Genomic DNA, 57671 nt, shown 5'->3' with positions numbered 1-57671 from the left:
ACGCCTTATAAGAATGATGTGTCTGTGCTTATCAGCCATGTGCCAGAGTTTATAGAACAGATTGACCATATTGTAAGCAGTAACTATCCTGACTTTGAAGTCTGCTGGTTCGGTCATATCGGCGATGGTAACTTACATCTCAATATTCTAAAGCCTGAGAATATGAGCAAAGATGATTTCTTTGCCGAGTGTCAAGTTGTCAATAAACACGTGTTCGAGACGGTACAAAAATATGGCGGTTCAGTCTCTGCTGAGCATGGCGTGGGTATGACCAAAAAGCCTTATCTACAGTACAGCCGTAGCGAAACTGAAATTGATTATTTAAGAGACGTCAAAAAAGCATTCGATCCAAACAATATCATGAACCGTGGTAAGATTTTTGATATGTAACTGGTTATCAACTCACTGAACAACGCATTGAACGAATAACTGAAATCGAATAAAAAAGACGCTAAGCCCAAAGGCTAGCGTCTTTTACTGCATGGTGACAAAGTCTACCGCTTATAGAAACAGCAATATCAGCGCCACAACCAGTAATATACTCAAAAACCCCTGAATGATGAGAAAGGCCTGATGCGGTGCCGCGATATGACGAAACATATTGCCCAGCGCATTATAAGTGATGCCTGCCGCTTTTATGTGTGGCGGGCTATCAAAGGTTTTGATAATTTGCAAAAACTGCTCAGTCCGATCTGGCGACCAGCCATGCGGAGCAAATGGCAAAAACGGTGACAGTTGCGCAGCCTGCTTTTTGGTTGCAGGCGACCATAGCCAGCGCTCCAAAAACAGTAGACGCATTCGCCAATCAGCAAAGCTACGGTGATCGATCACCTGTAGTAGCAACACTTCTACATTCTTATGGCGGCTATCGGCAAAGATACGTTTTTGTAAGTCAAAAACATACGCCTTTTCACCCTCGATACACTGTAAAAAATGGCCACTACCGTAGCATAGTGTACCTGTGATGCCGTGCTGTTGATTATACTGTCGAGCATGGCCTTCGACTTCATCAAATATAGACGCACTCAAGCGCGAACCAAGCGTCAGCGTACTGACATAAACCAACTGAACCAGCGTCGTGTCTTCTATTTTGTCCCACTGACTAATTTTGTTGGTGCGATCTAAAGGCATAATACAGTAATCCTAAAAAGCCGATCAAACACGACGACTTGAAACAAGCAAATGCCTGAGTTAAATAAAAAGAATAAGTCACAAAAACGTAGCAAATTTTTACCACGTAAGACTGTTATTGCTATGATAGCTTGCTATAGTCAATCGTATATAAGTTGAAGACGATATTAGGTTCATCTAATATACTATCTGTAGCGTTCTTACGTGCCATACTCATTTACGTCTACTCAGATTGTCTTGAGTAAACGCTATGATAACAAGCAAAACACAATTCACTGATACATATTATTTAGCTTGTATATTGGTAGAATAAATAGCGCCGATTTGCTTTTGAGCTGATTCATCTTACAACCGATACGCCATGTCGTATAAAATGTGATGGCTATCGTTTGTTATTCAATCGCTGCTTTTACTCTGTATCAAGCAGAAGAAACTTTTGAATACAGCAACCCGAACCGCGTAACATATCATCATAACTTATTGTAAATACGGCAATAAATCATTGTAACGGCTATACCTCACTATTGAAATATGTTTATTGAATTATTTGCTCAATAACCTGCCCTCATCAGTACGACAATGCTCAGGTATTTGGCATACATTCGTGCCTATATGAATCGGATGCGTTATCAGGCTTGTGCAGCCTAGGGCGTGTCATCAATTAGATTGTGAGGCTTAAAATGAGAAAAATTGTAGATAAACAAGGAAGAAATTGCCGTTAATATGAACATATTGACAAAATTACTGACGATGTTTAGCAAAATTTAGCCATTTTAAGGCCACTAAATACATTAATGTGCTAATTGATGACACGCCCTAGTACTGATAGGATGTTACTCGCCCTTGTCGTATCCAAATAATATTGAACAGACTATAGTCAAATTTAGCAGACATTAAAAACAGGAATATTATGAGTAACATAGAAAAACTAGATGACCTTCATTTAACGATTGCTGAGATTAAGAAAAAAGACTACCCCCAACTAAAAGCACTGATGGATCGCGTCTATGTGAACTTGGGCGGTGCATGGTCAAAGACGACCATCCATACTTTGATTGATGCCTTTCCTGAAGGTCAGATTGCTTTGTTTGATCATGACCAGCTGATTGGTATCGTGCTCTCCATGCGCGTTGACTATGCAAAATTCTCTAACCCGCATACCTATGATGATCTCATTGGACAAAAGGAAATCATCAGAGACAACCCTGAAGGCGATGCTATTTATGGTTTGGATGCCCTAATTGATCCTGAGTATCGTGGTTATCGCTTGGGTCGTCGTCTTTATGACGCCCGTAAAGAGCTGTGTCGACAGTTGAACTTCCGCGCTATCTTGGCTGGTGGCCGTATTCCTAACTATCACAATCACAAAAACTTGACCCCAGGCGAGTACATTGATGCGGTTGAAAGCCGTGAGATTCATGATTCAGCCCTGTCTTTTCAATTATCAAACGGCTTCATCGTCAAACGTATCCTGACTGCTTACTTGCCGGATGACAAGCAATCAAAAGGCTTTGCTACTTTGCTTGAGTGGGCAAACATCTATTACGAGCCAAAAGACTACAAACCTAATACCCGCAAATCTGAAGTGCGTATTGGTGGTATTCAGTGGCAAATGCGTGAAGTTGAATCCCCTGAAGAGCTGTTGCAACAAGTCGAGTTTTTCGTCGATATCATGGCAGATTACAACTCTGACTTTGCTTGCCTGCCAGAGTTTTTCAATGCGCCTTTGATGGGATTGTGCGAATCGACCGACCAAAATGTCGCGATTCGATTTTTGGCCGGTTATACCGAATGGTTCAAAACAGAAGTTTCGCATTTGGCCGTCAGCTACAACGTCAATGTCATTGTCGGTTCTATGCCGTTATTAGACGAGGACGACACCTTATACAATGTCAGCTACCTGTGTCGCCGTGATGGTACCGTTGAAGAACAACGCAAAATCCATATCACGCCGCATGAGCGTAGTGCTTGGGTCATCGAAGGCGGTGATGAAGTCAAAGTGTTCGACACGGATGCTGGTCGTATCGGTATCTTGGTCTGTTATGACGTCGAGTTCCCTGAACTTGCTCGCTTGATGGCCCTCGATGACATGGACATTTTATTTGTGCCTTTTTGGACCGATACCAAAAATGGCTATCTACGGGTTCGTCACTGTGCTCAAGCGCGTGCTATCGAAAACGAATGCTATGTGATGATTTGCGGCTCAGTGGGTAACTTACCGCAAGTTGAGAGTTTGGATATTCAGTATGCTCAGTCGTCAATTTTCTCACCATCAGATTTTGCGTTCCCGCATGATGCGATCATGGCAGAGACCACTGCCAACACCGAGATGGTGTTTTTCTCTGATGTGAACTTAGATAAGCTCACTCATGTACGTCATGAAGGCTCAGTACATAACTTAATCGACCGCCGTGATGATTTGTTCAGCTTAAAGTGGAAGCGCAAAGCTAAAGTGCCAGCGAGCAAATTGAGTGACGAAGAGCGCCGCGAAAATTCAGGCAGCGTGCTCATTGGCAATCCCTTACAAAACCGTGCGCAAAAGCCATAGTAGATAGATGTTATAAATAGGTAGTAGGTTTTTATAAATAATACGGCTGATTTTCAGCCGTTTATTTTTATCTATTATCTACTGACTCATCTATTTAACGACTACCTGATAGACTTATCCAAACTAAAAAGCCGATGCAATGACGATTGATATTAAGCAGAAAAAAGAAAAATCTACCAAGACAGCAAAGCAAAAAATACTATCTATCCTTAAAACGATAATGTTATATGGTTTAATGTTTGTGTTAATTTATACAGTAGTCAATTGGTGGCGACAGCCAGTCATGCCTGCCAACCCTCAGTTGCAACTGACCGACTACCAAGGGCAAGCCGTTGACTTAGCCGCACTTAGTCATGAGCAGCCAACACTGGTATACTTTTGGGGCACGTGGTGTTCAGTTTGTAGCTTCACCTCGCCTACCATCAATCAACTGGCCGCCGATGGCTATCCTGTTATTACGATTGCCATACAGTCAGGCCCTAATCAAGAGTTGCAGAATTACCTGACTGAAAAGAACTTTGGCTTTACAACGATAAATGATCAAGAAGGTGAGATATTTGACGACTGGCAAGGACAGGTCACACCGTCCTATGTGGTATTAGAGAATGGGGAGATGACCCAAGGACTAACGGGCATCCAGCCATTATGGTCATTAAAACTGCGCTTGTGGCTAGCGTCTGTTTTTTAGTACTTGGGCAGCATTTCACGTTTTAGCGCGTTATCACTCAGAGAAGTTATGATGATTTCATCGACGATACGTGCTGTATATAAACGATTGATATTGGACAAAATAAGGCCAATACCGCTCAGCTCTTTTTACCCTACCCGTTTTGTCATATAATGGCTGCCGATCTAACCATCTTTCTCATTATTTTTATCTGCACATTTTATGTTGCAATCGTCTCATTACCATTTATTATTGACGTCACTATTTATCGAAATGGTTATTTGTTGACATGATGGTTGATAAACCAACTATCATGAGCAATATACCTATTATTATGTGAGCAATTAAGCAGTAATGACTCAGCATAAGTCCCAGTATTATATTGAACATTGAGCCTTGTATCCGGTTTTGAACCGACACACAAACCTACCCTTTAAAAAGATACCTTCTATGACTGATAAAAGCACTGACAAACCAAGCCAAGATTACAAAGACACGCTAAACCTTGCAGACACGCCATTTGCAATGCGCGCAAACCTTGCCAAACGCGAGCCAGATTGGCTAGCGGCGTGGGAAGCTGATGATGTCTACGGTAAAATTCGTCAGGCACGTACTGGCGCAACCAAATATATTTTGCACGACGGCCCTCCTTATGCCAACGGTCAGATTCACTTGGGTCATGCAGTCAATAAAGTGCTTAAAGACATTATCGTCAAATCAAAAACCTTATCAGGATTTGATGCGCCTTATGTCCCGGGTTGGGATTGTCACGGTCTGCCAATCGAGCAAAAAGTCGAGGCCAAGGTCGGTAAAGTCGGTCAAAAAGTCTCTGCAACCGAATTCCGTGGTCTGTGCCGCGAGTATGCGAGCACGCAGATTGAACTGCAAAAGGCAGACTTCAAGCGTCTAGGCGTGTTTGGTGATTGGGACAATCCTTATCTGACCATGAACTTCCATCAAGAAGCCAACATCGTACGCGCGCTTGCCAAAATCTATGACAACGGTCATGTGACGCGTGGTATGAAGCCGGTCAACTGGTGCTTGGACTGTAGCTCTGCGCTAGCAGAAGCGGAAGTTGAGTACCAAGACAAAGTCTCTGATGCGATCTATGTCAGCTTCGACGTGCTGGATACAGATAAAGTAGCCGCATTGGCAGAAGTAACGGGCAATATCGCTGCTGTCATTTGGACCACCACGCCATGGACGCTACCTGCTAACCAAGCTATCTCAGTACATCCAGAACATAACTATAGCGTGGTTGCTACCGAAAAAGGTAACTTGCTATTAGCAGCTGACCTTGTAGAGACTGCCTTGACAGAGCTTAAATTGGACAATAACGGTATCCTAGCGACCGTATCAGGCAGCGAGCTTGAAGGGTTACTTGCCCAGCATCCACTGATTGAAGACCGTCAAGTACCGCTCATCTTAGGCGATCACGTGACCACCGATAGTGGTACTGGTCTGGTACATACCGCCCCTGGTCATGGTGTAGACGATTATATCGTTGGTCTAAAATATAACTTGCCGGTTGAAAACCCTGTAAGTGGTACAGGTGTCTATTTAGACAGCGCGGCGGTATTTGCCGGTGAGCACATCTATAAAGCCAACCCAAAAATCATCGCTGCACTGCATGACAATGGGCATTTAATCAGCCATACCAAAATTGAGCACAGCTATCCTCATTGCTGGCGTCATAAGTCGCCGATTATTTTCCGCGCGACGCCGCAGTGGTTTATCAGTATGGAAACCAAAGGCTTGCGTGATCGTGCGCTTGCTGACATTCCATCGGTTAGCTGGACGCCAGCATGGGGACAGAACCGTATCGAAGCGATGATGACGGGTCGCCCTGACTGGTGTATCTCGCGTCAGCGTACGTGGGGCGTGCCAATTACTTTCTTTACGCACAAAGAAACAGGCGAGCTGCATCCAAACACGCTTGAGCTAATGGAAACAGCTGCACAAAAAATCAATGAAGGCGGCGTGGAAGCGTGGTTTGACGCCAGCTGTGAAGACTTCTTGGGCAAGGAGGCCGCTGATTATGACAAAGCGACTGACACCTTGGACGTTTGGTTTGACTCAGGCACGACGCATTTTGCGGTACTCGATCAGCGTGATGAATTGACCAACCCAGCTGACATCTATCTAGAAGGCTCTGACCAACATCGTGGCTGGTTCCAGACGTCATTGCTAACCTCAGAAGCCATGTATGAGCGCCCTCCGTTCAAGCAAGTATTGACCCATGGTTTTGTGGTCGATGAAAACGGTCGCAAGATGAGTAAGTCACTTGGCAATATCATCACCCCGCAAGAAGAGATTAATAAAACAGGCGCGGACATGCTGCGCCTGTGGATTGCGTCGAGTGACTATCGTTATGAGATGAGCGCAGGCAAAACGGTCTTTAAAGGCGCGATCGATATGTATCGCCGTATCCGTAACACCTTACGCTTCTTGCTTGCCAATACCGATGACTTCAATCCAGCGACTGACAGCATTGATATCAATGAATTGGTTAGCCTTGATAAATTCATCATTGAACGTGCGCAAACGGTACAAGCGCAAATCATCAGCGCCTATGATGCGATGGATTTCCACCAAGTCACTCAGCACGTGACGGCGTTTTGCTCGCAAGACTTGGGTAGCTTCTATCTAGATATCATTAAAGACCGTCAGTACACCACGCAGGCGGATGGACAGCCTCGTCGCTCTGCGCAGACAGCTATCTACCATATCACTCATGCGCTGATTCGCTGGATTACCCCTATCTTGTCATTCACCGCGCAAGAGGCGTGGGAAGTACTGAACCAACGTGATGCGGATAAAGGCGGCTACGTGTTCACTCAAGAATGGTACGAATTCCCAGCGTTTGAGCTAAGTGCTATCAGTAACGATGATTGGCAGCGCATCATGCTAGCAAAAGACATGGTGAACAAGCATATCGAAACCGCACGTGGCGAAAAAATTATCAATGCCAACTTATCTGCCGATGCGAACCTATATGCTGATGGCACAATGTTTGAGAGCCTAGCTAAGCTGGGTGAAGAGCTGCGTTTTGTACTGATTACCAGCAGCGCGACCTTAAAACCAATGAGCGAAGCCCCTGCTAATGCAGAAGCTCAAGCTGATGGCAGTACAGAAGAGTCTGCCGATCTAGTCGTCGCGATCAGTGCTGCCACTGGCACTAAGTGCGTACGCTGCTGGCATATCCGTGATGACATCGGTACAGACAGTGCGCACCCTGAGCTATGCGCGCGCTGCGTGACCAATGTCAGTGGCGATGGCGAGGTGCGCCACTATGCCTAGCCCAACGAATCCATCTGACGGCCAACACGGTCAGCACCCACAAGCTGAGGTCGATCAGTCGCCTAAGCCTGCTCATGCAACGACTGGTAGCTCGACCACGCCTAGAAGCCGTTTGACTAAAGCGCCAAAGATAGTGGCCAATGGTAGCCGTGCTTTTAGGTGGTATATTTTGGCGCTGGTTATCGTCATCATTGATCAGTGGACAAAATGGTTGGCTGAAACCAATCTGACTTTTCATGATCCAGTACCAGTGATTGAGCCGTTTCTTAATTGGACCTTGGCTTATAACTATGGCGCGGCTTTTAGCTTTTTGGCAGATGCAGGCGGTTGGCAGAAGTGGTTTTTTTCAGGATTGGCACTCGTCATGTCGCTATTGTTAATCATCTATCTGATTAAAGCACCACGTAAAGCCACGCTACTCTCGCTTGGACTTGCCATGGTATTGGGCGGTGCAGTGGGTAACCTAATTGACCGCTTGTTACATGGTCATGTGATCGACTTTATCCATGTGCATTATGCCGATGTGTGGCATTATCCGATTTTTAATATCGCTGATGTTGGTATCTCTCTCGGTGTGTTATTGATTGTCATTGATATGCTGTTTTTGGAAAAGAAGCGTGAAATGCCACGGTCATAATCGTATGTAGGTAGCTAGAGATATTAATTCAATTTATAAATGAAAAAGGTGGGTTACGCAGTCGTAACCCACCTTTTTTCGTTATTACTCAGCAGCTTTTTTTATATAGTCAAAGAACTCTAAAATGAGTAATTGTACAAGTAGTACATCTAAGCAGGGTAACGCTGTAGCGGTTTAGCAGTTCGCTGACTATAGCAGGGACTGCAGTAATTCAACCACGGTTTCTAACCCACCACCTGCCAATAGAAATAGCAACCCTGCCATATTGACAACGACGGTCAAATAATACGTGATACGAAACTCAGGCTTTTGTGATTTATGGCGCAGATACGTCTGAGCAAGCAACGCCCCTACCCAACCACCTAATGCACTCAGCACGTGCAACGTAGACTCAGGCGTACGCCAGTCGCCACTTTGGGCAGCGGCTTTATCTTTGGCATACATCCCATAGGTGATAATTCCTAATACTATATACCAGCCTATCACTAGCCAGCTCAGTTTATCCATCGCTGCTAATAAAACTAAGACGCCATAAAAAGCCATACCCAACAGTGATCGTTTTTTTTGTCCGGCTTCAAAGTCCGCTTGATGGCTGCGTGTCTGGTTACGCTGACGAATTTGCTTATTTTTTTGTGCCATTTTTTGCTGTACAAAACCAAGCTCTTGTACTTGCTTGGCCTGCCTGCGCCCTTGTGAATCTTGTCCGATGCTAAAGATGACTGACTCACCGACATCAGGACGGCGCTGCGCTCTGAACTCACTCGCATGAAAGAATACCGACTCGCCTGCTTCGGTTTCGATAAAGCCAAATCCCTTGTCATCCTGCCATTTTTTCACAGTGCCTTGTTGTTTATTCACCACCGATACCTCATATCCTTTAGAATCGCCAACTATAGTACACCATCTGCGTTACATTATTGACGCTTACAGACGCTCTTAGATGGCTTATCATTTCTCACACTATAATCTTTTATTCTTTTATCTCAGCAACAGATGGCTTTTATTATGACTCAATCTCAATTTATCAATCCAAATGAAGACACTCGCATTGCTTATGGTAGCCTCGTTGAGCTACATTTTGAAGTCTCACTCGAAAATGGCACGGTCATCGATTCAACGTTTAGTCGTGATGCGCCCGTATCTTTGACCATCGGCGATGAGAGTTTATTACCGGGTTTTGAGCAAGTACTGATGAACTTGCGTGCCGGTGATACCCGCAGTGCCCACCTTGATCCAGAGCAAGCGTTTGGTGAATGGAATCCTGAAAACATTCAACATTTTAGCCGCCCTCAATTCGCGCTAGTCGCTGACCATCCAGAGATCGGCATGATGGTTGAGTTCGAAGACAAAGGCAAAAACACCCTACCCGGTACGATTAGCGCACTCGATGACGATCAAGTAGAAGTAGATTTCAATCATCCCCTTGCAGGACAAGCAGTACTGTTCAAAGTAAAAATCTTCAAAGTCACCCCGCCGGGTGTCACTGGTATCAAACTGATGTAGCCAGTAATAGCTCAGTGCCAACTCAGTACTGGCCAAAAACTACTATAAATAAAACACTATTAAAAAGGAGACTAGCATGCAATACAATATGCTGCCGCAGCTCGATGAAAAAATATCTAAAATCTGTCTCGGTACGATGACATGGGGACAGCAAAATACGGAAGCTCAAGCACACGAGCAAATGGACATGGCACTCTCTGAGGGTGTGAACTTTTGGGACACCGCCGAGATGTACCCCTCACCGCCAGATAAAGACAAACAAGGCGATACCGAACGCTTTATGGGTACTTGGTTTAACAAGACCAAGCAGCGTGACAAAGTCATTCTCGCCAGCAAAATATCACCGATGGGGTTTTTGCGTGACGGGCAAACGCGCTTTAACGCTGAGCACATCAGTGGTGCCATTGATGACAATCTAAAGCGTCTACAAACCGATTATATCGATATCTATCAGCTGCATTGGCCTGAGCGTCAGACTAACTTTTTTAGTCAGCTTGGTTATACCGAAGAGATGGCATCGCAACCGCTAGATGATTTGACCCCGTTTTTAGAAACCATTCAAGCACTGAATGAGGAGATTAAAAAAGGTCGTATTCGGTCTTATGGTCTGTCGAACGATACTGCTTGGGGACTGATGCGCTACCTATGGGAAGCGGATAAAAATGGCTTAATTCCACCTGTTACGGTGCAAAACCCTTACAGCTTACTGAACCGCTTGTATGAGATCAATATGGCGGAAATTGCTCATCGTGAGAATGTTGGCTTACTCGCCTATTCTCCACTCGGCTTCGGCGTACTGTCTGGTAAATATTTGGATGGCAAGCGTCCGACTGGCGCGCGCCTGACAATGTACGATCGCTTTGCCCGCTATACCAATGAAGAGGCTATATCAGCCACTGAACAATATGCCAAAATAGCGGCTGATGCAGGGCTGGACATGGCGCAGATGTCACTAGCATTCGTCAACTCTCGTCACTTTGTCACCAGTAATATCATAGGTGCAACAACGCTCGAGCAGCTCAAATCAAATATCGATAGTGTCAATGTGACCCTGACGGCAGACGTATTAGAAGCAATTGAAGCGGTGCATACACAGCATCCCAATCCTTCACCCTAATCCAATTTCGACTAAAGCATGTCTTCATTTTAAAAATATTGAAGACATGCTTTAGTCATGTTGCATCAAGTCATATCAAACACGCTTTATGAAAACTTTCCATAAAAAAGGGCGCAAATCGAATCGATTTGCGCCCTCATTACATTGGCTCAACTATAAATAATCAATTGCCAGCTGGAACGCTTAGTACTCTTGAATGCAGCTCAGTCAATCCCTCTTGCATACGTGCTTGCAATAGATTGGTCAGCTCACTCTTATTACGACCCTCTGGATCTATCGGTGCAAGTGGCAATACGTAAGCTGTGACGTTTTTGCTATCGAGCACTTTTTTCATGCTATCCTTCATCGTCATCTTGCCATAATATGGCAGTGCATCGCTTAGGGTACCGTCTTTATTAACGTAAGCGATGACAATTGGCCTGATAGGCACATCAGCATCGATGGCAGCTTGCAGCAGTGTGCCATGAATCCGCTTCACTTTCTGACCACTGGTCGTCGTCGCTTCAGGGAAGAAGATAATCGAAAAGCCCTTAGCTAAAAAGTCAGCAATCTGTGCAGATACTGAGCTTGCATCACCGGAGCCACGCTCGATGAACAATGTCCCTGCCGCCTGAGCAAGTTTGCCAAATACAGGCCACTCGCCAATCTCAGCCTTGGACAAAAAGAACGCTGGACTCACGGTGCCAACGACAGGAATGTCCATCCATGACACATGATTTGATACCCATAGACCATGGTGCTGTTCTACAGGCTCGACTTCTACTACTTTTACCCCGAAAGAGCCTGCCATCTTACGGCAAAACATTTGGATATAGCGTGGTAGCGTTTCGCGTGGTGGCTGTTTAAATGCACCGATGCGCTTTGCTGCGCGTATACCGCCGACCATGGTCGTGGTCATACCAGCAACTTGTCTGCCGCGGCTTAACTGTCGTCTGAGTGAAAAGCTTGATCTAGCGTGGCTCATCTTCGCCCTCATGATTAAATATCAGATGTTTAATTATCAAAAAACGAGCTCAGTATAACAAAGTTCTGTGACTCAGTGATAGCTTGTTCACTCAGTGCGCGTTTAGTTTTATACAAATGAGTAATAAAGCAGATTTATAAAAACTTATCGGCAGCAAACGCTGTAACATAAAACCATCGCTAATTGTGCTCATACCCTTTAATATCAAGTGATAAGACCTTATATATACAATCAGATGAACGCTATGTCAAAGTATACTGAACTGATAATAGCGATATATTTACTTTATTAAATAGGTGATACTCTTTGGATTATTTTGAAAGACATGAAGGTGGCGAACGCGCCATCATTGTACATTTAGACATTCGCCACATTCAGGATCCTGATGATCTTGGCGAGTTTGAACTATTAGCAGACTCAGCCGGTGCTGATCGCTTGGCACTGGTCACAGGGTCACGTGCACGCCCTGATGCCAGATATTTCGTTGGTAGTGGTAAAGCAGAAGAGATCGCAGAATTGGTGCGTGAGCATGATGCAGATATCGTACTGTTTAACCACAACTTATCACCCTCACAAGAGCGTAACATCGAAGCGCTAGTGAAGTGCCGAGTACTGGATCGTACCGGTTTGATTTTGGATATTTTCGCTCAGCGCGCTCGTACTTACGAAGGTAAGCTACAAGTAGAGCTGGCACAGCTTAACCATTTATCAACGCGTTTGGTTCGTGGTTGGACGCATTTAGAACGTCAAAAAGGCGGTATCGGTCTACGTGGACCCGGTGAAACCCAGCTTGAGACGGATCGTCGCTTGTTACAAGTGCGCGTTATGCAGCTTAAAAGTAGAATTGAGAAAGTCAGACAGACCCGTGCGCAAGGTCGAGCCCGCCGCCAAAAATCAGACGTACCGACCATCTCACTTGTCGGTTATACCAATGCGGGTAAGTCGACTTTGTTTAATCGTCTGGTCGATGAAAACATCTATGCGGCTGATAAGCTGTTTGCAACGCTTGACCCGACGCTACGCCGCTTAGATTGGCAAGGTGTGGGACGAGTCGTTTTGGTTGATACGGTGGGTTTTGTCCGTCATTTGCCACATGAATTGGTCGAATCTTTCCATGCCACATTAGAAGAGACGCTAGAGGCAGACTTATTATTACATGTTATCGATTCTTCTAGTGAAGACATGCATGAGCAAATTCAGGCGGTCAAAGATGTATTGGCCGAAATTGATAACGATGTGCCAGTCCTCAACGTCTATAACAAGATTGATTTGACTGACGAGCCTGCACGTATTGGCTATGCCAGTGAAGGTGAGCCTAACCGCGTTTATGTGTCGTCTAGAGAGAACGTAGGCATGGAAGCGTTATCATTAGCGGTGCAGCAGTTGCTAACTGGCACATTGACCACTTTTGATTTGACGCTACCCTACCATGCAGGCCAGTTAAAAAACACCTTGTATGAGCTCGGTGTCATTCAAGAAGAAAGCTATGACGACAGCGGTCATGAATGCTTAACGATTCGCTTGCCAAGCGACAGACTCAGACAGTTACTTGGTCAAGCCGATCTAAAGCCTGCGGATGTGTTACCGCTTGCTCAAGCTACTCTACTGATGCCTGTACTTGAAGAGTTCGAGCAGCCTGACGAAGACGAAGAACCAACCATGACAGCAGCAGAAGAAAAAGCATTTGACGAATTTGATGCGATGAACGCTGATGTGCTTGATTCAGAAAAATAGAAACGGCTATCAATAATTGCTTATCACATACGGTTAAGTAATTATTTGAATACCATAATTTAAGTAAGTAATGCTGGTAGAGATAGACGATATCCATTGATATCGTCTATTTTTTTGGATGTGAATTGTCATTCACCCATTCTCACCCTCTATAGGGTTTATTAGTTGACCCACTCGCTATATAATCGGCTGTGAAACATCGAACAAATATTGGTTGATGGCTTATAGTAGGCATTATTGAAATATCGATATTGCTCATACTATAGCCAAAGCAATCTAAAATTGCTACAAGGCAGCCGACTGCAGATTGTACAAGTCGTACCTCTAGCAAGGCTAACACCGTAGCAGTTTAGTGGTTCTCTAACTATATCTACGTCCCACCAAACTCACTCTCTATAATTGACTTGGCAAAAACGATTTATGAAGCCTGCTCACTCTTCTCATATCCCCTTATGGCTTGCCATTATCATGACGCTAGCCATGATTATCTTTGTCCGCGAATCAGCCGTTATCATCTGCCAGATGATAGGTATCGAAAAAGCGGCCAATATTGTCGGGCTAGTCGCTATGTTTTGTATTTTAATGGCTTGGCGATTACTCAAAGGTTTACCAAGTTGGCTAACGCAAGCCAGTAATAAATTGCTAGTCGATAGTGGCTTTGCTTTCTTGCCGGTATCAGCTGGTGCAGGCTTGCTACTATTTGCCTTAGGCGATGAGCTATGGGGCGTGATGGCAACGATGATTATCAGCGTAGTGATTCCGCTGTGGGGCTTAGCGATCCTCTCAAACCGCTGGCTAAACGACCATGTCGGTACTAACTCTACCTCTATTGAAGAGCACAAATAATAGCTGTGAGCGATATGAACAAGGAAAAGGTATGAGTTTTGACAGTGTATTTGTGGCGACCTTAGCAGCCATCGTATTAACCTTGGCGGCGCATGTCATTGCTCGATTACTCGCACGTAAGATTTCATGGTTGCCAATGGTAATTACCGCATTGGCACTTGTTCTGTTGTTTTTGTTTCTCTTGCAATGGGATTACAATAACTATTACAGTGCGGCAAAGCCCGTGTTTGATCGTCTGTTGGGGTATGTCACTGTATTATTGGCAGTGCCTTTGGCGGCGATGAGCTTTAAAGGATTGCCCGTCAAAAAACTCATGTTAATCGTCACCATTGCGAGTCTCGTGGGGGCATTATTACCGATGTCATTGGCGTATCTGTTTTCACTCAGCCACGACACCATACTCGCCTTTGCGACGCGTTCTGTCACCACACCGATTGGTCTTAGCGTGGCAGATTTGATCAAAGCACCTTTAGCCATGGCCAACCTCATTATCATCGTCTCAGGTCTGATTGGCGGTGCTGTCGCTCGCTTTTTATTCCGAGGTATCGATGATGACCGCGCCAAAGGTCTGGCACTTGGACTGGCAGCTCACGCATTCGGTACAGTAGAGGCATGGCAGATTAGCCATACGGCTGGACGATATGCAGCATTTGGACTGGCGGTTAATGGCTTAGTAACGGCTATCTGGGTGCCTATTTTTATCAGTGCGCTAGTTGCATAAGTTGTAGTTTTATTTGCCGTATCTTGATAAAGACTAAACCCCCTTTAATCTATTCAAAACCTAATGCTCAGATTGAAGACACACACTAGTAGGCATGACGCATCGACCGTTTGAAACAATATAGTATGTTGATTTATTTAACAAAAATAATCAGCGTTTGCTCGTTATCTTATCAATCTGATACGGCACAAAGTTATTATATGTTATAGTAAGCAACTATTATTTTTTGTATCTATTGAAAGCGGTTCATTGTCAGACGAGATAATTGCTGAGCCACTGTACTCGCGATTGTCTATAAAGTATATGCGTCTAGTGACCGCCTAAGCGCATAAAACAACGCGTTTGTAGGCAAAATAATTTGCTATTATTCGATAAAAAGTGATAACACTATGATAAATACTGCTACTTTGATGGCTCGCTGCTTATCCCCTATTTTATTAAGTACCATTGCCCTCACCGCTTTCTCTGCAGCTCATGCAGGCAATATGTATATCTACAAAGACAAGGGTGGACAAGTACTACTGACCAATGTCAATCCTAGTGGAAATTTTGATAAGTTTACCAAAAAAGTAAAAGTGACTTATTATAAAGATTCCAAGATGTATGATGGCAGCAGTGACAGCTATGGCAGCAGCGCTGCTAGTAATAGTGGTAGCCGAAATGCTTATGACAGCTATATTCGTGCATCAGCTGAGCGTCACGGTGTGGATCCTGGGCTAATGAAAGCGATGATGCACACAGAATCAGCGTTTAATCCAAATGCACGCTCACCTGTCGGCGCACAAGGTCTTATGCAGTTAATGCCAGCCACTGCTCGCCGCTTCAATGTGAGCAACCCTTGGAATCCTGCTGATAATATCGAAGGCTCAGCCAAATATATCGCTTGGCTGATGCGCCGTTTTGATAATAAAGTTGAGTATGCTGTTGCAGGCTATAATGCAGGCGAAGGTAACGTCGATAAGTACGGTGGTATCCCGCCATTTAAAGAAACTCGTAACTATGTTCAAAAAGTCATGAGTCGCTATCACAGCTTATATAAGAATGATTCAGGACTGTCCGGCGCTAGCATGAATGCCAGCAACCAAACCGCAAGCAACAATAATGGTGCTATGCAGAATGTCAGCTACGGTACGAGTAACAATATCAATAGTGCCAGCTACTCCAACTCTGCCTACGATGCGCTGCGCTAAGTCGAGCTTGGCTTAGTTTAATTACACCAATCACTACACTAAGTTCAATAACTGATTATCTTTCCAAAAGCCAGACACGAAAAAGCCCGCTAACAGATTAACGGGCTTTTTCGTGTCTGGGGACTCTATATTGCCTTACAGCTGCAATGATAAAGTAAAACTATGCGAATTAAATAAACCCGCACAGCCTTTTTCTAGACAATTCAATACTTACTTGTTAGCAGCCTGAGTAGCAGCGACTTCAGCAGCGAAGTCTTCTTGCTTTTTCTCAATGCCTTCACCAACTTCTAAACGTTTGAAACCTAGTACTTTTACGCCTTCAGCTTTTAGTACGTCACCAACTTTCTTTTCGTTGTCCATAACGTATGGTTGACGCAATAAAGTAACTTCTTCTAGGTACTTACGTAGGCCACCTTCGATCATTTTTTCAACGATGTTGTCAGGCTTGCCAGACTCACGAGCTTTTGCTTCGATGATGTCTTTTTCACGCGCCAATAAATCAGCAGCAACGTCTTCGTCATCTACTGCAACAGGGTTGAATGCAGCGATGTGCATGGCAAGGTTTTTACCAGTGTCTGCAGCGCCACCTTCATAAGAAACCACTACACCGATACGTAGACCATGACGGTATGCTGCGATGTTTGCGCCTTCAAGTACTTCAACACGGCGGATCTGAATGTTTTCACCGATTTTTTGTACCAAAGATACACGAGCTTCTTCGATGCTTTGGCCATTACCATATGGTAATTCAGCGATAGCAGCAACATTAGTCTCGTTGTTTTCTAGAGCGATGTTAGCCACTTGCTCTGCAAAGGCACCAAAGTTTTCATCTTTTGCAACGAAGTCAGTCTGGCAGTTAACTTCTAACAAGAATGCTTTGTTTTCGCCTTGAGCGATGATGATAGCGCCATCAGCTGCGATGTTACCCGCTTTTTTAGCTGCTTTGGCTTGACCAGATTTACGTAGGTTATCAATGGCAGTTTCGACATCACCGTTTGATTCTTCTAACGCTTTTTTACATTCCATCATGCCAAGACCAGTACGGTCGCGCAATTCTTTTACCATTTTGGCAGATACTTTTACTTCTGACATAAGAGTCACCTTAGTATTGTTATGTGTTGAGGTACTTAACTTTTGCTAGTTTCTGATTGGCCGGCTGCTGCCAGATATTGCTTTTCTGTGATAGTGGCGCTCATTATGGAATTTCACAATAGGCATTACCTCTAAGGAGAAAAGCATAGACGATAATACTCGCCCGCTAACGAGCTATCTAACAACAATAAGGCATGACGAGTAAAACTACATCATGCCTATTGCGAGCTTATATGGTGTTAAACGTTATATGGATGCTGATAGCATTACTATCAAGGCATCCTTACAACATTAAACATTTTATGTCAGCCACTTATTCTGCTGGAGTTGCTGCTTCTTCTGCTTGCGCTTCAGCTGGTGCTTCTTCAGTAGTAGCCGCTTGCTCAGCTTTGCCGCCAGCTTGAGTTTGTGCGTATTCTTTACCAGCGATGATTGCATCAGCCATAGAAGTTACATACAAAGTCACAGCACGGATAGCATCATCATTAGCTGGGATGATGTAATCAACGTTGTCTGGGCTAGAGTTAGTATCAACGATACCGATAACTGGGATACCCAAGTTTTTGGCTTCTTTGATAGCGATGGCTTCGTGATCTACGTCAACTACGAAGATTGCGTCAGGTAGGCCGCCCATGTCTTTGATACCGCCTAGTGAACGCTCAAGTTTTTCCATATCGCGAGTACGCTCTAACGCTTCACGCTTGGTTAGCTTAGCGAAAGTACCATCTTCTGCTTGCTTCTCAAGCTCTTTTAGACGGTTGATTGACTGGCGTAGTGTTTTCCAGTTAGTCAACATACCACCTAACCAGCGATGGTCAACGTAAGGCATGCCAGCGCGTGCTGCTTGCTCACGGATGATGCCGCTTGCAGCGCGTTTAGTACCAACAAACAATACTTTGTTTTTCTTAGCAGCTAGGCCGTTGACGTAAGTCAATGCTTCGTTGAACGACTTTACAGTATGCTCTAAGTTGATGATATGGATCTTGTTACGTGCACCAAAGATATAAGGACCCATTTTTGGGTTCCAAAAACGTGTTTGGTGACCAAAGTGAGCGCCGGCTTGTAGTAAGTCGCGCATTTCGATTTTGGTTGGATTCTTTGTAGCCATGTGAAAATATCCTATTGGTTGGGTTATGCCTCCACATCACAAAAACAGCCTATCTAGCAACACGCATTTGCTATCAGTCAGTCGTTACTCATAGAGCACGGACTGCGCGCAAATTAATCAAGTTGCCAGACACCCAGCCATTTTTTGCCATGATGTGTGTGTCATTGGTTGGTTTAAAAAAGAAGCTATGATCAGATTTCAGAAATATTCTCAAACCTAAACTATAACGCAAATTATAAAATAGCTGCGCCGTATTTTATCACATAACTTACCGCAATCTCCAGCAGTTTATTAGCGGCATATCAATAAGATAAAAACAAAAGACAGCCCTATTAAAATAAAAAAAGCGACACAGTTGCATCGCTTTTTTGGTTATTGCTTTGGCTTTATATCAATGCTACGCATTCAGCTATGCAATACAAATCCCGATCACAGCCTTATAGCCATGCCATGTAAATGGCGTGATATAGCTTTGGCGGTCTTTTGGCAAATATGACACGCTTGGCGCACTTTCTACAATATACGGCGGTGAGATAATAAACTCTGAGCCAAATTCTGTACGCGCATTACCAGAGATGGTGTTAGCCATTTCACCAAGCAAGTCTTTCATCATCGTGATCGAAAAGTCAGGCTCGCCCATCACTTTGATGACTTCTCGCAACATCACGCTTGGTGCACTGACGTAGACGCATCCTTCGATTGGCCCTGATATCTTGATCACGCCACTATAGTCATACCCAATAGCGCTTTTATTGTCATTCAAATAAGGGGTGTCAAGAGACACTTTTGAGCCATCGATTTGTGCAAAAAACGCATTGATCGAGCTTAAAAACACACCCAGTTTTTCTACTTTAACCATAATATATTAATATCCATCTGTATTACGTGGCAGCAGTCTCATTAATCCTGCAAACAAACCACAATCTCGCCAACTTGCGAGTTCCAAGTGATGGGAATGATAAAAGAGCGCTCATCGTTCGGCAGCACAATACTTTGCGGTGCGCCTTTGAACACAAATGGCACAGAAATATGAAACTCTGGGCCAAACTCTTTGCGGGCATTTCCTGCGATTGTATTGGCCACTTCACCAGCCAAATCTATATAGTTTTCATCGCTTTTATCCGTTTCACCCATGCTGTCCAATATAGAGGATAGCAGTTGATGAGTTGCCGAAAAATACACCACGCCTTTTTGGCCTCCAGATATACCGATGACGCCCGTATAATCATGGACTTTTGGCTGCTTGTTTTCTAACAAGTAAGGGGTATCAGCAACAAGCTCTTCTCCGCCAAACTGGTCAAAATAATTACTGATAATACTCAAAAAAATCTGTAGCTTTTGTTCTTTCATAATAACATCTGCTTTAGTCGATGAATGGTATTAGTCTTGCATCAGCTCATACAAAGACTCTACAAGCTCCTCTTCTGAAAAAGGCTTGCACAAAAAGCCGCTCGCACCCAGTGATAGGGCTTCGATACCAGTGGCTTTGTCAGACAATGCTGATACCACTAAAATACGGACTTCTGGGTCGATAGCAATGATTTTTTCAATACACTCCAGTCCATCCATTTGCGGCATGGTCAAGTCCATCGTGATCACATTGGGACGATGAACATTGAATTTTTCAATGGCCTGAACGCCGCTGGTCGCTGTCGCAACCAGCATAAACTGCCCTGAATCGTACGCGCGCTGAATACGGTTTCTAATAATATTTGAATCATCAACAATCATTAACTTATGCATAACTTACCTATTACCTTTAATGAAGTGCTTGTCGTCCCTGACAATATGTTTACTGTTTTTGATTAAGCTTTAGGCAATGTGATCATAAACCGCGTCATCTGACCCAGTTCACTATTGACGTTAAGCTTGCCGCCATACTCTTTTACTTGTGCCTTGATAATATCAAGACCGACGCCGCGCCCACCATCTTCATCTGCCTGCTCTTTGGTTGAGAACCCAGAAGAAAATAGCTGCTTGAGTAAATCACCTTGACTGAGCTGGCTGGCCTCTTCTGTACTGAAACGACCTTCTTTGCTGAGCTTATTGCGAATGCTGTCATAGTCAATACCTTGACCATCATCTTGCACAATCAGCATGACATCTGAGCCGTTTTCTTGCACTTCTAAATCAATAATACCGGTGTCAGCTTTACCAGCCGCTTGACGGACACTTGGCGTCTCAACACCGTGTACCACTGCATTACGCAATAGCTGGATACTGATGTCTTTGATTGGTTTTGCCAAATGTGCTGGAATATTTGCCTGTGTCAGCGTCTTGCTGTTTAGCTGTACTTGCTTGCCTTGTCTTGTGGCAATCTCATGTGCAAACTCATTATAAAAAGACAATGCATCATCGTCAGCTTCATTATCCAAGTCGATATCCAAGCCCCCATCAGTATTGAAACCACCCATTGACGTCTGTTTTGGCTGAGTATTCAAAGTGGCTGGTTTTTCATTCGTTGAGACAGGCGCTACTGCTGCCTTGCTCGCTGCTGGCGCTGAGCGGTTGATACGCTCACCTAGTGTGGCAATGGTATTTGATAGACTGAGTAAGTCATCCAAATGTACCGCTAATGGCAAGAAATCATTACCAGAGAGCTGACCTTGGTTTTGTAAGGCATGTAGCTTGTCTTCTGCATCTGAGGCAATTTTTGTGAAGCTGTGCAGTTTCAGCGCAGAGGCCTCGCCTTTTAAGCTATGCATTTCGCGATAGATGGCTTTGAGCTTACCCTCAAGCTCGTACTGCGAGCTACCAGGGTTTTTCAGAATGTTGTTCATTTTTTCGATGTGCGCTTGCGTATTATCAATAAACTCGTTAATAATCTTTGGATTTACATTCAAGATCGTGGTGAGCATCTCAATCTGCATGTCGTTTTGCGAACGCTCTTTCTCTAGACGCTGTTCTAGATAGACGGCATCTGACACATCGTTGACGTTGACTAAAATACGGGCAATGTCTTTGTTGTCATAGACACGTGAAAATTTGAAATCTAAGAAGCGATTATCAAGATTTTTGTTGTCAGAGATATTGTGTAGCATGACTTTGTTGAGCGGGTTAAGCGAGTCCACCAGTTTTTCTTTGACACGTGGGTTATAGAGCTGTTCAATAAACTGCTGTGTGGTTTTGAGGTCTTTATCAGAGATACGGCCACGCAACACGTTGGTAAAGTTCTCCCCTGCCAGTCTGTCAGAGCCAATGATATTGTTCAGAGCGCGAGAATGCTGTTGACCAATGTTTAGGTCTTTATCAAGTAGAAATAGACCGGTGTTTACCGTTTCCATAATCTCTTGGGTTTCTTGACGAGCCGCCAACGCTTCTGCATCCGTCTCACGCAGACGGCGTACAAAGAAGAATACAAAGATTAGGAAGTAGGTAAAGATCGCGGCAACACCAAGTACCTGAATCAGACGAATGGTGGTCGCTTGACGTTCTGCACTGTTAAAAACATCTTTAGTCAGATTGTCTAACGAATCGTTAATAAACAGACTGGATGTTTTTGCCTGTTCAACCGCTTGCGTCAGATTATCCTCAGAGGAAATCATGATGTTATCAGCATCTTTCAAGTATGCTTGAATCTTAGGCTCTAATGCTTTCCACTGCTCATTGGCAGCGGTGATGTTCACTTGTGCATTGCTGTCGATATTTGGCAAATCATAGCTACTACCTTCGGCATCCGTAATCGTACCGCCCTGCTCAATCGCAGCGATAGAGCTTGTGATAAGCGCCGTATTTTCACCCAAGCGGCTAAGCACACGTTGTATATGTGGAGAGTTGGTATCCTCCCCATAACTGCTGTCCAAGTCGAAAAGATCTTTGATCACAGCCTGTGCACTGTTGGCCACTTGGTTGGTTTGGTCGATTAACGCAGTGTTTCTTTCTAATAGATTTGAGGTATAAAACGTAAATGCGAGCAAAGCACCAATGAGCGATAAAAACAGTGCAATTGAAATAATAAGGCCTTGATAGCGCTTATTGTCAACATTGGGGATGGTTGCCATCTTCAGAATTCCTTAATTCAATTGCTTAGTTTTAGTGTCAGAGTCGCTCTTTTCAGCAGGTTCAGCTTCACCCAACCAACGATTCTCAATTTCTTTGAATGTTCCTTTTTCTTTGAGCTTGGCGATACCTTCATTAACATTGTTAATCAGCTGGGTATTTTCTTTTGCCATCAATATCACTTGCTGCGCTGAAGGTGCATCATCGGCCTCATAAGGTACAATCTTAACTTTGTGCTCAGGGTATCCTTTCACAATGTACTGCAATACTGGCATGTCATATAAGAAAACATCGGTCTTGCCTTGCACCAAATCCTGATAAGCCAAAAATGCCGTCGATCTTGACACCAGCTCAACCGAGCTGCCCATCTCTTTTAGCGTGTCTTCTTCTTTAGAACCCTCTAACGTACCCGCTTTCAAACCTTTTATGTCATTTAAGCCTTTTATATCGAACTTACCTTCCAAGTACATGATGGTCGCTGGGTTAAAGAAGTAAGGCGTTGACAAGCCATATCTGACGGCTCGATCATCTTTATAAGAGATACCTGATATGGCCAAATCACGTTTTCCTGATTCCACACTGTCAAACATATCTTGCCAAGTCTCTTTATAAAACTCGACTTTAAACCCTTGCTCCTCTCCGATCGCTCTAATAGAGTCGACGTCAGTGCCTTGCATGTTGCCATAGTCATCTTGGAATGAGAAAGGTGGTAAATCACCAGTCATCGCAACTTTTAATGTGGGTGCTGTGTCAGGCAATGCACTCACAAAGCTGTCTTTGTTTTCTGTCACTGACGTACCCGTCGAATTTACGCTTTCTTGAGTAGCTGAGTTGCCACAGCCAAATAGACCAATACTCAATACCATTGGTAACATTCGATATAACTGCATCATAATAATCTGTCCTTGAAACTTAACGTGGTTATACATTTTAGTGAATGACAATCTAGCAATATTAAGTAATGTCTATACATATTTGCTTACAGAAAGTTACGTAGATAATACTTACCTAATTTTGTGATTGCAACACCAATGCAAGCTATTATTTACAAGGGTTTATATGCAATATCATGCATATAAACTATCAGCTTTTATTTCTGCTAAAGAACCTTCGTTTTATAATAAAAATAGATTTCTTGCTCTGTTTCATTAATTAAAACTAAGGCGTGTTCTTTTTTCGAAAATGGTAATAAAAATGAGATAAGTTGAAGCTAACTAAGGAATAAATGTTTGAATGAATGGATTAAGCAAAATGGCACTGATACTATTGAGACACTAGCAAGTTATTTGATGAAATTTGGCAAAGATTTAGTATTTTCAAGCCATTTAAAACGTCATGCTCGAATTAAGAATCTGCCCTAATAGACAAAAAAAAGCACCCACATGTACAAGACATATGAATGCTTTTTCACACCATTTAACGGTGGTAAAACCTATTGTTTAATCTGCATCGTCTAAATTGAGGTTACGATCTATCTTCCAAATCAAAAAAGAACCCAAACTCATAAGAGAGAACATCGCAATACCTACTTTGAGTACTGGATTGACTGGAAATAGATTCAGTAATAACCCACCGAAAATCCCAACGGAAAACATCAGCGAACCTTGCAGCGCACTGGCCATACCAGCACGGCGTTTTTGAAATGCCAATGCAATGGCCGAGGCATTCGGCTGAGTGAGACCAAGCCCTGCAATACAAAAGAAAATACAAGCGAGTACCAGTGGCAGCCACGCATCAGTACCTAACAGTAAGCCTATGACAAATAGCACCCCTGCCGACACAACCTGCATCATCGCGCCGAAACGTAAAATACTCAATATACGAAAGCGGTTGGTCAGCCATTGGTTCAATTGGGTCAAGCCCACAAACCCTGCCGCATTCATACCAAAGAGCCAAGCAAAATGGGTCGCCGACACACCGTACGTGTCCATGATTAGCTCAGAAGCCGAGCTGATATAAACAAACATCGCTCCCATCAATAAACCGCCCCCAATCGCTGGGTAGTTGAAAGTGGGGTCTTTGAGTAATTCCCAATACTGGCTGAGCACTTCTCTGGCTGGACGTACTGTGCGATTTTCTTCAGTGAGTGTCTCAAAAAAGAAAAACTTGGTGAGTAATAAATTTAACGCGCCAAACGCCGCCAAAAACCAAAAAATAGAATGCCAATCAAAGAACTGTAAAAACAATGCACCAAGGGACGGCGCTAATATGGGGGCCAAGCCCATTACCAAAATCATAATGGAGAATGCTTTTGCCGTTTGTTTGGCAGTCAGGCGATCTCGAATCGCCGCACGAGTAACTACTGCACCCACACACGCGCCCAACGCTTGCAAGGTGCGACCTGCAAACAGTATGTACTCATTGTTGGTGGTTGCACAGAGAATTGAGGCAATGACATATAGCGTCATACCTATATACAGAGGTTTAACACGGCCAACACGGTCACTAAATGGACCGTAGAATAACTGACCAAATACCAAACCCAAAAAATATGCGGGTACGGAGTTGGCCATAAAGGCAGTCGACACCCCAAAGTCATCTGCCATCGATGGTAATGCTGGCAGATACATATCAATAGACAACGGCCCTATTGCCACTATCAGCCCAAGCATCATAATCCATGCGATAGGCAAGTCAGCAGAACGTACTCGTTCAGAGGCAAGCGGTCTATTTGAGTGAGGGGTTTTTAGAGCAGACATAGTAAGGCCGTTTTTTATAGTAATTGTTTTATTGTTTAAACGTCATTGTACTAGGCTCTCAACATAAAGAACGCCTATCCGCTATAAATAAGCCAATATATATTCAGGCTCATGTGCAGGCACTCATATACAGAAAGTACAATTTTAACGACAATAGTGCATTCTTACGCGCAGCGATGCAAGTAAGAATGCTATATCGTGCTCTTCGCTTACATTTCAATAGCGAAATAACGTCTATAAAGCATCCTCTAACCATTCAAAACAATCGTGGCAATACATCAAAATATGTCTGTAGATATTAAGCTTGAACTTAATCAGTGTATTTACTAAAACAAGCTTCCTTAGTCGCAGTCACTTGGCCAAAAGTGATCACAAAAACCTGTTAACGGAACTGACGTTTACCAAATGCGGTACTTGCTTGTTTGGCTTTTCTGAGGGCAAGTTTGCGATTGCGACCGAGCATCATCTTTAGCTGCCATACTTTTTCTTTGTATAGCGTGGTGGCAGGTTGCTCAAACATCGCGTTAATCACTCGTTTGCTAGCAAGCACCGCATCAGGGGAGCGCTCTGCAAACTCAGCTGCAAGCTCAAGTGCCTTTTCAAGTGGCGTCTCACTGCAATGACTGATCAGACCCAAATCCTTACCTTCATTGGCATCGATAACACGGGCGCTCATGGCAAGCTCTTTTAGAATATCTTCTCGTACAACACCAAATGCCGATTGGGTCAGTCCCATATCAGGTACCAAGCCCCACTTAGCCTCCATAATAGACAACCGGCAGTCAGGATGGCTGATGCGTACATCACAGGCCAAGGCCAATTGCAGCCCTGCACCAATACAATAGCCTTCTAGCACAGCGATGACGGGGACTGGCAGATCACGCCACACCAAACAGACACGTTGAAAAGCGCTTTGACTAGGTTTAATCAGCTCCCAAAAAGCATAGGCACGGTTTTTAGGATGGTTTAGATCACTCAAGTCAATGCCAGCGCAAAACGTCTCCTCTGCCCCATTTAAAATCACCGCCCGTATTGTTTTGTCTTTGCGGATGCGGCCTGCCACTGCAATCAGCTCATTGATAACCTGAAAGCTCATGGCATTTTTTTTGTGTGGACGATTTATGGTGACCGTTAGTATGTTACTGGTGATACTAACTTGTAATGTCTCATACTGGTAACTTGCAATCGCGTTCATAACAATCCTTATTCATGAATAAAATAGATATAGCCCTCATACGCATAATATTAGCAGGCTTACCCCTATTCTGCCGTAGCAATAACTGACTGCTCTAGTCAGCGAACTGCTAAACCGCTACGGTGTTATCCTTCTTAGATGTACTATTTGTACAATCTGCAGTAGGTTGCCTTGTACCCATTTTAGATTTCTTTGACTATAGGGTACGATAGACAACGTCTAATATCGCATACATAAGATGGCCATCTAAAGAAGTTGTCCAAGTACCTCATGACTTTTTATATTATAGTTAGATAGCTATAAGCCCTGTCATCCATTAAATCATTTTCCACGTCATATCATTTTCACTCAAACGATGATAATTAAGCTGAGAGTAAGAAGACAAATCCACGGCTTGCAAATTATTGAGTGCAGCTATCAGCGCCTCATAATAGGGTTCAATCATCGCAAACTGTACGGGTGTCGTATGCTGCACATTTAACAAGCACTTATCTTCTAGATCCTGACTGGCTTGGCGAAGCTGCGGCACTCCTGTATAGCGACTACCACCCAAGATACGGTGAGCTATTTGCGCTAGCATATGACGGTCACCCGCCTCCCATGCTTGGGTGAGTGCCTGCTTTTCGTCATCAATTGTGTCGAGCATCATAGTAATCAATTTGGCAGCCAGTTCAGGCTTGTTGGCTGAGCGAGTCAGCGCATCTTGCCAATCTAAAATTTCAGAAGTGTCACTTTTACTGATATTGTCCTTACCTTGATCATTATTGACTTGCTCATATGCTTGTGAGTGAGTCGCGTCGTCTCTATTGTCGCTTGCGAGAGCACTACCTGTTGGCTGCTTATGTAGACGCAGACTCTCATAGCGCGGCTGGGTCTCACGCGTCGTTTCTCGTCTGTAATCTTCACGAGGCTGGCTATCGCGCAAATAATCGTCACGGATTTTTTTCAATGATAGTGGACGGGTAATTTTGGTCTCATCTGACATATGAGAGGCCCGATGATGACCGCTGTTATTTCCTACTAGGACAGGATAACTGGCAGGTTTTTGACCGGATGACTTAGCTGTGTCACTAGTGCTCGAGTCATTTTTTAATCCAGCAATGTCTTGCAAAACTGTTTCTTGCCCATCAACATTATATGACGCCGTACTTTGTAGATTAGCATTTTGTAGATCAGAGCCTTGTAGGCCATAACTTTGCAAATCACTGTTCGGTAAACTGGCATCAGACAGTGTGGCCAGTGGCGATGTGGTGCTCTTGCGCCCTAGCCATTTTTGTAGCACTTGTAATAACTGAGGTTGGCTAATGGGCTTACCTACATAGTCGTTGATACCGCTGGCAATCAGCTTGTCACGTTCATCAGCCAACCCATGTGCGGTCAGAGCGATGATAGGGATATGGCTATCGGCAGTCTCAATATTTCGGATTTGCTTGGCAGCCTCGTGACCCGACATACGCGGCATCTGAATGTCCATAAAGATCAGATCGATGCTGTTTTTATCTTGAGTGGCTAGCTTGTCTTCCGTACTGGCCTCTTCTGCATAAATCGTGTGGTTTGGTTTTTTATTCAGCTCATCACGTGCTTCGGCTTTAGACAACTGGGTCTTATTCGAGAGACTTTGCGTATCATTTTTTGCAGGTTTGATATTTTTGGTTTGCTGTTTGCTGATGATCTCTATCGCATCGAACCCACTGCTCGCGGTGATAACATGGATGCCAAGCTCGCTCAATAACGCATCCAGTACCAATAGATTGGGCAGATGATCATCGACTGCCAGTACGGTCACCCCTTTCCAGCGCGGTTCTTGAATATTTTTGGGTTTATTGCGGTTTTGGGTATCGAGCATCGCGTAGAGCTGTCTTTTGTCTAGTGGCTCATACAGTATATTGGCATGATAACGGTTTAGTAGAGCTTGATCAGCGGCAACTTGATAGCCAAACACCGCAAGCTTGCCTTGATAATGCAGACGAATCTGTTTGAGTAACGCCATCATATCGTCTTGAGTGTCATCATCTACAATGACCCAGTCCCAATAGTTGCCGTACTCTTTTAGGGATTCAAGCACACCTGGTAACGAGTTGGCTTGCGTCAGCTTAATTGGCAAATATTGCAAACTGGCCTTTAGTACTTGTATCGAAGCGGTATGATTGATCCATACCAAGACATTGAACTCATCTGTGTCACTAGCAAGTGGTGCTAAGACTGGCAGCTCAATCGTTTGACCCGTCGCAGCCTCTAGTACATCGACATGGGCTGGCATACGGAACCAAAACGTTGCACCTTGATTGGCGATGTTTTCTTGAGCATTGTCGTGAAACCCAATATCGCCGCCCATCAAGCGTATTAACTGCTTAGAGATCACCAGCCCCAGTCCCGTGCCACCATATTGGCGAGTGATGGAAGGATCACCTTGGCTAAAGCTCTGAAACAGCATTTTTTGATCGGCAAGAGAAATCCCTTTACCACTATCCTGCACGCTAATCATCAGATGGTTGTCGCGGTGGTCATCCAAACTGACACGTACCACCACATCGCCGCTATCGGTGAACTTTATCGCATTGCCCACGATATTGGTCAATACCTGCTTGAGGCGCAGCGCATCGCCATTGATACGCATGGGCACATCGTTGTAAAACAACACCGCCATACGCAGACCTTTTTCAGAGGACACAGGCGAGAGCATATCAACCACATCATAAATGGTGTCATACAGATCGAACTCATGACGATCTAGTACCAACTTGCCAGCCTCAATCTTAGAAAAATCCAACACATCGTTCACCAAAGCAAGCAAATGCGCAGAGGATTTGCGAATGGTCTGTACATATAAGTCTTGTTCGGGATTGAGCTCACCATGACGCGCTAGCAAATTAATAAAACCATCAATACTGTTCAGCGGTGTACGTAGCTCATGACTGATATTCGCCAAAAATGCTGACTTGGCTTGGCTGGTTGAGATGGCCGCATCACGCGCATTTCGAATAGAGATATTCTGCATCTCCATCTCATCAAATGCCAAACGCAAATCATCTTCCGTTTGTTCTGCATGGTCTTTTAGCTCTTGAAAACTCCGATGCAAACGGCGCAGCGTCCTGACCAAATCTTGCTGTAGCAAGTTAAGCTCACCATCCGACTCTACGGGCACAGGCTGGTATAGATTATCGACATGGGTACGCTGCAACTGCAAACGCAGCTCATAGATCGGGGCGATCCAACGTTTTGAGTAGATATTGAGGCTGAGCAATAAGATTAAGATGGTAAACAAACCCGTAATCACCAATGCCATCGCGATACGATAGCGGGCGATATATAGTGGCTCGTTGTCCATATCAACCAATAGCCATAGAGTCTCACCTTCAAATTCGCCAAGCACACTGCCATAGGCGGTGCCCACAGGTGTTGGCTTCTGTGACAAAAACTGCTTTGAGTCACTGATTAAAGGCCACTCTTCATTGAGCCCATACCCTACTGTTGCCAGTACTTGATTGCTTTCATTGATGATAGCGATACGCTGTACATGCTGCTCAGACTGCATACGCCCAAGCTTGTCTTGAATACCCGTCAGCGTCGTCATCGCCGCTTGAGGCATGTTGCCGATATTGCTTCCTGTTTGCTGTTGCTCTTGTTCTAACAGTTCAGGAATCAGTAAAGCAATAGCTGGTGTATAACGAATCAGCACCGCCTCCGCAAGCACCTCTTGCTCTGAGTCACTCGCACGCATGGTCTCATGAAATACTAGAATACCGCCGACCGCGGCCAGTACACAGATAGGCAAAAACACCAGTATTATCAACTGACCATAAGCACTACTGGTATCAAAACGTTTTTTATATGCCATGCGAGCGTTACTCTCTACTAAGGGTGGTGCCGTGGATGTTGAGCATTGTTATCAGACGTCATTCAAAACTATCGAATGTGATGCAAAACTGACTGGGTATCTCATCGTATTTCGATGCTCTCAATGTACAGCACATGATGTACGGCGTGCAATATACAATTGTCTTAACAGAACTCTAGCCAGCCTATCTATCAGACATCAGCAAATATAGTGACCATTCATCCTTGATGCGATAAGCGCAGCTGACAACAAAATGATATAATGACGCAACTTTTTATTTGCCACCATAAATCACTCATAATCATACAATCATGACATATGAGTAGGTGTTATAGCGCCTAAATATTTTGCGTCACTTATCACCATAAACCAATATACAAAGTGGCTGACTCAAATTAAGATCAAACAATAAAAACCGTGATCAGCCTCAATGCTTCACTTAAATGCTTTCATTTAAATACTTTTGCTTAAATACTGTCGCTTGAATACTGTCACTTAAAAAGAGACTCTCTAAAAATAGATAAGGATACCTTATGTCTGCTACGGCCACGTCAAATGCCAACTTTATCACACAGACTACCACCCTCGCCGACTGTGTTGGTCAAACGCCACTGGTCAGACTGCAGCGTCTACCTGAGCAAGAGCGCATCCAAAACGGTGCGATGCTACTCGCCAAGCTTGAAGGTAACAACCCAGCAGGTTCTGTAAAAGATCGTCCTGCTTTTAATATGATCTACCAAGCAGAACAACGCGGTGATATCAAGCCTGGCGATATGCTCATTGAGGCCACCAGCGGCAATACGGGTATTGCTCTGGCGATGGTTGCAGCGATGCGCGGTTATCCTATCACGCTATTGATGCCAACCAATTCGACTCAAGAACGCAAAGATGCCATGATTGCCTATGGCGCGACGTTGATCGAAGTGGACGAAGGCATGGAAGCGGCTCGTGATTTGGCGCTGCAAATGCAAGCGGACGGCAAAGGTGTGGTATTGGATCAGTTCAATAACCCTGATAATAGCCAAGCACATTATTTGACCACAGGGCCTGAACTGTGGGCTCAAACTGGTGGAAAAATCACCCACTTTATTAGCTCAATGGGTACGACAGGCACTATCACAGGTGTCTCTCGTTACTTGAAAGAGCAAAACGCAGCGATCAAAATTATTGGTCTACAACCTGATGAAGAGGCCTCTATCGCTGGTATCCGCCGCTGGCCTGCCGCTTATATGCCGGGCATCTATGATGCGGATTTAATCGATGAAGTGATGGATATCGATCAGCGTATTGCTGAAGTTTATATGCGCAAACTGGCCAAAACAGAAGGTATCTTTGCCGGTGTGTCTTCAGGGGCAGCCGCGTGGGCAGCTACCCAAGTGGCCAAAAACAACCCCAATGCCGTCATTGCCTTTATTGTTTGCGACCGCGGCGATCGTTATTTATCAACGGGCTTATATAACGTTGACGACAGCGATACGGATAACAGCGCAGAAATTAATTAATGTACAAAAACGCCGTTTAGTAATGTTAATTTAAAAGAAGTACAAAGCAGCCAAGTGCGGATATAAACGTAATATACCGAGCAAGGTTAATGTTGTCATTCTTTTATAGTGGATTAACTATAAGCTTATAAATAGTCAGGATTATCTATGTCACAAGCGCTACCATCCGACCCTATATTGGTCTTTGATATTGAGACGGTTGCCGATGTCGATGCGGCGCGCCGTATCTATCCGCAACTGGCTGAGCTCAATGATGCTGATACGCTCAGCGCATTGACTGCGATACGCACGCAAGAGGCAGGACATGATTTCATGCGTTTGCCGCTACAGCGTATTGTCTGTATCTCTGCCTTATATATAAAAGATGGTAAGCTGTCCATGTTTTCGTTGACTGCCGATAAACTCAGTGAACAAGAAATGCTTGCCAAGTTTTTTCGGGCATTTAATGATACCAAAACCCTGCCGCAGCTGATTAGCTGGAATGGTTCAGGCTTTGATATCCCTGTACTGATATATCGTGCGATGCAATATGATTTATCAGCACCATGGCTGTTTGAGGAAGGCGAACGTATCAAAAACATGCGTTTTGACAACTATGTCAACCGCTTCCACACACGCCATCTTGACCTGATGGATCGGTTTAGCCAGTATGGTGCTAGCCGCCGCGAAGCCATGGATATTGTCGCAAGTTTATACGGATTACCGGGCAAAACAGACATCGATGGCAGTATGGTTGGCGCACTGGTCAATAATGACCATTGGCAGACGCTATCCATATACTGCGAGTCTAATGTCATGAATACATGGCTTATTTATCTACGCTGGTTACGTTTGACAGGACAGCTATCTTCACAGGACTTTGACGCGTGGCAGCAGCAAAGCCTTGACTATCTTACTACCTACATTCAGGTAGACAACGTACCGCGTCATAAAGCATTTATTGCTGACTGGTCATCAGCACCCAAATTGTAAAACAGCACTACTGGTTATCTTTACCCCCTATTTTTAGTTATTTATCATTTATTATTGAGGCAGGTTTATGCAACCCACCGATTCAAACACAGCGACAGCATCTGATGCAAAGTCACCCGCCACCGATAGCCAAACTATCATCGTTCCACCAAGTAAGAAAAAATCTAAGCCCTCATCGAAAACACGTCGTCGTCTAAAAGATGCAGAACCGATTCCTTTTACCATTGAGAGATTGTCGCATGATGGTCGCGGTGTTGCCATCTATGGCAATGGCTTTGGGGTTGACGATGGTCATGCTGAAGACAAACATGGCAAAACAACCTTTGTCAGTTTTGCGCTGCCAGGTGAAAGCGCATTGGTCAAAATAACTAATAGCCGTGCCAGTTTTGAGGAAGGTGATGCAATTAGCATCACTGCCAACCCAAATCCTGAACGTACTGTACCGCCCTGCCCTCATTTTGGCGTTTGTGGTGGCTGTAACTTGCAGCATTGGCAGCCAGACAGTCAAATCAACTTCAAACAATCTGTATTGGCCGAGATGCTGATTCATCAAGCCAATGTCGAGCCTGACAACTGGCTTGCCCCTGTGATTGGTGATCGACTCGGTTATCGTACTAAGGCGCGCTTGGGCGTGCGCTATGTCGTCAAAAAGGAAACCGCGCTGGTTGGCTTTCGTGAGCGCTCAAGTAACTTTTTGGCAGAGCTAAATGAGTGCCATATCCTAGACCCGCGTATTGGTTTTGAGATTGAAAACCTAAAAATGCTCATCAGCACATTAGAGAGCCGTGACAAAATTGCCCAGCTTGAGCTGGCAATGGGCGAGCAAATGCCTGAGCTGCCTGATGGCAATCAGCCAGTTGCTCTGATCGTGCGTAATCTGGAACCCCTATCAGATGCCGACATAGATAAGTTAAAGGTATTTTTTGCCGCGCGCAATTGGCAGCTGTATCTGCAGTCTAAAGGCGTCGATAGTATCCAGCGTATTGCCTTGACGGATGCTGATGATTTGAGCGAGCAGTTTGGTCGTCTTTATTATCAACTGCCAGAATATGATCTGACCTTTGAGTTTATCCCTACGGACTTTACCCAAGTCAATCTATCGGTCAACCGTCAGATGACCAAGCTGGCTTGTGACTTGTTGGACTTAAAACCAGGTGAGCGAGTACTGGATCTATTCAGCGGTCTAGGTAACTTTAGCTTACCACTCGCCCGTCTGGTTGGCGAGACTGGTTCAGTGGTTGGCGTCGAAGGCAGTGAAGCGATGACCGCTCGTGCCGCTACCAATGCGCGTCGCAACGGCATCAACAATACTGAGTTTTATAGCCAAGATTTGACACAGGACTGTACTAACCAGCCTTGGGCCAATCAGGGCTTTGATGCGTTATTGATTGATCCACCACGCTCTGGCGCCTGGGACATCATGCAGTATTTACCAAAGTTCAATGCTGAGCGCATCGTTTATGTCTCTTGTAATCCAGCAACCCTCGCGCGTGATACCAAAGCGCTGTTAGAGCAAGGTTATCGTCTGACGCATGCTGGCGTGATGGACATGTTCTGCCACACGGGTCATGTCGAATCTATCGCTCGCTTTGAAAAAGTAGCGGTTTAATACGGACTGTTATCGATTGATTGCTATGAATTGATTTTGGCTTAAGTAGTGTTGGTTAGATTGCTATAAAGGTTTCAGAATAGCCATCTTTATAGTGATACAGCTCTAATCGAAATATGTCAGAATTTTTATCAATAAATAGCGACTATCTAGCCTAATTAACGGCAGTCATTACAGAGCCTTGCTTGATTTGTCGTTTCAAAGTGAGATAATAGTAAACAATCTTCTTATATTTTAAAGCAGATTATCAGAAGTATTTGCACTCGTAGCTTTATATATTTTACGCGCATCTTATGGCTGCTAAAAATGACATTTTTAGCAGTTGTATTGGTTTATAGCTGACACTTTATGAATCGTCAATTCAAAGTGTGTGCATAGTAGATGAGGTTATAATCAATTCAAAATAGCTAAGAGGAGTCGGCTATGGTAAAAATTCGTGAAGGATTACCACTCGTGGATGGACAGACCACACAGGCCGATAGTGCGACACTTGCCGCGCAACTGGTGGCGAGCCAACGCTCTCAGCAGTCTGCCAATAGTTACGCCCAAATTCCCCTCGATATCAAATACCAGTTGGCCACTCATAAGCTACATACAACTTTTGATCGCTCAGCAGCGCACCATTATGATGGTTTGGACCCTGCATTCGACGATGGGTATTTAGACGACACCGATGCAGGCGCAAACGAAAGCACAGAAACGATTGACTTAGACCAAGCCAATATCGATGTGCCTACTTGGCTAAACAACGTCGCTAAGCGTATCGGACAAGAGTCTGTGCCTGAGCTGAGTGCTGCCTGCGAGTTTATCCGCAGTCATATGAATACGAGTGAGTCTGAGCGTTCAGGTGCCTATGTCACTGGTATTGGCATGACCGACATATTGACCTATCTCTATCAAGACGAAGATGCGCTGGTCGCCGCGATGCTCTATCGTAGTGCACGTAAATCTATCATCAGTCTCTCTGAGATAGAGAAAAACTTTGGCCCAGACATTTTAACGCTCGTCAAAGATACGCTTGCGATGGGTAAACTGTCGGAGATTATTGAGAGTAATAAGCGCCTAGAAGATCATTTCGCCAATAACCAGCGCGATCAGCTATCCAATATCTACAGCATGCTCATCTCTGTCACTAATGATGTGCGCGTGGTGCTCATCAAGTTGGCTGAGCGCACGTTTGCGATGCGTGAATTGACATTTTCTAATCAAGAGCGCCAAACTCGTGTTGCCCGTGAAGTCATGACTATTTATGCGCCATTAGCGCATCGGTTAGGCATCGCGCAACTCAAGTGGGAGCTTGAAGACTTGGCCTTTCGTTATCTAGCACCTGACAGATATAAAGAAATTGCCAAACTATTGTCAGAAAAACGTAGCGAGCGTGAGGCTTATATTCAGCGTGTCGAAGAAAAGCTTAACGAATCATTGGCCAATGCCAATATCGAAGGCGAAGTGTCTGGACGTGTCAAACATATCTACTCTATCTATCGCAAAATGAAGCTCAAAGGCTTGTCGTTTGATCAGCTTTACGATATCCGCGCATTACGCGTATTGGTCACCAATCCGTCAGACTGTTACCATGTTCTAGGCTTAGTACATGGTCTATGGCGCTATATTCCCGAACAGTTTGACGACTATATTACCAATCCCAAGTCCAATGGCTATCGCTCTCTACATACGGCAGTGATTGCAAAAAACAAGTCGCTTGAAGTACAGATTCGTACTCACGAAATGCACTTCGAAGCTGAGCTTGGTATGTGCGCGCACGTCAATTACAAAGAAGGTCTAAAGAATAAAAAAGACAACTACCTAAACCAGAGAATCAGCTCACTGCGCCAATTGCTCTCTATTAATAACGACACTCGCAATCAGCCACGCTCTGCTTTACTGACAGGTGAAGAGATAGATGACACAGAGTTTGATGAAGAAGAGCAACTGGTAGATTTTGATGAGCTTGAACGCATCTATATCTTTAGTCGTGATGGCGATATCACCGAGCTGCCAAAGGGCGCAACGGTTCTTGATTTTGCCTACTATGTGCATACCCAAGTTGGTAATCGCGCGCAAGCCGCTCGCGTCAATCAGCGCTATGTGCCGCTGACCTATCAGCTAAAAACAGGTGAGCAAGTTGAAATTATCACCAAGGCCTCACGTGAGCCCAATCGTGATTGGCTGGTCGCGTCATTGGGTTATATACACACCAATCGCGCGCGCTCAAAACTGCGTCAATGGTTCAATAAACAAGACCGTGATAAAAATATTGAGATAGGTCGCCAAATGCTAAGCAAAGAGCTTGAGCGTTTGTCCGTCCATCCCAATAGTATCGACTTAAATGACTATATTCAGCATTTTCATGTCAACACGACAGACGATATTATTGTTGGGCTGGTGACGGGCGAGATTGGTCTCAATCAGTTGACTAGTCATATCTCTCGTCAATTACATCTAGAACCTGAAAGTCCTCCAGAAGACTTTGTACTGAATGTAGACAACAAAGACACAGGCAAACCTGGTGCCTACAAAATCCATATCGATGGACTTGATAATATCGAGATGCACTTGGCAGGCTGTTGTCATCCGGTACATGGTGAGCCCATTACGGGATACATCACCTTGTCACGAGGTGTCAGTATCCACAACCGTGGCTGCCCAGAATATTTACGCTTAATTGAGCGTGATCCTGAGCGTAAAATAGAAGCCGCTTGGCAAGTACAAACGGGTCGTTATCAGCCCGTTGATATTCATGTGGAAGCGTACGACAGACGCGGTCTATTGCGGGATTTGACACAGATTATTGATAAAGAAAACGTCAATATCCGTCAAGTTCAAACACTGAGCAATGATGACAATATTGCCTTTTTGAAATTTCATATTGAGGTCTCAGGGCTGGCTCACTTATCTAAACTACTGGCAAAACTAGAGCAGCAACATGGTATCTTACATGCACGCCGTGCGGTTGTTTAACATAGACCCTGCTCTAGCAGTTATCCACTTTATAATACAGTTGTCATAAAAATCATGCCTGAATTACCAGAAGTAGAAACCACAAAAACCAGCCTTGCACCTCTGTTGGGACAACGGGTGGTTGATGTGCAGGTCTTTCAGCCAAAACTGCGTTGGGCGATGCCAGATGACTTGAATGTCTTAATCAATTACACATTAGATAGTGTGGAACGCCGAGCAAAATACCTGATACTTAATTTTTTGCCCGTAGTCACCAATGATTGTGCTTCGGTTTCGGCTGATATGGTCGCACCGCGACAATTGCTGATACATTTAGGCATGTCAGGCAGCTTACAACAGCACGGCGATGGTACTGATAAGCGCAAGCACGATCACTTAGTGATTACCTTTACTGATACTGCTCATACCAAATCGCAACTGCATTACTATGATCCCAGACGTTTTGGCTCAGTGCTGTGGTATGAAGAATATGGTTCTAAGCTACTGGATCATTTGGGCCCTGAACCCCTATCTGATGTGTTTACCGCAGATTATCTGTATGGTTTGACTCAACGTATTACCGTACTAGATGGAAAGAAGCTCGATAGCAAAGCCGATAATACTCAGCCCAATAAAAGACGACAGCCCATTGTTCGAGCGATAAAATCTGTCATCATGGAACAGCAAGTGGTGGTTGGTGTTGGCAATATCTATGCAACAGAAAGCTTATATTTATCAGGTATCCATCCTGCCACTCCTGCCAACCAAATCTCTTATGAGCAAATGGTGATTTTGGTTGACCATATAAAAGATATTTTGAAAAAAGCGATCAAACTTGGTGGTTCAACTCTACGAGACTTTACTGTGGCAAGTGGTCAAACGGGATATTTTCAGCAAACCTTAAATGTTTATGGCAGACAAGGTGAACCGTGTTTGGCCTGTGATACTGTGCTTGAAAACATCAAGCTCAATGGCAGAGCCAGTGTTTATTGTTCACATTGCCAACCAATAAACTAGGATGTGTCTTCAATTCAATCGATGGCACTCTAAATGGGTTAAAAATAAAGTACCAAAAAAATCGTCAGTACCCTTAGCAGATAGTGCAATCGAATTACTTCGCATTTGCGCTGTCATTAAGCCATGTTGCACAGCCACACATTTATCACGCGCATTTTTGTTGCTTATTAATCCACATCTTGCTTTAATAGAGCTAACGCTTACATAAATAGTATTTACCGTTTATGTAGCTGTAATATTAGACCTGCTTATCGTTGCCGCATTGTTTGTATAGGGAAATTGTCTCTGTGTAAAAATAGCAGCAGCCACTAATCATACTACTGATGAGTTTTAGGATATCGTTATGACTGTTAAAGCCAAGACCCGACGCACTGTTAAGCAGAAATTCTTTACAGTGTTTGCAACAGTAGGTTTGGTCGTTGCCACTATGCAACCGACCTTTGCAGCGATAGAAATTGATGAAGCTGACTTTGGACCTTCTTATGGAACCATGGTTGCTGATACTGTTGTTGGCAAGCCTTTACAGCTTGTCAATGCGGTGGCTGGTACGGCAGCTTATCTTGTGAGTTTGCCTTTTTCACTGATCGGAGGTAATGCCGACCAGGCACAGCAAAAGCTATTTGTTGAGCCTTGGGATGCGATGGGACGATGCTTAGGCTGTACCGTTGCTGAAGATAATTACTATAAATCACAGGTTATTGACAATAATACGGTGCGTATTATCGTTGACCAACCTTCAGAGATTTTAATCAATACCAATGACTACGTGATTGTTACGCCATAATATTTATTATAAAACAGTCATAAAAGAATCAGAAAGAGGCCAACATTGTGTTGGCCTCTTTTATTGTTTTATGGTGTCGTACTATTTGATCGTGTTAGATTTGCTTAGTTTGGCACTGATTTCACGAAGCAATTTGACTTCTTCTGAAGGCTCTTCTACCGCTTCTTCTATAATCTCTTCTACTTCATCAGCACGGCGCATTTTATTGACCATTCTGACCATCATAAAGATAATAAAGGCTAGAATTAGAAAGTTAATAAGTACCGTGATAAAGCTGCCATATGCCAGCACAGGAACACCCGCTTCTTTGAGTGCGTCATAAGTCATGGCAATCCCATCAGGCGCATCACCTAGGACAAAAAACATATTCTTAAAGTTAATCTCGCCACCGAAGATAAATGCAACGATCGGCATGATAATGTCATCTACCAACGATTTTGTAATGGTAGCAAAAGCCCCTCCGATGATCACACCGACTGCTAAATCCATTACATTGCCTTTTAAAGCAAATTCTTTAAACTCTGATACCATACTCATTATTTTCTCCTAAAAATTCATTTACCAATAGACCACTGTCTAAAAATTATTTCAATTCTAGCTTTTATAACAAAAAGTGAATACTTTGCTACTGTTTGTTATTCTGTCTTTATTTCTCAACAATTACAACACAAAAAAAAGCAGCATAAAGTGAACGATAATTTGCTCACTCTATACTGCTTTTTTTACTTGCTCGATACTCACGCTCATCTCCTATTGGAGCTGGTGCGAGTATCAAACATAAACAATGAGAATTACTGAATAATCCTCTCGCTTATACTAAGCACCTTTCTTGGCACGGCCGTGACGCTTACGCTCACTTTCAGTCAGATGGCGCTTACGGAGACGAATTGCTTTAGGTGTTACCTCAACCAATTCATCATCTTGAATGAATTCAAGTGCTTGCTCAAGGGTGAACTTAACCGCTGGCGTCAACGTCAATGCTTCATCAGTACCACTAGCACGTACGTTAGTTAGCTGTTTAGCCGTCGTTGGGTTGACTGTCATATCATCGTTACGAGAGTTCAGACCAACGATCATACCTTCATAAACTTCAAGCTGTGGCTCAGCAAATAACTTACCACGTTTTTGTAGGTTAAACAGTGCAAAGCCTAGGCAAACACCTTTAGCCATAGAAACCAACACACCGTTAGAGCGACCACCAACATCACCGATCTTTTGCGGGCCGTAATGTGAGAAGCTAGAAGTCATGATACCACTACCTGAAGTCAGTGTTAAGAACTCAGAACGGAAACCAATCAAACCACGAGCAGGCATAGTCGCTTCAATACGCATGCGACCTTTACCATCAAGCTCCATGTTAGTCATCTCGCCTTTGCGTAGACCAACTTGTTCCATGATAGAACCTTGATGTCCGTCTTCAATATCGAACACAACGTTTTCATACGGCTCTTGTAGTTTACCGTCAACTTCTTTAACGATAACTTCTGGACCTGAAACGCCCATCTCAAAACCTTCACGGCGCATGTTTTCGATAAGCACAGATAAATGAAGCTCGCCACGACCTGATACTTTGAATTTATCTGGAGACTCAGTGTCTTCTACACGTAGTGCTACGTTATGAATCAATTCACGCTCAAGACGCTCACGGATGTTACGTGACGTCACAAACTTACCATCGCGACCAGCAAATGGTGAGTTATTTACTTGGAAGTTCATTGAAACTGTTGGCTCATCAACCGTTAGTGCTGGTAATGCTTCAACATTAGCTGGATCACAAATCGTATCTGAGATGTTAAGTGCATCAATACCAGTGATACAAACGATATCGCCTGCTTGTGCGTCTTCAACATCAATACGATCAAGACCATGATAGCCCATGATTTTTAGAATACGGCCGTTACGTGTATTGCCATGCTTGTCAATAACAGTAACTTGCGTGTTCAATTTAACTTTACCACGTTGGATACGGCCAATACCGATAACACCAACAAAGCTGTTGTAGTCTAGGCTTGAGATTTGCATGCGGAATGGGGCATCAGCATCAACTTGTGGAGCCTGTACAACATCAACGATTGTTTTGAATAGTGGGGTCATATCGTCAGCTAAATTGTCAGCTTCTAGACCAGCAATACCATTCAACGCTGATGCGTAAACAACTGGAAAATCTAACTGCTCGTCAGTTGCACCTAGATTGTCAAACAAATCAAAGATTTGATCCATAACCCAATCAGGGCGTGAGCCTGGACGGTCAATTTTATTGATAACAACAATCGGCTTTAGACCTTGCTCGAACGCTTTTTGCGTTACAAAACGAGTCTGAGGCATTGGACCGTCAACAGCATCAACAACCAAAAGTACGCAGTCAACCATTGACATAACGCGTTCAACTTCACCACCAAAGTCGGCGTGACCTGGGGTATCTACAATGTTGATACGGTATTCAGTTTCTGAAGTATGATCTGTCCAGCGGATGGCTGTGTTTTTAGCCAAAATGGTAATACCACGTTCTTGCTCAATATCACCTGAATCCATTGCACGTTCAGCAATGTTTGCGCGGTCGCCAAAAGTACCAGACTGATGTAATAACTTATCAACCAAAGTTGTTTTACCGTGGTCAACGTGGGCAATAATTGCAATGTTACGCAGGTGTTTGATATCGTTCGCCATATAAAATGCTCGTGTCGTCTTAAAAAAATGCAGTAGCAATAAGCGCCGCTGGATAAACTATTATCATCAACCAGATAGACAAATATTGAATCCTAAATGATGCACAATAAATGCTTTCATTCAAAAAATATCAATATAATCAAATATCTATTCTGATAAATTCATCATACAGATAGCTATGCTAATGTACATTCTGTCAGTTTACAGAATGTTTCGGTGGCTAGTATAACATTATTGATTCATAAATTTATGTAATAACTTACTTTTATCAATGCATAAATAAAAAAAGCCACCCAGTGGGTGGCTTTTTTTGTAACTTTATATTTGACTATCTCATTCGCTAACTACTACTTATTGAACAACCATATCTTTAGTTTGTTCAACAGTCATTGTTTTGTCACCAGTGATGATGGCATAAACACGACGGTTCATAGCACGACCTTCTTCAGTGTCGTTTGAAGCGATTGGGTTGTCATAACCGTAACCAACAGTTGATAGACGGTTTGGAGCAATACCGAATTCGTTAGTTAGCATAGATTTAACAGCAACGGCACGGGCTTCAGACAAACGTTGGTTATAACGTGCTGAAGGACCAGTTTTAGAAGCATGACCTTCTACACGTGCTGTAGAGTTAGGATACTCACGCATCTTCTCTGCTACTTTAGCGATTTCTGGCTTGTACTGGTTTTTGATAGCTGATTTGTCGTTATCAAAGAATACACGTAGTTCCATTTTCAGCTCATCAGTAATATCTACTGGTACTGGGCAACCGCGCTCATCAACTACTACATTCATTGGAGTGCCTGGGCATGCATCGATGCTATCAGGTACGCCATCGCCATCAGAATCAAGGTCAGCTTCAACAACGACTACTGGAGTAGTGTCAACCATTGGCTCTTCCATTGGCGGTACAGCTACTGTAGGTGCTAGATGGCCACCAAGTACAACTTCTAGACCGGCCAAAGCCATGCCTTCCCACCAGTTGTTATCAAAGTTATGAATCGCACGAGCTTCACCACGTAGGCTTAGTGCATCGTTGATACGATACATAGCACCTAGACCTAGGTTACCGATGGTATCTTTAGAGTTTGAAACTTCAGTACCAGCAGCAACTACTTCATTGTTAGAGTTAGTATAAGTTTCTTGGTTCTCTACTTTGATTTTAGATTGACCAGCACCTATTAGTACATATGGCTTCAACGCGCTGTCAGTATAACCAGTAAATTCTTCAGTACCGATCAAGAAGTTACCAGAAATCATTTCTTGTTCGATATCAAAGCGGTTAACGCCTGCATCAGCAGAATCTTCAGAAGCTTCGCCGTTTGCGTCAGATACACCATACTCTACTTGGAACTGGGTAGAAGGAGTCAATTCGATACCTAGCGCAGCACCAGTGTATAGGCTGCTTTCTTTAGCAACGCCGCCGTTGCTGTTACCACGAGTACCATCACCAATGACATCGCCATTGTTGTTTACATAAAGGTCTTTACCAGTAGTAAGAACTTCACGCTGTTTGTCAGAAGTATCACTGAATTCATCAGTCATGTGATAACCAAGTAACAATGGGCTAATAGTAACACCAGCGTTAGCTGACATAGGTACAGCCGCCACAGCAATAAGAGCTAGAGCTATTTTATTCAATTTCATGGACTTCCCCCAAAGGATAATTTTAGTCATGCATTAAGCAAAACCGATTCGCAAGACGCTGTAAAATAGCCGTCTTTTACGCATTTTAAGTTACAAAGCAAAACCAATTAAGACGTAGCTTAGCGATTATCAACCCAGTTTACAACTTTTTTCGTTAAGGAGCTACACATTATTACACGATAATGTTGTAACCAAAACACAATAAGTAGACTGAGTTACTTAGAACTAACACACCTTACGATCTTCATCTTTTGTATGTCAGTTCATAATAAATACCCAACCAAGCAATACCTATTTACTATCCATATTTTAATACAAGTTTTGCTTTTTCTCTATTGTTAATATAGAGCATTCACTAATTGAAACATTTTTTGACACTAGGCATATATTCTGTTTATATTATGAAACCCAACATTTTTTAATATACCAAACGATCAGACAACGTACCAATTTTGTATGCAGCCCATACTTTAAACAACTGCCATTAATTGCAAAAGCATTCTAAACAGTCGCTGCGATACACGATGAAAGATAAGGAACCTCATTTTATTACCCTAATGAACTGCTATAGGATGTAGCACCTCATGATATTACTTCATAAGATTTCGTCAAGTTATCACAGGCTCACTACTGTTCTCTCACTCGTACGAGTTTTTATCAATAATAGAGCTCATGATAGTCAATCAATATTATTCATCTATCGTTCACCTACTTCACTACTCCAATCAGCTATATATACTGAGTCATTAAGATCATACTTATCTCAATCCGCATCGATATCTAAATCGTTAGTTAGTAAAGGCAATCGCGGTTTTACACTCGTTGAGCTTTTGGTGACCATGACCGTGCTAGGCATTATTGCTACTATCGCCGTTCCAAGCATCTTAACGCACCTAGCACGTTTAGAGTCTCAGCGGGTCAAACACCAACTTAAAAACACGCTTTCGTTAGCCAGAGCTGAAAGCTATATCAGTAGACAAGATGTCTTGGTTTGCTTATCTAACAACGGCGGACGATGTCACAGAGACAGTGATGAGGTACTATTGTTGTTTGTGGATAAAAATAATAACAAACATTTTGATAGCGACGTTGATGTCTTGTTGACTCAGCAGGATTTGAAACTTAGATATAGTACGGTGAAATTACGAGTAGGAGGTAGACGTCACTACACCAAGTTTTGGGGCGATAGTGGCAAACCTAGAGGACACTTTGGACATATCAAATACTGCCCTACTGCTTCTTATAACCAAGCTATGTATCAAATCTCGTTTAATCAGGCAGGTATAGTCAAACATAAACTCAATGAAGATCACCCTACCAAATGCGGTGCATAAGCCGGTGGATCAATCACATAGTTAAACAAATACCTATTGATAACGCTGCTGCTGTTGCCATAGTAAACGGCTTTGTAATGGTTGATAGTCAAGCAAGTGATCCATCAAATGTCGATGTAGCTTTGACCAGTTATTCAATGTTTTTTCGTTGATTCCTAACGCTACCATCTCAATGAGATCATCACCGCTAAAAATGGTCTGTCCAGTGACGCTGCCTAAGTGCTCAGACACTTCATCGTTTCGTACGGTAGGATCACTTTGCAGGGTCGGCATAAAACCCACATCAGGTAAGAATCGATAGGTAAAACCAGATTCGATAGCATCTTCAACGTTGTCATGCGTCAATGTCGGCGTAAAACCCAATTCAGTGAACAAGTACTGTTCAAATTGGCGCAAACAAAGGCGAAGCTCATTGGCATTTAAAGGTTGTTTGAGTCGTTGTAGACTTATTTGATAGTGCTGCCATAAGGTAGGCATCGGGTCTTCGGTAGGTAGTAGTCGCCAGAGTATTTCATTGAGATATAAAGCAGCGTATTGGTTTTGACCACTGATGTTCCCATAAGGCACTGCTGCTAATATTGTAGGCACATTATCTGATGGCTCGGCGCCTACTTGCTCTGTATTTACCTGCTCGGTATTTACTTGCTCAATGCTTGCTTGAGCAATGATTTGTGAGGTGATATTGATTTGACTAAATGTTTTTAGATCCCGTTTGCCCGTAGCAAAAAGTTGCAATGGCATGAACAGTGGTGCGCCTTTTTTGCCGACACCGTGTATCACACCATGTTGCTGAGAGAAAAGGTAATATAAGGCGCGCTTTTCTTGGTAAGGGCGCTGATGTAGCAGATAACCAATTAACGCTTCGTTGCGCATTTTCTATCCCCTTCAGCTCTCAGCATCTATAAACTATTCTTATGGCAATATCTTGCCAATATGACAGCCGTGATTAGTATCCCAGACTGGTCAGCGCACGTTCATCATCAGACCAACCACGTTTCACTTTGACCCACAATGTCAGCATGATTTTTTTATCAAAAAGCTGTTCCATATCTTTACGAGCATCCATGCCTACTTGTTTAATACGTTGGCCTTTATCACCGATAACAATTGCTTTTTGACCACTACGCTCAACATATATAGTCGCATCAATAAAAGTACAGGCTTTACGTGGACGTCCTGTTTTTGGATCAGTATGTGCAGGCTCATCTTTAAATTCATCAATTTGCACTGTCAAATCATAAGGAACTTCATCACCAGCACTACGCATGATTTTTTCGCGAATAATTTCACTGGCTAAAAATCGCTCAGAACGATCTGTGATTTGCTCAGTATCATAAATAGGCGCCGCCACTGGTAGATGTGAGGCAATCACTTCTTGTAAACGATCTAAGTTTTGATTTCTTAGCGCAGACACAGGAACGATATCAGCAAAATCAAAGCTGTCACTGAAGGTTTCAATAAGCGGCAACACGCTGCCTTTATCTTTTAGGGTATCTGACTTGTTAATCACTAGCACCACAGTCAAATTGGTGTCACCAAGCTTTTGTAGCGTCAATAAGTCATCATCACGCCACTGATCAGAGTCAACGACGAACAGTACCAAATCAACATCTACTAGAGCAGAGACTGCCGCTTTGTTCATACGCTCATTAATGGCACGCACCTCATTGCGATGAATACCTGGTGTATCGACAAAGACCGCTTGCATCTCATGGTTTGATAAAATGCCATGGATACGATGACGCGTCGTCTGTGGTTTGCGTGACGTGATTGACAGTTTTTGTCCCAATAAATGATTCATCAATGTTGACTTACCAACATTTGGACGTCCAACAATCGCAACATAGCCTGTTCTGAAGTCTTCAGCCATATGCTTACTATTGCTTGGTGCAAAAAACTCTTCAATGGCCATATCATTCTCTGATGTGACATTGTCTTCATGATTTCGGCTGTGGTGATTGTCTAATTTTTCATTCATATCGTGAGTATTGTCTTCGTTGTTTGATGGCAAATCAGTACGATTGCTCATAAGTTAATCCTATAGGGTTTATGGCCAGCCAATCATCTTTTATCGTGTGCTTATGGAGTCATCACTAGAGATCGGCTGGTAATATTTGATGTTTCAAAATAAGTGTTAAGTCAGCACTTTTAATCAACGCTTCTTTAAGATAAATACGCTTAAAAATGACATGATAAATTTAAAAGTATGCTGTTAATGATTCTTGGATAGTGGCTAAGAGCGTTTTTTGGCTGAGGCTGGAAGCTTATGTAGCTGATTGATCATCAGCTCTGCAGCCTTTTGTTCAGCAATACGGCGACTTTCACCAGACTCGGTAATGTCAGGACAATTATTGATATTGACATTACAACGTACCACAAATATTTGATGCGGTGCATTGCCACGCGTTTCCATAAGCTCATAGTTGGGCAAATCAAACTGCTTAGACTGTAACCACTCTTGCAAACGGCTCTTAGCATCTTTTAATGCTTTTTGATCGTTTACATTGTCGATCAAGTCTCCATACCAAGACAACACGCAGTTGCGAGTGATTTGCATGTCTTGGCTGTCCAAATAGATAGCGCCAATCAAAGACTCTACCGCATCAGCCAATATGGAAGCACGATTGCGCCCGCCGCCCTTTCGCTCACCCACGCCCAGTATCAAATGATTAGACAGCTCTAAGTTTTGAGCAATAATAACCAGCGATTCTTGACGAACCAAAGTTGCACGCATACGCGTTAAGCGACCCTCGTTTTGAGCAGGATAACGATGGTATAAAGCCTCACCCACGATCATACCCAAAAGAGCATCACCTAAAAACTCTAAGCGCTCATAGTTTTTCTTGCTATCAAATGAGCGATGTGTCAGTGCAAGTTTTGGTAGACTCAAGTCATTGAAAACATAGCCCAACTTACGTGTTAGCACTGCTAATCTTTGGATAAACTCTGAGCTAACAACCATTGTGTCAGCAGACGTGCTATTTTTTTGGGGAGTAGTAACCGCTTGGAGATGTTGCGAAGTTGGTTTCATGCGTGGCTTGTGGTTATCCCTTCTGTTTTACAGATTTAGTTTAATAATCTTGTGTGGCTTATCTAAAAAGATTAGCATGCTGTTTGATACATTAGACGATTTATTCTGCTGCTGCCATATCAATATCGTCTTCAAAACGATTCACGATATCAATATTGCTAAATAAATTATTGGTCACTTCATATTTTTTGTGGATGGCCAACTGTCCTGCTTTCTTATCAGTAAATACAAATACGTCTTCTGCGGTAGTGTCATAGTCAGCATTGATAGAGAGCTGTTTATTCACACGCTCAACAAACTGCTTGGCGGTGTCATTATTTTCGTTTGCTTCTTTGAGTTCGCCACTCAACAACTGGGTTAATTGGTAGTCACCAATCTGAGCAGGTAAAATCGCCACCATCAATTTAGTCGCAATGCCCAACACCATGATAATAAGAACGATATTAGTGACACTCGCACCGCGCTGTGTGGCTAAACCAGATAATTGCTGCATTATGACACCCTTCGACTGATAAACGACTGTTTTTAGTGGCCACTCAATGACTAAATAACTATTTGGTGAATAGTAAATTGGCAGATAGTAACGATATTAGCATAAAACGATTATCGATAAATCAATCAATACAGTATCCATGATGTCAATCAATAGCGCCATTGCGCTCAAATGTTGGTAAAGTAAGTCCTGGTGGTTTGTGCATCCAGATATAAACCGCCTTACCTGCTAGGTTTGCGTCTGGAACAAAACCCCAAAACCGACCATCAGCACTTCGGTCACGGTTATCGCCCATGACAAAATACTGACCCTCTGGCACATCAAGGCGCCACTCGGTACCCTCAGAGCTTACCACTTCTGGCGACTGCTGCTGTAAAAACGGTGCATACTGTGCGCTATTCATACCGCTTAAGTATCGAACAAGATGTGTGTTCTCGCCTTGTACTTCCTGAAAGTATTCAGCCGCGTCTTCTTCTTCCTGACCCATTGCTGCCGCACCTGCTTCTGTCAATACTTGACCTGGAGCCACTTGTCCTGGCAGATAAAGCTGCGAGGTTAATTCGTCTTTTGCAGCAAAGTCCACAGAGCTGGTTTCAACAGGCACATCATTAATAGACAGGGTGCCTTGATTATAACTAACCGTATCACCAGGCAAACCGATAACCCGTTTTATATAATAGATACTAGGGTTTTCAGGATAACGAAATACAGCGACATCACCATGTTCTGGTTCGCCGGTATCCAATACTTTATTGTATGTCAAAGGCAGACGCACACCATAGGCATATTTATTAACGGCAATAAAGTCACCCGTATACAACGTCGGCACCATAGAAGATGATGGGATATTAAAAGGCTCAATTAAAAATGAGCGAACAATCAATACCACGGCTAGGACAGGAAAGAAGTCATAGGCCCAACGTACTAGGAGACTTTCTTTGCCGCGTCCACGCGTCTGTCTTTGTTTGAATGTCAGTTTGTCTAACAGCCAAACGATACCTAAGCCTATGGTCAACGGTACTAAAATTAAATTAAAATCAAAATCCATACCAAATTGCCTATTAACGAGCTGCTTTGACGGTTGCTATATATACACTATCGTATTTACCGTTATTACTTTTGCATGAGTAATAACGGGTTATTGCTTATTCTACTTGCAGTACAGCCAAGAAGGCTTCTTGTGGTATTTCCACATTACCCACTTGCTTCATGCGTTTTTTACCGGCTTTCTGCTTAGATAGTAGCTTTTTCTTACGTGAGACATCGCCGCCATAGCACTTAGCTAGTACATCTTTACGCATGGCTTTGACCGTACTACGACCAATAATCTGACCACCAATAGCCGCTTGAATCGCGACATCAAACATTTGACGTGGAATCAGCTCTTTCATCTTAGTCACTAGCGCATTACCACGGTAGCGTGATTGGGTTTCGTGCACAATCATAGCCAAAGCATCAACTTTTTCGCCGTTGATCAGTACATCCACTTTGACCAGTTTATCGACTTGGTAACGCTCAAAATTATAATCCAGTGATGCAAATCCGCGTGAAACTGACTTTAGACGATCGAAGAAATCCATGACCACCTCGCCCATCGGAATATCGAAGATCAGCTGAACTTGGCGACCCATAAAACGCATATCGACCTGTACGCCGCGACGCTCAATACATAGCGTCATGACATTGCCCAAGTAATCTTGGGGTACTAAAATCTGACAGCGGGCGATCGGCTCACGGAACTCTTCAATATTATTCGGCTCTGGCAACCTAGATGGGTTATCAACATAGATAACGTCACCGTTCTTTTTCTCAATTTCATAGATCACAGAAGGCGCGGTAGTGATCAAATCCAGATCATATTCACGCTCTAAACGCTCTTGGATAATCTCCATGTGCAGCATACCCAAGAAGCCACAACGGAAACCAAAACCAAGTGCATCTGAGGTATCCGGCTCAAAGAACAACGAGGCATCGTTAATTTGCAACTTTTGCAACGCTTCACGAAACTTTTCAAAGTCGGTAGAATCTACAGGGAACATACCTGCGTAGACTTGCGGCGTCACTTGTTTAAATCCAGGAATACGGTCGACGTCAGGCGTTTTGGCATGCGTAATCGTATCACCAACGGGAGCGCCCGCAATATCTTTAATACCAGCAATAATAAAGCCAACTTCACCTGCTTCCAAAACACCCGTATCTAGAGGCTTCGGTGTGAACACACCTATTGAACCGACCAAATGTGCTTCTTGAGTTGACTTAATATAGAGCTTGTCACCTTTGCGTATGGTGCCTTCACGCACACGTACCAATGACACCACGCCCAGATAGTTATCAAACCATGAGTCAATGATCAGCGCTTGCAGCGGTGCTTCGCGGTCACCAGTTGGCGCTGGAATAAATGCAACCAACGCTTCTAATAGCTTATCAACCCCTAGCCCTGATTTGGCCGATACTCTTGGTGCATCTACTGCATCAATGCCAATAATGTCTTCAATTTCTTGGATAACACGCTCAGGCTCTACTTGAGGTAGATCAATCTTATTTAAGACCGCCATCACTTCTAGGCCTTGATCCACTGCGGTATAACAGTTGGCAACTGATTGTGCTTCCACGCCTTGAGCTGCATCAACAACCAACAATGCCCCTTCGCAAGCCGCTAAGGAACGAGATACTTCATATGAAAAATCGACGTGGCCGGGTGTGTCAATAAAGTTCAGCTGATAACGCTCACCATTTGGATGATCATAAAACAACGTTACCGACTGTGCCTTGATGGTGATACCGCGCTCACGCTCAATATCCATCGAGTCGAGCACTTGCGCCTGCATCTCGCGATCTTGCAAGGCGCCGCACATTTGAATGAAACGATCGGCAAGCGTCGACTTACCATGATCAATGTGGGCAATGATTGAAAAGTTACGAATATTGGCTAATGCAGTCACAAAGCGCCTACTAAATTAAGGGTGATAGAATAATAAAACTGAATACTGTCAGAGGTAGTCGATAGTATACTTAGGTAGTGTAAAAACCAAACCATCAACCGAGTCAATTTTATGAATATAACGGTCTCGAATACACGGCTAAGAATGCTAACGCTTATGCGCAGACATAAAAGAGCATTCTAGCAGTTTTCTACTGCAAAGTAAGGCGATTTTGTTAGCAGAGATGTGATTTACCTTACAGGTGAGCCAATCAACCGACAAACCACAAATTTAGACAGTATGGTGCTTATCAGCTACTGATGAGGAGGGGTTTTAGAAAGTTCTGTTTTTATAGTCTTGTCTTCAGCTTGAGACAGATACTTATACATCCAAGGAGACCGACCATAAAAAGCACCATTGATCTGAGTTTGCTCTATCAGATACTCACGAAATCTCAAATAAAACTCGTTATCTGGGCTCTTGGGATGCTGCCAGAAATCATCCAATGATTTTTGATCCGTCAGTTTAGGAATGTCGTAGATAGCACGGCCCATAACCTTCGTTGGTTTTTTATGATAGACCGACTGTAGACCTGTGGTGCTATTGATAGTGACCATGCCAATACTATGTTTCATCAAAGTTGGCAAGTGCATATCACAACCATAAAAGACCCGGTGGCTCACGTCATAACGCTCAGCCAGACTAGAGACTAACTCTCGATAATCTCGATGACCACGATCGAGCGGATGGTGCTTGAATACCAATAACTGCTCACGCTCAGCACACGTGGCAAAACTGGCAATCGACTCATCGATAAACTGCACTACATCACGATAATCACTATGATGCGTAATCTGTGAATCGTTATGCACTTGCAAACTGATTAGAAAGTAATTATTACTTTCTTGCTTGGTTAGCTTATTTTGTAATCGTTTGTCAGGCAGATAATCTCGAAACTTACGCCAAGGTGCTTTGAGCCAAGCAATGGCTTCTTGCCATGCGGTCATGCCTCGATAATGAGAGTAGTGTGGATAACGGCCTTTATAAAGCCATGCAATCACATAGTAAACAACAGCCGCGATACTCAATCGATAAAAACGATTGTGTGTGTATAAAGGCTTATCATTGGCTTTGTTAAGCGCTTTAATATCCGCAGTATTTAAGCGCGAATAGCCATTGATACCATACTCTTGCAAGGTAATATAATCGGGGCGCAAATACCCTTCCTCAAACACGAAGAATGAGGTGCCTCTTTTTTCGCTGACACCTGCTGCTTGCGTATGATGTGGACGACAGTCCCCAAAACAAACAATCGCGTCGATGCTATTTTCTTCTATCAAAGCCTGTAACCAAGATGAGAATTGAGCCAGCGTGCCCGTATACTCATAGGTATCAGCATGATGATAGAAAAAAGCATCCCCCGCATTAAAATTAATTTTACTGACTTTAATGCCTTGGGTTTGCAAAAATTCAGAGAAACGATTAAAAAATCCGCCCATCTTTCCTTGTAGCAGCAAGACGTGTCGATGAGTTAGCAAGTGAGACATCGAAGCTGCCATAGTATCGGGTTACCATTGATTGAAAAATAAAAGTTATATAAAGGACAAATAATTATACCGAAAAACCTAATGCTTGTCTCATAGGATTTATTCGGTAAATTTAACGCAAGCTAGCAAGGTCACTTACGTAAGCGCTGTTGCCATTGATGGCGCTGCTGCATAAAAGCGGTGGTCAATCGTTGCTTTAGTTGCGTGCCCACACTTGGTTTTGATGAGACGGATGATTGAGCTGAATCAGTAACACTACCAGATACTCCCGCTTCAGACTCTAAATTTTGGCCTTTGACTGATTGGCTATCTATTGATTGATGTAACTCTTGAGTCGGGTACAAGTAGTCAATCACTTGCTCTACTTGTGCAAGTCCATAGCCATCAGGCAAGCGATATAACGGATAGCATATCAATGCTCCATATAGTAACTGCTCAAGAGACAACGGTGTCGCGCGCTTACGTCTGGCTAAATACTCTGCCTTGGGCTGAAACTGTGTATCCATATCAGTGGTTAAGCCCCACCCTGCATAGAATGGTAAGCCATAGCACGTGACTCGTAAGCCGCGAAGCAGTGCTTCAAAACCTGTCAGCGAGCTGATGGTGTGTATTTCATCAACCCACTCTAGACAATCAGGCATCGCCGTATCATAGGCGACCGCTTGCACTTGCTGAAGACAAGCTCCTGTTACTTTGCCAGCGCGCAGTCCTGCTTCTACATCAGGATGCGGCTTATAAATAAGATAAGCATGCGGGTTATCCTGCTGTACACGTTCAATCAAGCCACTATTTGTCTTGATGGTTGAGCCGCAATATTGTACTGATAAATCATCTTCTACTTGACCGATAATCAGAACACGAGTCTTTCTAGAGTCCTTTGCCTCTTGCATCCATGAAGCATGCTGGCCACTAATATTTTTACTGGCATTGGCTTTCGCACTACCAATATTACCCCCAACATTATATTTACTCACCCGCTGAGTGAGTAATTTTTCTCGAAGCTTTTGTACGCGCACATGCTGCTGTGGACTTAGCGGATGACAATCACGTAGTAATGTCTCTAAATCTGAAGGCTGAGTGGCATCATAATAGATGCCTTGGGTGTCTATCACGACAGACAAGGGTGCCAATAATGTTGCGCCCAAACCATTTGAGCGGATAAATCCATCTTCCATACAGTATATGGCAGGAATATTTGAAGATTGCTCAACAAGCTTATTCTGACGCTTTGATTGTAATTTTTGGCGTTTGGCCAAGCCCCATACGAGTAGAGGCTGTTGATAATCCACACGAAAATGGTCTGGATGCAGCAGGTTTTTTAGTCGCGGTTTTGGTTTGATAAATAGCGTCGTACGTGGCAAATTCGTAAATGCCTTAACAAAGGGCAGCTTCCATCGACTGAATTCATACACCGTCAGGCTACCTTCAAGCCGCGATTGCCAGTATCGGTTGGTCACTAGCCAATCAATGGCGGTATTGATATCACAAGGTTGCTTCGTCGCTGGGTCTGCATAGCGGCTATAATCAATATATGCGCTACAAAATAATGTCTCTAACGTCGTATCGAGCTTTTGACCAACCGCTTTAGGGAATAAAGCGGAGTTTGAACAGTTTTTATCTTTAAATAGTTCATTGGCAAACGCTTTACGACGTTGCTGAACGGCTTTTAAGAGGTTTTTTGGTGCGCCGCTATCATCAGTCAGCCCCCAACCACTATACCAACTGACGCCAAAGCAATGCACTGTCTTGCCTAGCATTAAGGCTTCAAAACCCATGTGCGAGCTGACGGTATAGACATCATTGACTTGCGATAGCAGTTCAATAGGATTAAGTGCTTGAGACAATAGTCTCACGTTTTTTGGTAACGATAAGCTGGTGAGATATCCTGATGTTGAAGCAGGGTGTGCCTTAATCCAAATATTAGCATTAGAATGCTGTCGGCACGCGGTCTTTAACATTTGCTTAAATTGACGTTTGTTCGCACCAGCCCCTTTGATGGAGGCATCACCCAGTACTTGATCAATCAATAAGACATGAGTTTTTGACGCGGTATTTTTGACACCTGTATGTTCTGTATCAATCAGCTCATCTAATAATGGACACAATATCACTGAATTATATTTGCTCAGCTTTTCTGTACAGATACGTGCCATCAATTGCTGCGCATGTTGCTTATCTAACTGATGCTTTTCAGAGGTGCTATCAACCTTGGTTCGCGTGATGATTAACTGCTCAAGGCGTGAGCTACTGGTCATATCAAAATAGATGCCAATATCATCAACCACCACACTCAAGCCATGACGACTATCAACACCTGAATCTAGTGACCGCAAAAAGCCATCTTCAATACTCAAAGCAGTCAGGTTTTGACCTTTAGCTGCTTTTTCAGCGCGTTGATAGCTTTTTTTGTGTCCCCAACCCATAAATGCGTCGGGTCGTAATGATTCAGATTCATTATTGGCGCTCATATACCTTGTTTTCGATAGTGGCAATACAGACAGCAATGCTCGGTTACGATTAACCAAGCGTTGCTGCAAACCTGACCACGGATACCAGCGTTGAATATTGGCTTGTAATGCTTGAGGTAGTAGCAAGTTGTTACGGCGTATCCCTTTACCAATAACCGCCAGATTTTTTGGTGGCGTATACTGGTCTGGTATCAAAAGCAGCGCATTATCAGAGGTAGGTAAAGCCAATACCTTGTCTTCATTTGCTACTTTTTTTACCATTTTTAATGCCTTGTATTGGTGGTGCTTTTTTTATGGTACGTTGTTTACTGGTACATTGTTTGCTGGTGACGGTTTCAAAAACAGGCTACTTTACAGTGGCCTGTTTTTGAAACCGTCACCAGCAATCTTTTATCTCGGCTAATCAATGCTTATAAATCTAGCACTACTTTGGCAGCGATGGCTAACTGATACACAATCTGAGACAAACCACGAGCAATCTCTACACGCTTGGTTTTGACTTTTGGCAGTATCATGATCTCATCACCTTGCTGGATACGGTAAGCGGTATTAACCACTTGGCTGGCACCATTTTGATGAATAATCAGGATATCTTTGACATCTGCGTTGTCAGAGAAACCACCAGAATTGGCAACATAATCACCCACCGTATAATCTGGGTTGAATGTCAACGCACCTTGTGCGCGTACTTGACCATTGACAGTAATAACAGAGGTTTGCGCTGGTATTTCAATGATATCACCTTGTTGTAAGATAATATCTTGCCAAGAATTTGGTACGACGACGATTTGGCCATCGGTCTGCACTTTACGTGCTTTAGCCACAAACTCTTTAACCAGAGCAGCATCATCCTGACGTAGCGCGGCTTCCTCACGTGTGGTTGACTGCGTAGCAAGTGTTAACTCTTCTAGGCGATCAAGCGACTCATTAATCATACGTTTTTGTTGTTCAGCAACGGACTGACGATAAATGGTCAAATGCGTCAATTTTGCCAGTGGACTTGGTTGCAGCTGTGGAACGATGTCTTTAAGGCGCGCACCATATGGCACCACCATTGCGCCATTACCTGTGTGCGCACCTTTGACTTGTACGGCGATGGTGCCCGCATATCGATCTGAGGTCACAACCATCTGATCACCATTATAGACAGGAACGTTTCGTGCTTCAGTGAGTGAATAATATTCTGCTGTTTGTGCGCGTCCTGCACTGCGTGTAATACTCACGTTAGTTGCATTTGCCGCAGGGCTGGCGACTTGTAATACGTCACCAATGGTCAAATCGTTCACGTCAAATTCAAAGGTATATTCGTTTTGAACTTCTCCGCCTACTTCAAACGTTTTCTTTTGCGGTGCGACCGTAATCACATCACCATCACGAAACGAGAATGCCTGCAACTTACCCGCTAATAGAAAATCATAAAGATTGACCTGCTGTAGCATTTGACCGTTACGCTTGATTTGAATGTCGATATAACTACCGCGTGTTGGGTCAACGCCGCCTGCACGGTCCAAATAAGACAATACAGAATCAGCAGCCAAACCGCCATAGTAACCAGGCTGTTTGACAAAGCCTGTGACAAATACTTTCACTGGTTGCGCCTGCTCTAGTGACGCATAGACACCAACGTTTGAGCGATAGATACGATTGACCGCGCTTTTGACAACGTTTTGTAGATTGCCGTTTTGGACACCAGAGATACGTACTGGGCCCACGTTTGGCAAGAAAATATTGCCTTGCGGATCAACCGTCATCGTCGCAGCGTACTGATAGGCACCCCACATTCTGACCTGAACGTTGTCGCCAGGATTAATCACATAACCATCATTAAAGGTAGAGCCTGACGTCGTTGAAAATGCCCCTCGAAATAGCTGCTCACCAAACATCATATCCTGAGTGTTGATGTCTTGGTAAGGACGCGTGGTGTTAATGACTGACTGACTCGGAAGGCTGGCTGCATTGACGGCCTCTTGTGTGGTTGCCTGTCCGGGTACGCCGCCTGCAAACGCTTGCGTTGATACATTGATATTGCTGCGGTTCTGGTCTTGACTCATATTATTGCTGCTAGTGCCAAAACCCGAACCTGATATTTGATCGGCATAACTGGTCGCTGCTACAGCAGACATACTAATCGTAGCCATGGCCAAACTTATCATTATCACGATAGAGCGTGGTTTCGTATTCATGCGTTATATTCCTTTACTGATCTATCGATCATTACTGATGTCTGGTTTGTCGAAACTGGCTTGATCAAATCTAGCTGCGGTGATCACGGACTACTGCCATCACGAGGCGCACAAAACCGTATAGCATCAACAGCAGTGCCAATGATGTCCAAATAAGATATGCTTGACGAGGATAGGTTGCATCTTCAGCCTCATATGGGGTTGAGATCACAATCAAGTTCTTCATTTTCTTAAAGGCTTCCAATCGTGACTTTTCAAGCGATGACA

At 43.7% G+C, this 57671-nt stretch carries 44 protein-coding genes (2 of these 44 cut by a window edge); 18 read left to right on the top strand and 26 right to left on the bottom strand.

Going from position 1 to position 57671, the window contains the following annotated elements; translation table 11 throughout:
- Positions 1-390 carry the final stretch of an FAD-binding oxidoreductase gene (locus IP510_RS05275; RefSeq protein ID WP_227669481.1) on the top strand. Its footprint begins 1053 nt before the window's first position, so 390 of the gene's 1443 nt are visible here — the last part of the coding sequence; its start codon lies beyond the left edge, outside the window; its stop codon occupies positions 388-390.
- A 111-nt stretch (positions 391-501) separates the two neighbouring features.
- On the opposite strand, the gene IP510_RS05270 is transcribed toward IP510_RS05275, so the two are convergent.
- Positions 502-1131 (bottom strand): BLUF domain-containing protein, encoded by a 630-nt coding sequence (locus IP510_RS05270; RefSeq protein ID WP_194363711.1) that lies wholly within the window; start codon positions 1129-1131, stop codon positions 502-504.
- 910 nt (positions 1132-2041) lie between these two features.
- Here IP510_RS05270 and IP510_RS05265 point away from each other — a divergent pair.
- From IP510_RS05265 to lspA, 4 genes are all read left to right on the top strand, one after another.
- A complete protein-coding gene (locus tag IP510_RS05265; protein WP_194363710.1) occupies positions 2042-3679 on the top strand; it encodes a carbon-nitrogen hydrolase family protein in 1638 nt (545 codons plus the stop codon).
- Between the two features lie 139 nt (positions 3680-3818).
- Positions 3819-4367, top strand: coding sequence for a protein disulfide oxidoreductase (locus tag IP510_RS05260; protein ID WP_194363709.1), 549 nt, complete (start codon positions 3819-3821; stop codon positions 4365-4367).
- A 429-nt stretch (positions 4368-4796) separates the two neighbouring features.
- Complete coding sequence (gene ileS / locus IP510_RS05255; RefSeq protein ID WP_194363708.1) at positions 4797-7646, top strand: isoleucine--tRNA ligase; 2850 nt, start codon at positions 4797-4799, stop codon at positions 7644-7646.
- Positions 7639-8283: a signal peptidase II gene (gene lspA, locus IP510_RS05250; RefSeq protein WP_194363707.1), complete on the top strand. Its 645-nt coding sequence runs from the start codon at positions 7639-7641 to the stop codon at positions 8281-8283. Before ileS ends, lspA begins: the two co-directional genes overlap by 8 nt.
- 189 nt (positions 8284-8472) lie before the next feature.
- On the opposite strand, the gene IP510_RS13885 is transcribed toward lspA, so the two are convergent.
- On the bottom strand, positions 8473-9141 hold the full coding sequence (locus IP510_RS13885; protein WP_320154173.1) for a DUF1294 domain-containing protein: 669 nt from the start codon (positions 9139-9141) through the stop codon (positions 8473-8475).
- 147 nt (positions 9142-9288) lie between these two features.
- On the opposite strand from IP510_RS13885, the gene IP510_RS05240 reads away from it, so the two are divergent.
- Both IP510_RS05240 and IP510_RS05235 read left to right on the top strand, forming a co-directional pair.
- Positions 9289-9786, top strand: a complete 498-nt coding sequence (locus IP510_RS05240; RefSeq protein ID WP_194363705.1) for an FKBP-type peptidyl-prolyl cis-trans isomerase — start codon at positions 9289-9291, stop codon at positions 9784-9786.
- Between the two features lie 76 nt (positions 9787-9862).
- Positions 9863-10903, top strand: coding sequence for an aldo/keto reductase (locus IP510_RS05235; RefSeq protein ID WP_194363704.1), 1041 nt, complete (start codon positions 9863-9865; stop codon positions 10901-10903).
- A gap of 163 nt (positions 10904-11066) precedes the next feature.
- On the opposite strand, the gene IP510_RS05230 is transcribed toward IP510_RS05235, so the two are convergent.
- Entirely contained in the window at positions 11067-11867 is an 801-nt protein-coding gene (locus IP510_RS05230) for a lysophospholipid acyltransferase family protein (RefSeq protein ID WP_194363703.1), read from the bottom strand.
- Between the two features lie 306 nt (positions 11868-12173).
- On the opposite strand from IP510_RS05230, the gene hflX reads away from it, so the two are divergent.
- The 4 genes from hflX (at position 12174) to IP510_RS05210 (ending at position 16358) form a co-directional block, all read left to right on the top strand.
- A complete protein-coding gene (hflX, locus tag IP510_RS05225) occupies positions 12174-13601 on the top strand; it encodes a ribosome rescue GTPase HflX (protein WP_194363702.1) in 1428 nt (475 codons plus the stop codon).
- Positions 13602-14021: 420 nt separating this feature from the next.
- Positions 14022-14447, top strand: a complete 426-nt coding sequence (locus IP510_RS05220; protein WP_194363701.1) for a CidA/LrgA family protein — start codon at positions 14022-14024, stop codon at positions 14445-14447.
- Positions 14448-14478: 31 nt separating this feature from the next.
- Entirely contained in the window at positions 14479-15168 is a 690-nt protein-coding gene (locus tag IP510_RS05215) for an LrgB family protein (protein ID WP_194363700.1), read from the top strand.
- Positions 15169-15557: 389 nt separating this feature from the next.
- Complete coding sequence (locus IP510_RS05210; RefSeq protein ID WP_194363699.1) at positions 15558-16358, top strand: lytic transglycosylase domain-containing protein; 801 nt, start codon at positions 15558-15560, stop codon at positions 16356-16358.
- 210 nt (positions 16359-16568) lie between these two features.
- Here IP510_RS05210 and tsf read toward each other — a convergent pair whose 3' ends face one another.
- The 10 genes from tsf to IP510_RS05160 form a co-directional block, all read right to left on the bottom strand.
- Positions 16569-17450 (bottom strand): translation elongation factor Ts, encoded by an 882-nt coding sequence (gene tsf, locus IP510_RS05205; protein WP_194363698.1) that lies wholly within the window; start codon positions 17448-17450, stop codon positions 16569-16571.
- Positions 17451-17763: 313 nt separating this feature from the next.
- Positions 17764-18558, bottom strand: a complete 795-nt coding sequence (rpsB, locus tag IP510_RS05200) for a 30S ribosomal protein S2 (protein WP_194363697.1) — start codon at positions 18556-18558, stop codon at positions 17764-17766.
- 409 nt (positions 18559-18967) lie between these two features.
- Positions 18968-19417 carry a chemotaxis protein CheX gene (locus IP510_RS05195; RefSeq protein ID WP_194363696.1) on the bottom strand — a complete coding sequence of 150 codons (450 nt, stop codon included), beginning with the start codon at positions 19415-19417 and terminating at the stop codon, positions 18968-18970.
- Positions 19418-19458: 41 nt separating this feature from the next.
- Positions 19459-19908, bottom strand: a complete 450-nt coding sequence (locus tag IP510_RS05190; protein WP_194363695.1) for a chemotaxis protein CheX — start codon at positions 19906-19908, stop codon at positions 19459-19461.
- Between the two features lie 30 nt (positions 19909-19938).
- The gene (locus tag IP510_RS05185; RefSeq protein ID WP_194363694.1) at positions 19939-20301 is read right to left on the bottom strand and encodes a response regulator; all 363 of its coding nucleotides are present in this window, start codon (positions 20299-20301) and stop codon (positions 19939-19941) included.
- Between the two features lie 62 nt (positions 20302-20363).
- Positions 20364-22559 carry an ATP-binding protein gene (locus IP510_RS05180; protein WP_194363693.1) on the bottom strand — a complete coding sequence of 732 codons (2196 nt, stop codon included), beginning with the start codon at positions 22557-22559 and terminating at the stop codon, positions 20364-20366.
- Positions 22560-22571: 12 nt separating this feature from the next.
- Complete coding sequence (locus IP510_RS05175) at positions 22572-23450, bottom strand: transporter substrate-binding domain-containing protein (RefSeq protein WP_194363692.1); 879 nt, start codon at positions 23448-23450, stop codon at positions 22572-22574.
- A 546-nt stretch (positions 23451-23996) separates the two neighbouring features.
- Entirely contained in the window at positions 23997-25256 is a 1260-nt protein-coding gene (locus IP510_RS05170) for a multidrug effflux MFS transporter (RefSeq protein ID WP_194363691.1), read from the bottom strand.
- Positions 25257-25638: 382 nt separating this feature from the next.
- Positions 25639-26451: a crotonase/enoyl-CoA hydratase family protein gene (locus IP510_RS05165; RefSeq protein WP_194363690.1), complete on the bottom strand. Its 813-nt coding sequence runs from the start codon at positions 26449-26451 to the stop codon at positions 25639-25641.
- Between the two features lie 316 nt (positions 26452-26767).
- A complete protein-coding gene (locus IP510_RS05160; protein ID WP_194363689.1) occupies positions 26768-30289 on the bottom strand; it encodes an ATP-binding protein in 3522 nt (1173 codons plus the stop codon).
- A 533-nt stretch (positions 30290-30822) separates the two neighbouring features.
- Between IP510_RS05160 and cysM the strand changes: the two genes are divergently transcribed.
- From cysM to IP510_RS05130, 6 genes are all read left to right on the top strand, one after another.
- Complete coding sequence (gene cysM / locus IP510_RS05155; protein WP_194363688.1) at positions 30823-31791, top strand: cysteine synthase CysM; 969 nt, start codon at positions 30823-30825, stop codon at positions 31789-31791.
- A 147-nt stretch (positions 31792-31938) separates the two neighbouring features.
- Positions 31939-32763, top strand: a complete 825-nt coding sequence (locus IP510_RS05150) for a 3'-5' exonuclease (RefSeq protein WP_194363687.1) — start codon at positions 31939-31941, stop codon at positions 32761-32763.
- 67 nt (positions 32764-32830) lie between these two features.
- Positions 32831-34372 (top strand): 23S rRNA (uracil(1939)-C(5))-methyltransferase RlmD, encoded by a 1542-nt coding sequence (rlmD, locus tag IP510_RS05145; protein WP_194363686.1) that lies wholly within the window; start codon positions 32831-32833, stop codon positions 34370-34372.
- A 423-nt stretch (positions 34373-34795) separates the two neighbouring features.
- Complete coding sequence (locus IP510_RS05140; RefSeq protein ID WP_194363685.1) at positions 34796-37333, top strand: RelA/SpoT family protein; 2538 nt, start codon at positions 34796-34798, stop codon at positions 37331-37333.
- Between the two features lie 54 nt (positions 37334-37387).
- The gene (gene mutM, locus IP510_RS05135) at positions 37388-38329 is read left to right on the top strand and encodes a bifunctional DNA-formamidopyrimidine glycosylase/DNA-(apurinic or apyrimidinic site) lyase (protein WP_194363684.1); all 942 of its coding nucleotides are present in this window, start codon (positions 37388-37390) and stop codon (positions 38327-38329) included.
- Between the two features lie 343 nt (positions 38330-38672).
- Entirely contained in the window at positions 38673-39113 is a 441-nt protein-coding gene (locus tag IP510_RS05130; RefSeq protein ID WP_194363683.1) for a hypothetical protein, read from the top strand.
- An 81-nt stretch (positions 39114-39194) separates the two neighbouring features.
- Here IP510_RS05130 and mscL read toward each other — a convergent pair whose 3' ends face one another.
- The 3 genes from mscL to IP510_RS05115 form a co-directional block, all read right to left on the bottom strand.
- Positions 39195-39650: a large conductance mechanosensitive channel protein MscL gene (gene mscL, locus IP510_RS05125; protein ID WP_194363682.1), complete on the bottom strand. Its 456-nt coding sequence runs from the start codon at positions 39648-39650 to the stop codon at positions 39195-39197.
- Positions 39651-39929: 279 nt separating this feature from the next.
- On the bottom strand, positions 39930-41780 hold the full coding sequence (gene typA / locus IP510_RS05120) for a translational GTPase TypA (protein ID WP_194363681.1): 1851 nt from the start codon (positions 41778-41780) through the stop codon (positions 39930-39932).
- A 351-nt stretch (positions 41781-42131) separates the two neighbouring features.
- Entirely contained in the window at positions 42132-43427 is a 1296-nt protein-coding gene (locus IP510_RS05115) for an OmpA family protein (RefSeq protein WP_194363680.1), read from the bottom strand.
- A gap of 731 nt (positions 43428-44158) precedes the next feature.
- Between IP510_RS05115 and IP510_RS05110 the strand changes: the two genes are divergently transcribed.
- Complete coding sequence (locus IP510_RS05110; RefSeq protein ID WP_413786464.1) at positions 44159-44761, top strand: GspH/FimT family pseudopilin; 603 nt, start codon at positions 44159-44161, stop codon at positions 44759-44761.
- Positions 44762-44794: 33 nt separating this feature from the next.
- On the opposite strand, the gene recO is transcribed toward IP510_RS05110, so the two are convergent.
- The 10 genes from recO to IP510_RS05060 form a co-directional block, all read right to left on the bottom strand.
- The gene (recO, locus tag IP510_RS05105; RefSeq protein ID WP_194363678.1) at positions 44795-45634 is read right to left on the bottom strand and encodes a DNA repair protein RecO; all 840 of its coding nucleotides are present in this window, start codon (positions 45632-45634) and stop codon (positions 44795-44797) included.
- A gap of 73 nt (positions 45635-45707) precedes the next feature.
- The gene (era, locus tag IP510_RS05100) at positions 45708-46739 is read right to left on the bottom strand and encodes a GTPase Era (protein ID WP_413786463.1); all 1032 of its coding nucleotides are present in this window, start codon (positions 46737-46739) and stop codon (positions 45708-45710) included.
- A 255-nt stretch (positions 46740-46994) separates the two neighbouring features.
- Positions 46995-47792: a ribonuclease III gene (gene rnc, locus IP510_RS05095; protein WP_194363676.1), complete on the bottom strand. Its 798-nt coding sequence runs from the start codon at positions 47790-47792 to the stop codon at positions 46995-46997.
- Between the two features lie 100 nt (positions 47793-47892).
- A complete protein-coding gene (locus IP510_RS05090) occupies positions 47893-48285 on the bottom strand; it encodes a DUF4845 domain-containing protein (protein WP_227669480.1) in 393 nt (130 codons plus the stop codon).
- Between the two features lie 145 nt (positions 48286-48430).
- A complete protein-coding gene (gene lepB, locus IP510_RS05085; protein ID WP_194363675.1) occupies positions 48431-49333 on the bottom strand; it encodes a signal peptidase I in 903 nt (300 codons plus the stop codon).
- Positions 49334-49430: 97 nt separating this feature from the next.
- Positions 49431-51227: a translation elongation factor 4 gene (gene lepA / locus IP510_RS05080; RefSeq protein ID WP_194363674.1), complete on the bottom strand. Its 1797-nt coding sequence runs from the start codon at positions 51225-51227 to the stop codon at positions 49431-49433.
- A gap of 293 nt (positions 51228-51520) precedes the next feature.
- Positions 51521-52753, bottom strand: a complete 1233-nt coding sequence (locus IP510_RS05075; RefSeq protein ID WP_227669479.1) for a capsule biosynthesis protein — start codon at positions 52751-52753, stop codon at positions 51521-51523.
- Between the two features lie 131 nt (positions 52754-52884).
- Positions 52885-55482, bottom strand: coding sequence for a capsular polysaccharide biosynthesis protein (locus IP510_RS05070; RefSeq protein ID WP_194363672.1), 2598 nt, complete (start codon positions 55480-55482; stop codon positions 52885-52887).
- Positions 55483-55631: 149 nt separating this feature from the next.
- Positions 55632-57404: a polysaccharide biosynthesis/export family protein gene (locus tag IP510_RS05065; RefSeq protein ID WP_194363671.1), complete on the bottom strand. Its 1773-nt coding sequence runs from the start codon at positions 57402-57404 to the stop codon at positions 55632-55634.
- Positions 57405-57474: 70 nt separating this feature from the next.
- A protein-coding gene (locus tag IP510_RS05060) for a capsule biosynthesis protein (protein ID WP_194363670.1) crosses the window boundary here: on the bottom strand, positions 57475-57671 show its final stretch. The gene runs 919 nt beyond the window's last position; 197 of the gene's 1116 nt are visible here — the last part of the coding sequence; the start codon falls outside the window, past its right edge — the gene reads right to left on this strand; its stop codon occupies positions 57475-57477.

The organism is Psychrobacter sp. NG254 (assembly GCF_015277735.1).
Lineage (GTDB): Bacteria > Pseudomonadota > Gammaproteobacteria > Pseudomonadales > Moraxellaceae > Psychrobacter.
This window is presented reverse-complemented; position numbering and strand designations above follow the sequence as displayed.

Bases quoted from the DNA above. Each gene is read 5' to 3' on its own strand.
- IP510_RS05195 (WP_194363696.1), bottom strand. From the start codon at position 19,417: ATGGTTAAAGTAGAAAAACTGGGTGTGTTTTTAAGCTCGATCAATGCG.
- IP510_RS05220 (WP_194363701.1), top strand. From the start codon at position 14,022: ATGAAGCCTGCTCACTCTTCTCATATCCCCTTATGGCTTGCCATTATC.
- tsf (WP_194363698.1), bottom strand. From the start codon at position 17,450: ATGTCAGAAGTAAAAGTATCTGCCAAAATGGTAAAAGAATTGCGCGAC.
- IP510_RS05210 (WP_194363699.1), top strand. From the start codon at position 15,558: ATGATAAATACTGCTACTTTGATGGCTCGCTGCTTATCCCCTATTTTA.
- IP510_RS05160 (WP_194363689.1), bottom strand. From the start codon at position 30,289: ATGGCATATAAAAAACGTTTTGATACCAGTAGTGCTTATGGTCAGTTG.
- era (WP_413786463.1), bottom strand. From the start codon at position 46,739: ATGAATGAAAAATTAGACAATCACCACAGCCGAAATCATGAAGACAAT.
- typA (WP_194363681.1), bottom strand. From the start codon at position 41,780: ATGGCGAACGATATCAAACACCTGCGTAACATTGCAATTATTGCCCAC.
- recO (WP_194363678.1), bottom strand. From the start codon at position 45,634: ATGCGCAACGAAGCGTTAATTGGTTATCTGCTACATCAGCGCCCTTAC.
- IP510_RS05115 (WP_194363680.1), bottom strand. From the start codon at position 43,427: ATGAAATTGAATAAAATAGCTCTAGCTCTTATTGCTGTGGCGGCTGTA.
- IP510_RS05090 (WP_227669480.1), bottom strand. From the start codon at position 48,285: ATGCAGCAATTATCTGGTTTAGCCACACAGCGCGGTGCGAGTGTCACT.
- IP510_RS05175 (WP_194363692.1), bottom strand. From the start codon at position 23,450: ATGATGCAGTTATATCGAATGTTACCAATGGTATTGAGTATTGGTCTA.
- IP510_RS05165 (WP_194363690.1), bottom strand. From the start codon at position 26,451: ATGAACGCGATTGCAAGTTACCAGTATGAGACATTACAAGTTAGTATC.
- IP510_RS05260 (WP_194363709.1), top strand. From the start codon at position 3,819: ATGACGATTGATATTAAGCAGAAAAAAGAAAAATCTACCAAGACAGCA.
- ileS (WP_194363708.1), top strand. From the start codon at position 4,797: ATGACTGATAAAAGCACTGACAAACCAAGCCAAGATTACAAAGACACG.
- IP510_RS05190 (WP_194363695.1), bottom strand. From the start codon at position 19,908: ATGAAAGAACAAAAGCTACAGATTTTTTTGAGTATTATCAGTAATTAT.
- IP510_RS05150 (WP_194363687.1), top strand. From the start codon at position 31,939: ATGTCACAAGCGCTACCATCCGACCCTATATTGGTCTTTGATATTGAG.
- rlmD (WP_194363686.1), top strand. From the start codon at position 32,831: ATGCAACCCACCGATTCAAACACAGCGACAGCATCTGATGCAAAGTCA.
- IP510_RS05130 (WP_194363683.1), top strand. From the start codon at position 38,673: ATGACTGTTAAAGCCAAGACCCGACGCACTGTTAAGCAGAAATTCTTT.
- IP510_RS05185 (WP_194363694.1), bottom strand. From the start codon at position 20,301: ATGCATAAGTTAATGATTGTTGATGATTCAAATATTATTAGAAACCGT.
- IP510_RS05240 (WP_194363705.1), top strand. From the start codon at position 9,289: ATGACTCAATCTCAATTTATCAATCCAAATGAAGACACTCGCATTGCT.
- IP510_RS05270 (WP_194363711.1), bottom strand. From the start codon at position 1,131: ATGCCTTTAGATCGCACCAACAAAATTAGTCAGTGGGACAAAATAGAA.
- IP510_RS05265 (WP_194363710.1), top strand. From the start codon at position 2,042: ATGAGTAACATAGAAAAACTAGATGACCTTCATTTAACGATTGCTGAG.
- rnc (WP_194363676.1), bottom strand. From the start codon at position 47,792: ATGAAACCAACTTCGCAACATCTCCAAGCGGTTACTACTCCCCAAAAA.
- IP510_RS05180 (WP_194363693.1), bottom strand. From the start codon at position 22,559: ATGGCAACCATCCCCAATGTTGACAATAAGCGCTATCAAGGCCTTATT.
- lepB (WP_194363675.1), bottom strand. From the start codon at position 49,333: ATGGATTTTGATTTTAATTTAATTTTAGTACCGTTGACCATAGGCTTA.
- IP510_RS05170 (WP_194363691.1), bottom strand. From the start codon at position 25,256: ATGTCTGCTCTAAAAACCCCTCACTCAAATAGACCGCTTGCCTCTGAA.
- IP510_RS05215 (WP_194363700.1), top strand. From the start codon at position 14,479: ATGAGTTTTGACAGTGTATTTGTGGCGACCTTAGCAGCCATCGTATTA.
- IP510_RS05070 (WP_194363672.1), bottom strand. From the start codon at position 55,482: ATGGTAAAAAAAGTAGCAAATGAAGACAAGGTATTGGCTTTACCTACC.
- IP510_RS05235 (WP_194363704.1), top strand. From the start codon at position 9,863: ATGCAATACAATATGCTGCCGCAGCTCGATGAAAAAATATCTAAAATC.
- IP510_RS05230 (WP_194363703.1), bottom strand. From the start codon at position 11,867: ATGAGCCACGCTAGATCAAGCTTTTCACTCAGACGACAGTTAAGCCGC.
- lspA (WP_194363707.1), top strand. From the start codon at position 7,639: ATGCCTAGCCCAACGAATCCATCTGACGGCCAACACGGTCAGCACCCA.
- mutM (WP_194363684.1), top strand. From the start codon at position 37,388: ATGCCTGAATTACCAGAAGTAGAAACCACAAAAACCAGCCTTGCACCT.
- IP510_RS05065 (WP_194363671.1), bottom strand. From the start codon at position 57,404: ATGAATACGAAACCACGCTCTATCGTGATAATGATAAGTTTGGCCATG.
- mscL (WP_194363682.1), bottom strand. From the start codon at position 39,650: ATGAGTATGGTATCAGAGTTTAAAGAATTTGCTTTAAAAGGCAATGTA.
- rpsB (WP_194363697.1), bottom strand. From the start codon at position 18,558: ATGGCTACAAAGAATCCAACCAAAATCGAAATGCGCGACTTACTACAA.
- IP510_RS05140 (WP_194363685.1), top strand. From the start codon at position 34,796: ATGGTAAAAATTCGTGAAGGATTACCACTCGTGGATGGACAGACCACA.
- IP510_RS05075 (WP_227669479.1), bottom strand. From the start codon at position 52,753: ATGTCTCACTTGCTAACTCATCGACACGTCTTGCTGCTACAAGGAAAG.
- cysM (WP_194363688.1), top strand. From the start codon at position 30,823: ATGTCTGCTACGGCCACGTCAAATGCCAACTTTATCACACAGACTACC.